At 67.4% G+C, this 55,133-nt stretch carries 55 protein-coding genes (2 of these 55 only partly in view); 23 read left to right on the top strand and 32 right to left on the bottom strand.

Translation table 11 applies throughout. The features are described from left to right. From A4F85_RS29755 to A4F85_RS15555, 5 genes are all read right to left on the bottom strand, one after another. On the bottom strand, window positions 1-82 hold the 5' portion of the coding sequence (locus A4F85_RS29755; protein ID WP_082848219.1) for a DUF3079 domain-containing protein. Its footprint begins 134 nt before the window's first position; the window shows 82 of its 216 coding nt (coding positions 1-82); its start codon is at window positions 80-82; the stop codon falls past the left edge of the window. Window positions 83-127: 45 nt separating this feature from the next. Then, window positions 128-979 (bottom strand): pantoate--beta-alanine ligase, encoded by an 852-nt coding sequence (gene panC / locus A4F85_RS15570; RefSeq protein WP_012203748.1) that lies wholly within the window; start codon window positions 977-979, stop codon window positions 128-130. A gap of 58 nt (window positions 980-1,037) precedes the next feature. Then, window positions 1,038-1,919: a 3-methyl-2-oxobutanoate hydroxymethyltransferase gene (gene panB, locus A4F85_RS15565; protein WP_012203749.1), complete on the bottom strand. Its 882-nt coding sequence runs from the start codon at window positions 1,917-1,919 to the stop codon at window positions 1,038-1,040. A gap of 87 nt (window positions 1,920-2,006) precedes the next feature. After that, window positions 2,007-3,569, bottom strand: a complete 1,563-nt coding sequence (locus A4F85_RS15560) for a hypothetical protein (protein WP_063327099.1) — start codon at window positions 3,567-3,569, stop codon at window positions 2,007-2,009. A gap of 3 nt (window positions 3,570-3,572) precedes the next feature. After that, window positions 3,573-4,793: an ATP-binding cassette domain-containing protein gene (locus A4F85_RS15555; protein ID WP_063327996.1), complete on the bottom strand. Its 1,221-nt coding sequence runs from the start codon at window positions 4,791-4,793 to the stop codon at window positions 3,573-3,575. A 165-nt stretch (window positions 4,794-4,958) separates the two neighbouring features. Between A4F85_RS15555 and A4F85_RS15550 the strand changes: the two genes are divergently transcribed. The 5 genes from A4F85_RS15550 to A4F85_RS15530 all read left to right on the top strand — a co-directional run bounded on the left by A4F85_RS15550 (window position 4,959) and on the right by A4F85_RS15530 (window position 9,337). Further along, window positions 4,959-5,684: a Crp/Fnr family transcriptional regulator gene (locus A4F85_RS15550; RefSeq protein WP_043781030.1), complete on the top strand. Its 726-nt coding sequence runs from the start codon at window positions 4,959-4,961 to the stop codon at window positions 5,682-5,684. Between the two features lie 222 nt (window positions 5,685-5,906). Continuing rightward, window positions 5,907-6,218, top strand: coding sequence for a DUF4148 domain-containing protein (locus tag A4F85_RS15545; RefSeq protein ID WP_063327098.1), 312 nt, complete (start codon window positions 5,907-5,909; stop codon window positions 6,216-6,218). 189 nt (window positions 6,219-6,407) lie between these two features. Continuing rightward, window positions 6,408-7,565 carry an aminodeoxychorismate synthase component I gene (pabB, locus tag A4F85_RS15540; RefSeq protein WP_063327097.1) on the top strand — a complete coding sequence of 386 codons (1,158 nt, stop codon included), beginning with the start codon at window positions 6,408-6,410 and terminating at the stop codon, window positions 7,563-7,565. Window positions 7,566-7,594: 29 nt separating this feature from the next. Next, window positions 7,595-8,215, top strand: a complete 621-nt coding sequence (locus A4F85_RS15535) for an aminotransferase class IV (RefSeq protein WP_231890561.1) — start codon at window positions 7,595-7,597, stop codon at window positions 8,213-8,215. A 138-nt stretch (window positions 8,216-8,353) separates the two neighbouring features. Further along, a complete protein-coding gene (locus tag A4F85_RS15530; RefSeq protein ID WP_063327095.1) occupies window positions 8,354-9,337 on the top strand; it encodes a Bug family tripartite tricarboxylate transporter substrate binding protein in 984 nt (327 codons plus the stop codon). A 48-nt stretch (window positions 9,338-9,385) separates the two neighbouring features. Here the strand turns inward: A4F85_RS15530 and A4F85_RS15525 are convergent, their stop codons facing one another. The 10 genes from A4F85_RS15525 to A4F85_RS15480 form a co-directional block, all read right to left on the bottom strand. Next, the gene (locus tag A4F85_RS15525; protein ID WP_063327094.1) at window positions 9,386-10,024 is read right to left on the bottom strand and encodes a tRNA-uridine aminocarboxypropyltransferase; all 639 of its coding nucleotides are present in this window, start codon (window positions 10,022-10,024) and stop codon (window positions 9,386-9,388) included. A gap of 15 nt (window positions 10,025-10,039) precedes the next feature. Then, on the bottom strand, window positions 10,040-10,399 hold the full coding sequence (locus tag A4F85_RS15520; protein ID WP_012203756.1) for a 5-carboxymethyl-2-hydroxymuconate Delta-isomerase: 360 nt from the start codon (window positions 10,397-10,399) through the stop codon (window positions 10,040-10,042). Between the two features lie 31 nt (window positions 10,400-10,430). Further along, entirely contained in the window at window positions 10,431-11,648 is a 1,218-nt protein-coding gene (gene bioF, locus A4F85_RS15515) for an 8-amino-7-oxononanoate synthase (RefSeq protein ID WP_043824586.1), read from the bottom strand. Continuing rightward, window positions 11,645-12,346, bottom strand: coding sequence for a dethiobiotin synthase (bioD, locus tag A4F85_RS15510; RefSeq protein WP_063327093.1), 702 nt, complete (start codon window positions 12,344-12,346; stop codon window positions 11,645-11,647). Before bioD ends, bioF begins: the two co-directional genes overlap by 4 nt. Then, window positions 12,343-13,665 carry an adenosylmethionine--8-amino-7-oxononanoate transaminase gene (gene bioA, locus A4F85_RS15505; protein ID WP_063327092.1) on the bottom strand — a complete coding sequence of 441 codons (1,323 nt, stop codon included), beginning with the start codon at window positions 13,663-13,665 and terminating at the stop codon, window positions 12,343-12,345. Before bioA ends, bioD begins: the two co-directional genes overlap by 4 nt. 27 nt (window positions 13,666-13,692) lie before the next feature. Then, a complete protein-coding gene (gene panD, locus A4F85_RS15500; protein ID WP_012203760.1) occupies window positions 13,693-14,073 on the bottom strand; it encodes an aspartate 1-decarboxylase in 381 nt (126 codons plus the stop codon). A gap of 142 nt (window positions 14,074-14,215) precedes the next feature. Then, window positions 14,216-14,581 (bottom strand): 6-pyruvoyl trahydropterin synthase family protein, encoded by a 366-nt coding sequence (locus A4F85_RS15495; RefSeq protein WP_012203761.1) that lies wholly within the window; start codon window positions 14,579-14,581, stop codon window positions 14,216-14,218. 8 nt (window positions 14,582-14,589) lie between these two features. Next, window positions 14,590-15,228, bottom strand: coding sequence for a 7-carboxy-7-deazaguanine synthase (gene queE, locus A4F85_RS15490; protein WP_063327091.1), 639 nt, complete (start codon window positions 15,226-15,228; stop codon window positions 14,590-14,592). Window positions 15,229-15,287: 59 nt separating this feature from the next. Beyond that, window positions 15,288-16,154, bottom strand: coding sequence for a segregation and condensation protein A (locus tag A4F85_RS15485; protein ID WP_013803906.1), 867 nt, complete (start codon window positions 16,152-16,154; stop codon window positions 15,288-15,290). Between the two features lie 75 nt (window positions 16,155-16,229). Further along, window positions 16,230-16,433, bottom strand: coding sequence for a DUF3460 family protein (locus A4F85_RS15480; RefSeq protein ID WP_012203764.1), 204 nt, complete (start codon window positions 16,431-16,433; stop codon window positions 16,230-16,232). Between the two features lie 46 nt (window positions 16,434-16,479). Between A4F85_RS15480 and bamE the strand changes: the two genes are divergently transcribed. Both bamE and A4F85_RS15470 read left to right on the top strand, forming a co-directional pair. Further along, entirely contained in the window at window positions 16,480-16,977 is a 498-nt protein-coding gene (gene bamE, locus A4F85_RS15475) for an outer membrane protein assembly factor BamE domain-containing protein (RefSeq protein WP_012203765.1), read from the top strand. 164 nt (window positions 16,978-17,141) lie between these two features. Next, window positions 17,142-17,792, top strand: a complete 651-nt coding sequence (locus A4F85_RS15470; RefSeq protein WP_063327090.1) for a YitT family protein — start codon at window positions 17,142-17,144, stop codon at window positions 17,790-17,792. Window positions 17,793-17,794: 2 nt separating this feature from the next. Here the strand turns inward: A4F85_RS15470 and A4F85_RS15465 are convergent, their stop codons facing one another. From A4F85_RS15465 to A4F85_RS15445, 5 genes are all read right to left on the bottom strand, one after another. Continuing rightward, entirely contained in the window at window positions 17,795-18,091 is a 297-nt protein-coding gene (locus A4F85_RS15465; RefSeq protein ID WP_063327089.1) for a hypothetical protein, read from the bottom strand. A gap of 165 nt (window positions 18,092-18,256) precedes the next feature. After that, the gene (metG, locus tag A4F85_RS15460) at window positions 18,257-20,323 is read right to left on the bottom strand and encodes a methionine--tRNA ligase (RefSeq protein ID WP_063327088.1); all 2,067 of its coding nucleotides are present in this window, start codon (window positions 20,321-20,323) and stop codon (window positions 18,257-18,259) included. A gap of 188 nt (window positions 20,324-20,511) precedes the next feature. Next, window positions 20,512-21,138, bottom strand: coding sequence for a hypothetical protein (locus tag A4F85_RS15455; RefSeq protein ID WP_063327087.1), 627 nt, complete (start codon window positions 21,136-21,138; stop codon window positions 20,512-20,514). Further along, window positions 21,135-22,442 carry a patatin-like phospholipase family protein gene (locus A4F85_RS15450; RefSeq protein WP_231890560.1) on the bottom strand — a complete coding sequence of 436 codons (1,308 nt, stop codon included), beginning with the start codon at window positions 22,440-22,442 and terminating at the stop codon, window positions 21,135-21,137. The genes A4F85_RS15455 and A4F85_RS15450 overlap by 4 nt, the downstream gene beginning before the upstream one ends. A gap of 56 nt (window positions 22,443-22,498) precedes the next feature. Beyond that, entirely contained in the window at window positions 22,499-23,059 is a 561-nt protein-coding gene (locus A4F85_RS15445; protein WP_034398227.1) for a restriction endonuclease, read from the bottom strand. 138 nt (window positions 23,060-23,197) lie between these two features. Here A4F85_RS15445 and apbC point away from each other — a divergent pair, with 138 nt between their 5' ends. The 4 genes from apbC (at window position 23,198) to A4F85_RS15425 (ending at window position 27,250) form a co-directional block, all read left to right on the top strand. Continuing rightward, a complete protein-coding gene (apbC, locus tag A4F85_RS15440; RefSeq protein ID WP_012203771.1) occupies window positions 23,198-24,289 on the top strand; it encodes an iron-sulfur cluster carrier protein ApbC in 1,092 nt (363 codons plus the stop codon). Window positions 24,290-24,308: 19 nt separating this feature from the next. Next, entirely contained in the window at window positions 24,309-25,277 is a 969-nt protein-coding gene (locus A4F85_RS15435) for a LysR family transcriptional regulator (RefSeq protein WP_063327086.1), read from the top strand. 324 nt (window positions 25,278-25,601) lie between these two features. Further along, window positions 25,602-25,928 carry a helix-turn-helix domain-containing protein gene (locus A4F85_RS15430; RefSeq protein ID WP_013803898.1) on the top strand — a complete coding sequence of 109 codons (327 nt, stop codon included), beginning with the start codon at window positions 25,602-25,604 and terminating at the stop codon, window positions 25,926-25,928. A 14-nt stretch (window positions 25,929-25,942) separates the two neighbouring features. After that, complete coding sequence (locus tag A4F85_RS15425) at window positions 25,943-27,250, top strand: type II toxin-antitoxin system HipA family toxin (RefSeq protein ID WP_063327085.1); 1,308 nt, start codon at window positions 25,943-25,945, stop codon at window positions 27,248-27,250. Between the two features lie 13 nt (window positions 27,251-27,263). Here the strand turns inward: A4F85_RS15425 and A4F85_RS15420 are convergent, their stop codons facing one another. The 5 genes from A4F85_RS15420 to A4F85_RS15400 all read right to left on the bottom strand — a co-directional run bounded on the left by A4F85_RS15420 (window position 27,264) and on the right by A4F85_RS15400 (window position 33,187). Beyond that, the gene (locus A4F85_RS15420) at window positions 27,264-29,606 is read right to left on the bottom strand and encodes a xanthine dehydrogenase family protein molybdopterin-binding subunit (RefSeq protein ID WP_063327084.1); all 2,343 of its coding nucleotides are present in this window, start codon (window positions 29,604-29,606) and stop codon (window positions 27,264-27,266) included. A gap of 107 nt (window positions 29,607-29,713) precedes the next feature. Beyond that, window positions 29,714-30,403: an N-carbamoylsarcosine amidohydrolase gene (locus tag A4F85_RS15415; RefSeq protein WP_063327083.1), complete on the bottom strand. Its 690-nt coding sequence runs from the start codon at window positions 30,401-30,403 to the stop codon at window positions 29,714-29,716. Further along, the gene (locus tag A4F85_RS15410) at window positions 30,400-31,485 is read right to left on the bottom strand and encodes a hypothetical protein (protein WP_012203775.1); all 1,086 of its coding nucleotides are present in this window, start codon (window positions 31,483-31,485) and stop codon (window positions 30,400-30,402) included. The genes A4F85_RS15415 and A4F85_RS15410 overlap by 4 nt, the downstream gene beginning before the upstream one ends. Window positions 31,486-31,535: 50 nt before the next feature. Next, the gene (locus A4F85_RS15405; RefSeq protein WP_063327082.1) at window positions 31,536-32,387 is read right to left on the bottom strand and encodes an alpha/beta fold hydrolase; all 852 of its coding nucleotides are present in this window, start codon (window positions 32,385-32,387) and stop codon (window positions 31,536-31,538) included. A gap of 11 nt (window positions 32,388-32,398) precedes the next feature. After that, complete coding sequence (locus A4F85_RS15400; protein WP_043824574.1) at window positions 32,399-33,187, bottom strand: maleate cis-trans isomerase family protein; 789 nt, start codon at window positions 33,185-33,187, stop codon at window positions 32,399-32,401. Window positions 33,188-33,510: 323 nt separating this feature from the next. Here A4F85_RS15400 and A4F85_RS15395 point away from each other — a divergent pair, with 323 nt between their 5' ends. The 6 genes from A4F85_RS15395 (at window position 33,511) to A4F85_RS15370 (ending at window position 41,296) form a co-directional block, all read left to right on the top strand. After that, entirely contained in the window at window positions 33,511-34,668 is a 1,158-nt protein-coding gene (locus A4F85_RS15395) for an FAD-dependent monooxygenase (RefSeq protein ID WP_012203778.1), read from the top strand. Between the two features lie 107 nt (window positions 34,669-34,775). Further along, window positions 34,776-35,333: a (2Fe-2S)-binding protein gene (locus A4F85_RS15390; RefSeq protein ID WP_012203779.1), complete on the top strand. Its 558-nt coding sequence runs from the start codon at window positions 34,776-34,778 to the stop codon at window positions 35,331-35,333. Then, window positions 35,330-38,308, top strand: coding sequence for a cytochrome c (locus tag A4F85_RS15385; protein WP_063327081.1), 2,979 nt, complete (start codon window positions 35,330-35,332; stop codon window positions 38,306-38,308). Before A4F85_RS15390 ends, A4F85_RS15385 begins: the two co-directional genes overlap by 4 nt. 353 nt (window positions 38,309-38,661) lie before the next feature. Then, the gene (locus A4F85_RS15380) at window positions 38,662-39,978 is read left to right on the top strand and encodes an MFS transporter (protein ID WP_063327080.1); all 1,317 of its coding nucleotides are present in this window, start codon (window positions 38,662-38,664) and stop codon (window positions 39,976-39,978) included. A 245-nt stretch (window positions 39,979-40,223) separates the two neighbouring features. Further along, window positions 40,224-40,856, top strand: coding sequence for a peptidoglycan recognition protein family protein (locus A4F85_RS15375; RefSeq protein WP_063327079.1), 633 nt, complete (start codon window positions 40,224-40,226; stop codon window positions 40,854-40,856). A 5-nt stretch (window positions 40,857-40,861) separates the two neighbouring features. Next, a complete protein-coding gene (locus A4F85_RS15370) occupies window positions 40,862-41,296 on the top strand; it encodes a hypothetical protein (RefSeq protein ID WP_082848218.1) in 435 nt (144 codons plus the stop codon). Between the two features lie 61 nt (window positions 41,297-41,357). On the opposite strand, the gene A4F85_RS15365 is transcribed toward A4F85_RS15370, so the two are convergent. After that, window positions 41,358-41,801 carry a MarR family winged helix-turn-helix transcriptional regulator gene (locus A4F85_RS15365; protein ID WP_174549389.1) on the bottom strand — a complete coding sequence of 148 codons (444 nt, stop codon included), beginning with the start codon at window positions 41,799-41,801 and terminating at the stop codon, window positions 41,358-41,360. 299 nt (window positions 41,802-42,100) lie between these two features. Here A4F85_RS15365 and A4F85_RS15360 point away from each other — a divergent pair, with 299 nt between their 5' ends. The 3 genes from A4F85_RS15360 to A4F85_RS15350 are packed head-to-tail and all read left to right on the top strand — an operon-like array spanning window position 42,101 to window position 47,466. Continuing rightward, the gene (locus A4F85_RS15360) at window positions 42,101-44,275 is read left to right on the top strand and encodes a formate dehydrogenase subunit gamma (RefSeq protein ID WP_063327076.1); all 2,175 of its coding nucleotides are present in this window, start codon (window positions 42,101-42,103) and stop codon (window positions 44,273-44,275) included. Between the two features lie 12 nt (window positions 44,276-44,287). Beyond that, a complete protein-coding gene (fdhF, locus tag A4F85_RS15355; RefSeq protein ID WP_063327075.1) occupies window positions 44,288-47,224 on the top strand; it encodes a formate dehydrogenase subunit alpha in 2,937 nt (978 codons plus the stop codon). Then, window positions 47,224-47,466: a formate dehydrogenase subunit delta gene (locus A4F85_RS15350; RefSeq protein WP_063327074.1), complete on the top strand. Its 243-nt coding sequence runs from the start codon at window positions 47,224-47,226 to the stop codon at window positions 47,464-47,466. Before fdhF ends, A4F85_RS15350 begins: the two co-directional genes overlap by 1 nt. Here A4F85_RS15350 and A4F85_RS15345 read toward each other — a convergent pair. Beyond that, a complete protein-coding gene (locus A4F85_RS15345) occupies window positions 47,463-48,347 on the bottom strand; it encodes a LysR family transcriptional regulator (protein WP_063327073.1) in 885 nt (294 codons plus the stop codon). The genes A4F85_RS15350 and A4F85_RS15345 overlap by 4 nt on opposite strands. A gap of 72 nt (window positions 48,348-48,419) precedes the next feature. Here A4F85_RS15345 and A4F85_RS15340 point away from each other — a divergent pair, with 72 nt between their 5' ends. Then, window positions 48,420-49,376, top strand: a complete 957-nt coding sequence (locus tag A4F85_RS15340; protein ID WP_063327072.1) for a DMT family transporter — start codon at window positions 48,420-48,422, stop codon at window positions 49,374-49,376. 13 nt (window positions 49,377-49,389) lie between these two features. Here A4F85_RS15340 and A4F85_RS15335 read toward each other — a convergent pair whose 3' ends face one another. From A4F85_RS15335 to A4F85_RS15315, 5 genes are all read right to left on the bottom strand, one after another. After that, on the bottom strand, window positions 49,390-50,385 hold the full coding sequence (locus A4F85_RS15335; RefSeq protein WP_012203791.1) for a Bug family tripartite tricarboxylate transporter substrate binding protein: 996 nt from the start codon (window positions 50,383-50,385) through the stop codon (window positions 49,390-49,392). A 121-nt stretch (window positions 50,386-50,506) separates the two neighbouring features. Beyond that, window positions 50,507-51,421, bottom strand: coding sequence for a dioxygenase family protein (locus tag A4F85_RS15330; protein ID WP_012203792.1), 915 nt, complete (start codon window positions 51,419-51,421; stop codon window positions 50,507-50,509). A 47-nt stretch (window positions 51,422-51,468) separates the two neighbouring features. Beyond that, window positions 51,469-52,461: a Bug family tripartite tricarboxylate transporter substrate binding protein gene (locus A4F85_RS15325; protein WP_012203793.1), complete on the bottom strand. Its 993-nt coding sequence runs from the start codon at window positions 52,459-52,461 to the stop codon at window positions 51,469-51,471. Between the two features lie 42 nt (window positions 52,462-52,503). Next, window positions 52,504-52,782, bottom strand: a complete 279-nt coding sequence (gene catC, locus A4F85_RS15320) for a muconolactone Delta-isomerase (RefSeq protein WP_034390814.1) — start codon at window positions 52,780-52,782, stop codon at window positions 52,504-52,506. A 28-nt stretch (window positions 52,783-52,810) separates the two neighbouring features. Next, window positions 52,811-53,998: a muconate cycloisomerase family protein gene (locus A4F85_RS15315; protein ID WP_063327071.1), complete on the bottom strand. Its 1,188-nt coding sequence runs from the start codon at window positions 53,996-53,998 to the stop codon at window positions 52,811-52,813. A 282-nt stretch (window positions 53,999-54,280) separates the two neighbouring features. On the opposite strand from A4F85_RS15315, the gene A4F85_RS15310 reads away from it, so the two are divergent. Together A4F85_RS15310 and A4F85_RS15305 are read left to right on the top strand one after the other, a co-directional pair. Beyond that, window positions 54,281-54,541, top strand: a complete 261-nt coding sequence (locus A4F85_RS15310; protein ID WP_049801454.1) for a hypothetical protein — start codon at window positions 54,281-54,283, stop codon at window positions 54,539-54,541. 93 nt (window positions 54,542-54,634) lie between these two features. Beyond that, a protein-coding gene (locus A4F85_RS15305) for a hypothetical protein (protein ID WP_063327070.1) crosses the window boundary here: on the top strand, window positions 54,635-55,133 show its start. The gene runs 644 nt beyond the window's last position; the window shows 499 of its 1,143 coding nt (coding positions 1-499); the start codon lies at window positions 54,635-54,637; its stop codon lies beyond the right edge, outside the window.

The following is a 55,133-nucleotide window of genomic DNA, read 5'->3' as shown; positions in this document are numbered from 1 at the left end:
GCTCGTCGCGGGCGCAGTAGCGGTCACATCCCCAGCAGGTGCGCTCGGGATGGGCGGGGTGGGTGGGGAATTTCTTGGCCATGGCATCCAGCTTGGACCGCCATGGCCGCCAGGGTTTTGCGCTGGATCAGAACTCCAGGTTGTCGATCAGGCGCGTCTTGCCCAGGCGCGCGGCGCCCAGGGCCACCAGTGGTGCACCGGCCAGTTGCGCGCCCTCGGCGGGGGGCTGCAGGTCACGGCGCAGGCGCACGGTCAGGTAGTCGGGCTCCCAGCCCTGGGCGGCCAGGGATTGCATGGCCCAGGCTTCCAGTTCGGCCAGCGGCGCCTGGCCCGCACGCGCGGCATCGGCCAGTTGCTTGAGCGCCAGCGACAGCGCCATGGCCTGCTGCCGCTCGTCGTCGCTCAGGTAGCCGTTGCGCGAACTCAGCGCCAGGCCGTCGTCGGCGCGCGCCGTGTCTCCGGCCACGATGTTCACGGGCAGGGCGAACTGCTCGACCATGCGGCGGATCACCATCAACTGCTGGTAGTCCTTTTTGCCGAACACGGCCGTTCCGCCGCCGCTGGCGAAGAATACGGCTGAGAACAGCTTCATCACCACGGTGCACACGCCCGTGAAGAAGCCGGGGCGGAAATGGCCTTCGAGGATGTCGGCCAACTGCGCGTCGGGCTGGATCTTGAAGGTCTGCGGCTCGGGGTAGAGATCGGCTTCGCGCGGGGCGAACAGCAGGTCGCAGCCTTCGGCCTCCAGCTTGGCGCAGTCGGCCTCCCAGGTGCGCGGATAGCTGTCGAAATCCTCGTGCGGCAGGAACTGCAGGCGGTTCACGAAGATGCTGGCCACGGCAATGTCGCCGTGCTGGCGCGCGGCGCGCACCAGGGACAGGTGGCCGTCGTGCAGATTGCCCATGGTGGGCACGAAGGCGGGGCGGCCCTTGCTCGACAGGATGGCGCGCAGGTCGGCGATGGAGTGGACGATTTGCATGGGAAAACGGGGGAACGGGAAGCGGGAAGCGGAAAAACGGATCGTGCAGCCTGCCGGACTACCAGGCGTGCTTGCTGTCGTCGGGGAAGCTGCCGTTCTTCACGGCATGCACATAGGCCTCGAAGGCGCCCTTGACGCTGCCCGCATCCGCCATGAAGTTGTGCACGAAGCGGGCCATCTTGCCCAGGTTCACGCCCAGCATGTCGTGCAGCACCAGGACCTGTCCGGCCGTGCCGCTGCCTGCGCCGATGCCGATGGTGTGGCAGTGCGGCAGCTCGGCCGTGAGTTCGCGCGACAGCTGTGCCGGCACCATCTCCAGCACCAGCATGGAGGCGCCTGCATCCTGCAGCTCCAGCGCATGGCGGCGCAGCGTGGCCGCGCCCTCGTCGCTCTTGCCCTGGACGCGGTAGCCGCCCAGCGCATGCACGGTCTGCGGCGTCAGGCCCAGGTGGGCGCAGACGGGCACGCCGCGCTCGACCAGGAATTGCACGGTGGGCGCGGTCCAGCCGCCGCCTTCGAGCTTGACCATATGGGCGCCGGCCTGCATCAGCTCGCAGGCGCTGCGCATGGCCTGCTCGCGGCTTTCGGCGTAGCTGCCATAGGGCATGTCGGCGATCAGCCAGGCCGTGCCCTGCACGCGGTGCAGACCGCGCGCCACGCTGGCCGTGTGGTAGCACATGTCCTGCAGCGACACGCCCACGGTGCTGTGCAGGCCCTGGCAGACCATGCCCAGCGAATCGCCCACCAAAATGCACTCCACGCCGGCCGCATCGGCCACGGCCGCGAAGGTGGCGTCATAGGCGGTGACCATGGTGATCTTCTCGCCGGCCTCGCGCATCTGCGCCAGGCGCGGAAGGCTCACGGGGCGGCGCTGGGGCAGCGGCGAGGCGGGAGGGATGGTGCCGTAGGGCGTGCCGGCGGTGACGGGTGCTTGGGTCATGGGGCGCTCGGAGGGGGATGGAATTGCCGCGAGTCTATGCGATGCGCGCGGGGGGCACCTGTCCCTGAGCTGTCCTTTGCTTTTCCGTCACCTTTCGGGCAGGCCACGCCATCGGCGCCACAGCGGAGACAGCAGGGCCACGAGCATGGCCGTGCTGGCTGCCACGGCAGGCGTGCCCATCAGCAGGTCCAGCCAGTGCTGGGTATCCGTCCAGGGGCCTGCGCTGCCGGCGGGTTGGGGCAACAGCAGTGCGGACCACTTGGACCAGGCGGCGGCGAGCCATATCAGGGCCAGCGACATGCCCAGGGCCAGCAGGACCGCGCCGGCCCAGGGGCGCTTGAGCACACGGATGCGCAGCCAGGCGACCGATATCAGCGCGGCTGGAAACAGCCCCAGCACATAGAGGTTGGTGATTCCCAGCATCCCGGCCAGCACGCTGCCAAGCATGGTCAGGACCAGGCATGCGCCCCAGGCCACCAGTTGCATGGCAGGCATCAGGCGCACCAGCACCAGGGCCAAGGCGAGGAAAAAGCCAGCGCTGGCGGCCGCCAGCAACTGGGACATCCTTGGCCATTCGTCGTCGCGGGACCTGTCAGCGCGCCGCAGATGGCTTTCCTGGTAGGCCGGCAGGGCGAGGCCGTAGCGCGCGTGCTTCCATTGCACATGCTGCATCGGGCTCCACCGGCTGCCGAACATCTCCAGCAGCATGAGCCACTCACGGTTGCTCTGGGCCAGATAGGTACCGAAGCATTTGCGCGGATCCGGCTCCAGATCCAAAGGCCTGCTGCGACCCAGGGCTGGTTTGCAGTTGGAGTTCTGCGCTCTGGATACCCTCTCGCCATTCCCTGGTTGCGGGTTCGCGGCCAGGTAGGCGCGCCATTCCTCGGCCAGGGGGGATTGCAGCGCGCTGCGGTAGCTGGCCAGCAGGTGCTCCGCCTCCTCCCGGGCGGAGCTGGCAGACTGGCGCACATAGCCTCTGGCCTGCAATGGCTGGCCGTAGCGCTCCAGCGTCGCGGCAATCGCGGCCTGGTCTCCGCGCATCAACCAGACCAGGGCCTGGATGCTCGGGTACTTCGCCGGATCGACCTCTTCCTCGCGCAGCACACGTATCCATTCCACGAGCATGGCCGCCTGGCGTGGCGCGGCAAGCGCCTCCAGGGCGGCGACTTGCTCGACAGTCTGGATCTGTGCACTGACATCCGTGTCCGACCATTGGCGCTGCATCCGCATTTCATAGATGGGCGAAAAGGCGATCGCAGGCGCGAACAATAGCGATAGGAACAAGGCTCCCCACAGGTACTCCCACCACAGGCCCCAGCGGCCCACGGGGGCGTGTTCGCGCCAGCGGTTGTGGATGCGCACGCGCAGCAACCACCACAGCGCCAGGCCGATCGCCACGATCCAGGCCACGACGAAGCCGATGTCCAGTGCCAATTGCTCGGGCGTTTGCCGGGCCGTGGACGCAACGCCGGGCAGGGAGCCCATCCAGCGCGCGGGTTCGGCCATCCATTGCATCCAGATGCCCAGCACCAGCACGCACCACAGCAGCGCCAGCGGCAGATACCAGTGCAGGCGCAGCTGCCACAGCAGGGGGCAGCGCATCAGCACCCATTGGTCCCAGCGGTTCGTCATATCGGAAAAACGTGGCATGGCTCAGTCCCTCACGAACAGGCGGCGGGTGGATGCGGTGATGTCGCGGAAATAGCGCACGGGCATCTCTGCCTGCACGGCCTGCGCCAGGAACTGCGCTGCCGTGAACGGCACGTGAAAGCTCACGATGTGGGTCTGGCCGCTGAGCTGGTGCGTATGGGATGGCAGCCGGTCCAGCCAGGGCTTCAGTTGCGCCATGGCCCAGCCGGTCTCGAACTCGATGGCGCAGCCTTGCATGGCGGCAAAGCTCTGCTGGACGCTGCGCGGCTGGCCTTGCTCCAGGAACAGCACCTGGTCGGCCACCTTTTCCACCTCGTACAGCTGCTGTGAACTCAGCACCAGGGCCATGGGTTGCCAGGGCGAGCGCGCCAGCGACTGCAGATCGGTCAGCAGGGTCTGCTGGGCGTTGATGTCCAGATTGGCCAGGGGCTCGTCCAGCAGCAGCACGCGCGGCCGGCACAGCAGGGCGCGCGCCAGCTCGAAGCGCATCTTGTAGCCCGAGGACAGCTGTTTCCACTGGTGGCCCCGGAAGGCGCGCAGCCCCAGCTGCGCGATGACCAGCTGTACCAGGCAGATGTTGCGTTGGCCCACGGCGCCATGGCTGCGCGCGGCGAATTGCAGATGGTCCATCAGGCGCCCGCCCCAGACGGCCGGGCGCTGGGGGATATAGGCGAGCTGGACGCGCAGCAGGTAGGCATCGGCGGCGGGAACGCCCCAGTCCAGCTGCCCTGCGTCGGGCGCCAGATCGGCGGCCAGCAGGCGCAGCAAGGTGGTCTTGCCGTTGCCGTTCTCGCCCACCAGTCCCAGGATGGTGCCGGGCTCCACGGCCACATCCACCGGCCCCAGCGCAAAGCCGCCGCGCCGGTAGCGCTTGACCAGTTGCCGACCCTGTACACGGTACGCGCGGTGCGCGCGGGGAGGTGCGGAGTCGGCCTGCAGCGCCTGGCCCGGGGCATGGGCGGCATGCAGGGCATCGAAGGCCTGCTGCACCAGCGCGCGGCGTGGCTCTGCGCCGGAATCGGCCGCGAGGCCATCCCAGGCGTCCAGCGCAGTCAGCAGGCTCTGCTGCACGGCGGTTTCGGCCGGCAGGGCGGCGTCTATGAGTGCACGCCACGCGCCATGCCATTGCTGGCTGGCGATCGCCTGTTCCACGGATTGCGCCCAGGCCGCCACGGTGGCCTGCGGGCGCGCGGGTGGTCGTGCCGATTCGATGCTCGATTCCATGAAGCCCTCCCTTTTTTCTGTGCTGCGCGGTGCGGCCATCCGGGGAGCCGGACAGTGCGATTCCCGGCGCGCGACGAGTCTATGCGATCCCGCTATGCTGTACTTCCCGCGACGGACGACAGGGCCCGCACAGGCCCTGCGGATGCGCTTCAACGGTGTTGCACCATGTCCGGTTCCTTACAGACATCTCCGCTTCTTCCCGCCGTGGCCTGGCAGGGCCTGCGCCAGGTCCATGTGCTGCAAAGCCTGACCGACGAGCGACTGGCCGAACTGGCGGCGCAGTGCCGCTGGCAGCATCTGGCGCTGCACCAGACGCTGGAGGGCGCGTACACCGATCAGCGTCTCTACATGCTCGTGCAGGGCGGCTTGCGCGTCAGCAGCTATGCCCCCAATGGGCGCGGGCTCACGCTGGGCGAGATTGCCCAGGGCGTGTTCTTCGGCGGTCTGCCGCAGCAGCAGGTGGGCTGCACGGCCATGCCCCTGGTGGTCGAGGCAGGCGTGCCCAGCCTGATTGCCTCGCTGGCCCATGAGGATGTGGAAGCCCTGCTCATGAACGAGCCCCAGGTCCTGCGCGCCTTCATCGGCCGGCTCAGCGACCTGGCCGTGGCGCTGGCACGCCGCATGGTGGATCTGGGAACGCTGTCGGTGCGCAGCCGCCTGCATACCCAGTTGCTGGAACGTGCCGAGCGCGCGGGCATCGACCAGGGACAGGCCCTGCTGGCGCCCGCACCCCGGCAGACCGACCTGGCCCTGATGCTGGGCTCCAGCCGCGAGGAAGTGGCGCGCGAGATGTCGCGCCTGGTGCGCCTGGGCCTGCTGCGGCGTGAAGGCCGCAACCTGCGCATCTGCCATGTCGAAGGCCTGCGCGTGCTGCTCGAGGAAGCGCGCTGAGCCTTTGCCTGCCGCGGCTGTTTCAAGCCGCGAAAAACACTGTTTCAGGAACGCGTGAATTCGCCTTCTGTCGAGGGGAGCACGGGTGAAAAGGCAGCGGGCCGCCCGGGCCGGATGCGAAAACACGTGAGAAAACGCACAGACGAAGAATGCTGCAGCGCCGCATAGTACGTCCATGCCGTGAGGAAATGAATGCCGAGCGGCCTTTTGAAAGGATCTGACATGCGTACCCTCTCCGCTTCACTGGCCGCCCTGACCCTGGGCCTCGCCGGCACTGCAATGGCCCAAGAAGCCGTTTCCCCCTCGTCCTCCGCCACCGCAGGCCTGAGCCGCGCCGAAGTGCTGGCCGACCTCGAAATGTGGCACCAGGCGGGCATGACCTACCTGCCCTCGCCTTCGGCAGACCGCGACATCAGCTACAACTCGGCCGAATACCAGCGCGGCCTGGCCCGCTACCAGCAACTGCGCAGCGGCCCCGCCTACCGTGAGGCCGTGGCCCGCCTGGAAGGCCAGCACACCGTCACGCAGAAGTGATGTGAATGGATATGGGTCCGGCATGGTGCCGGGCCTGTTGGTGGAAAGCGTCCTTTCGGGACGCTTGGTTTGGCGCCCTTCGGGGCGCTTTTTTGTTTCCCTCGCTCTACACTGGGCGGCCCCGTGTCAGTGGCTGCTATCGATAGCGAAGCTGCTGATGCAAGTACAGCACGCGTTGACGGCCGTTTTGTGAAGTTTCTGATCGATTTTCCCAATCCCCATGACGGTTCGGCCGCCCGGCTGCGCCATGGCTTCGGGCCGCCGCTGTACAGCCTGGCAGCCCATGCGCCCGAGCAGGTGCGCGGTGTGCTTGACGCCGTGCAGCAGGCCGCCCAGGCCGGCCTGTGGTGCCTGGGCTGGGTGCGCTACGAGGCGGCGGCGGCGTTTGACGCGGCCTACGCGGGCGCCTTGCATGCCACGCTGCCAGGCGAGCCGCTGGCCTGGTTTGCCGTCTTCGACGGCCCCCGGCCCTGGCCTGAAGACGCGGACGCAGTCGATACCGGCCCTCAGGCGCAATCTCAGGTGCAATGGCAGCCCGGCCTGGAACGCGCCGATTTCGATGCCGCCATTGCGCGCATCCACGAGGCGATTGCGGCCGGTGACTGCTATCAGATCAATTACACGGCCCAGTTCATGGGCCGGCTGCTGGGCGACATTCCATCGCTGTTCGCCGCGCTGCGCCGTGCCCAGCCCGGCGGCTACGTGGCCTGCATGGACAGCGGCGACGAGCAGGTGCTGTCCGTCTCGCCCGAGCTGTTCTTCGACTGGGATGGCGAGCGCATCCTCACGCGCCCCATGAAGGGCACGGCGCCCCGTGGCGCCACGCCTGCACAGGACGAGGCGAATGTCCAGGCCATGCGGTCCTCGCCCAAGGAGCGGGCCGAGAACGTGATGATCGTGGACCTGCTGCGCAACGATGTCTCGCGCATTGCCGAGCCTTTCAGCGTCCAGGTGCCGCGCCTGTTCCATGCCGAACCCCTGCCCACCGTGTGGCAGATGACGTCCGACGTGCAGGCGCGCACGCGGCCCGGCATGGGCCTGGCGGACGTGTTTGCGGCACTGTTTCCCTGCGGCTCCATCACGGGCGCGCCCAAGCGCCAGGCCATGCGGCTCATCCACGAACTGGAATCGGGTCCGCGCGGCGTGTACTGCGGCGCCGTGGGCGTGGTGCGGCCCGGCATCGCCGCGGGGCGCGTGCACGCCACCTTCAATGTGCCCATACGCACGGTGGTGGCGCGTGGCACGGAACTGCGCTGCGGCATCGGCAGCGGCATCACGTCGGGCGCCGAGGCGCCTGCCGAATGGCAGGAATGGCGCCACAAGAGGGCTTTTCTGGACAAGGTGTGAAAGGGCGTGCAGCCATGGCGGATACGGACTTGGATTTCGACATTCTGGAAACCCTGGCCCTGCGGGATGGCGGTTTCATCCACCTGCAGCGCCATGTGACGCGCATGCAGGACGCGGCGCGGCATTTCGGCCGGCCCTGCACGGATGCCGTGCTGGAGCAGGCACTGCAGCAACTGCGCCAGGCGCACGCCAGCGGCCACTGGCGCGTGCGCCTGGCGCTGGATGCCACGGGGCGGATACAGACCCAGGCGGCGCCGCTGCCGCCTTCCGCCACGCCTGTTCGGCTGGCGCTGGCCGACCGGCCCATCGCCAATGCGGTGGCGCGTGGCGACTGGGTGCGTTTCAAGACCTCGCGCCGCGCGCACTACGACAGCCTGCAGCCCACCGATGCCTCGGTGTTCGACACCGTGCTCCACAACGAGGACGGCGAGATCACCGAGGGCACGCGCGGCAACATCGCCGTGCTGCTGGCGGGCCGCTGGGTGACCCCGCCGCTGTCCAGCGGCCTGCTGCCCGGCGTGGGCCGCGCGGTGGCGCTGGACGAGGGCCGCGTGGCGGAGCACCCGGTGCGGCTGGACGATCTGCCGCGCGTGCAGGGCTGGGCCTTCGTCAACAGCCTGCGCGGCTGGCTGCCGGCGGTTCTGCGCTGAACTGCAGGCTAGGGCCACGGGCGGAACTCATGGTTTTCAGGGATGGATTCCACAAGGCAATGTCAGACAATCGGTGAATATTGTTGAGCAATATCATTTTGATTGTTGGCTGATACCTGTCTCCCCTGAGATCGATCCATGCATGAATTCCGTATTTCCCGCCGCGCGCTGATCAGCGCCGCGGCTGTCCTGGCGGCGGGCCCGCTGTGCGCCCAGACCACCTATCCCAACAAGCCCATTCGCGTCGTCGTCGGCTACGCGGCAGGCGGCTCGGTCGACCTGGTGGGGCGCGTGGTGGGTGACATCCTGGCCAAGCACCTCAATGCGACCGTCGTGGTCGACAACGTGCCCGGTGCCGCCGGCGTGGTTGCCGCGCAGCGCGTGGTCGGTGCCAAGGCCGACGGCTATACCCTGCTCGCAGGCTCCAGCAACGAATTGGCGGGCACGAAGTTCGTCAACGCCGCGCAGAAGTACGACCCGGCCACGGACCTGACCGGCATCGCGCTGACCGGCGTGCTGCCCAACCTGTGGGTGGCCGGCACCAAGATGCCGGCCAGGACCATCGACGAGTTCATCGCCCTGGCCAAGGCCCATCCCGGCAAGTACAGCTACGGCAGCCCGGGCATCGGGTCCACTCCGCATTTCTCGGGCGAGCTGATCAAGAAGATTGCCGGGGTGGACATCGTCCATGTGCCCTACAAGGGATCGGCCGCGATGACCAGCGACCTGGCCGGCGGCAACCTGGATTTCGCCATCGTCTCTCCCTCGGTGGCGGCTCCGTTCATCCAGAGCGGCAAGATCAAGGCCCTGGGCGTGACCACGGCCCACCGCATCGCCATGATGAAGGACGTGCCCGCGCTGGGCGAGAACGCGGCGCTCAAGGGCTATGCGCTGAGCGGCTGGTTCGGGCTGGCGGGACCCAAGGACCTGCCTGCCGATGTGATGGCCAGCCTGCAGAAGGCCTTGAAGGCGGGCCTGGCCGATCCGGCGATGCGCGCGCGCCTGGAAGGGGCGGGCATCATTGCCCCCACGGGCGACGAAAACCTGGCCCAGATCATCCGTACCGACATGGGCAAGTACGCCGAACTGGTCAAGTTCGCCAAGATCACGCCGGAAAACTGAAGCACGGCCGGCCGCCATGAAAAACGCCTCGTTCCCCGAGGCGTTTTTTCATTCGGGCCTGTGCAGGGCATGCAGGGACAGCAGCCCCTCGAACGCATCGCGCAGCGGCTGCAGCGACGGGCCGGCAGGCGCCAGCCGTTGCAGCGCGCAGGCCGCTGCCTCCAGCGTGGACAGCTGGCCCGGCGCATGGGCCTTGCGCAGGGCGCCGTAGCGCGAGGCGGGCAGGTCGCCCTGCAGTGCCAGGCGCGGCAGGGCCTGCAGGCCGGGGTTGAGGTAGAGCATCTTGCGGCTCTTGCGCCAGGTGGCGTCCAGCACCACCAGGCGCAGGTCCTCGGGGCATGGCGCGGGCTGCGGCCAGGGCGCTTGCCTGGCCAGGCCCAGCTGGTCGCCGTGCGGCGTTTCCGGATAGAGCAGTACGGCCTGCCGCGGGGCGTCGCCCGACTGCCAGGGCGCGTGCAGCAGTGCCTGCAACTGCGCTGGCTCGAAGGCCTCGCCCACCGCCAGGCGGCTGGCGGGCAGGCACAGGTGCAGCAGCCGGCCCGTGCCCTTGGCCTGCAGTTCTTCCTCGGGATGCTGGAGCACCAGCAGCTGCACCGCATGCGGCACCGGCTGCACCAGGGGGCACAGGCAGGTGCGCTCAGGGCGCAGGCATTGCGTGCAGCGTGCGCGGGTGCTCACGGCGGACAAGGCCCGGCGCCTGCCTTACAGGCGACCCTTGTAGTAGCTGGGCTTGTCCATGTCGGCGATTTCCACGCTGAGCTGGACCATCATGCCGGCCGGCTGGGGCGTGAGGCGGCGCAGCACCGCGGCAATGCCTTCGGACAGTTCCTTCTTGGCCGTGTCGGTACGGCCCGCCAGCAGGCGCAGCTGCACGTGGACGAAGCCGCGGTTGGCGGGTGCCGAGCCGATCTCGAACTGGCTGACCGGCAGCAGGCGGGCCTTGACGTCGGCCTCGTCCAGGATGCTGGGGTGGCCGCAGACGAAGGCATTGAGTTCGGTCAGCAGTTGCTGGCCGGGCAGGCCGGCGAGGTTGTCGGTGTATTCGACGTAGAGATGGGGCATGGATGTCTCCGTTCCGGTGGTGAAGAGGGATTCAGGGGAGGGGTGGGGCCAGGCGCGAGACCTCGTCCAGCGCCGTCAGCAGCAGCTGCACGTCGATGCGCGTGTGGGAGGCCGACAGCGCAATGCGCAGCCGCGCCGTGCCTTCGGGCACGGTGGGCGGGCGGATGGCGGGCACCCACAGGCCGCGCTCGCGCAGGCCCTCCATCACGGCCAGGGCCGTGGCGTTGGAGCCTATGACCAGGGCCTGCACGGCGGTGCGCGAAGGCAGCAGCTGCCAGCCCGTGCGCGCCAGCAGCGGCGTGAGGCCGGCGCGCAGCTCGGCAATGCGTTCGGCCAGGGCCTCGCGGCGCTCGTCCTCGGCCTCGATCAGGGCCACGCTGGCCTGCAGCGCGCTGGCCAGCATGGGCGGCGCGGCGGTTGCGAAGATGTAGCTGCGCGTCTTTTGCAGCAGCCATTCGACCAGCATGTCGCTGCCCGCGACAAAGGCACCGGCCACGCCAGCGGCCTTGCCCAGGGTGGCCATGTAGAGCACGCGGGGCGAGGCGTTTGCGCCCGTCAGTCCCGCCTCGGCCAGGCTGCCCCGGCCCTGGGGGCCCAGCACGCCGAAGCCATGCGCGTCGTCGAGCAGCAGCAGCGCGTCGTATTGCTCGCACAGCGCCAGCAGTCCGCGGATGTCGGCCACGTTGCCGTCCATGCTGAACACGGCATCGCTGATGACCAGCTTGCGCCGGGCCGTGCTGGCGGCCAGTTGCGCGGCCAGGTCGCCCAGGTCGGCATGGGCATAGCGGTGGACCTGGGCGCGCGACAGGCGGGCGCCGTCGATCAGGCAGGCGTGGTTGAGCGCATCGGAGAACAGGGCATCGCCCGCGCCCACCAGGGCCGGCACGATGCCGGCATTGGTGGCGTAGCCCGCATAGAAGTAGAGCGCACGCGGCAGTTGCACGAAGTGCGCCAGCTGCTCCTCCAGCGCGGCGTTGGCCGTGCTGTGGCCGCTGACCAGGGGCGAGCCGCCCGAGCCCACGCCAAAGGCCTGGGCGCCCGCGCAGGCGGCGCGCACCAGGGTGGGGTGGCCGGCCAGGCCCAGGTAGTCGTTGCTGCAAAAGGCCAGCATGGGGTGGCCGTCCACCTCCATGTGGGCGCCGCTGGCGGCTCCCTGCAGCGGCGCCGTGGCGCGGCGGCGCCGGCGCAGGTGGGCTGCGTCGAGTTCGGCGATGCGCGCGGGGATGTCGTCCAGCCAGGAGCCGCTCATTTCCATTGCTCCGGCAGGGTGTAGGTGGTGGCGCGCGGGTCGGGGTGCTGCTGGAAGGGGATGTCGGCCAGCAGCGGCGCCTGCAGCTGCCGGTCCAGGTGCTGGCGCAGCCAGGCCATGTTTTCCTCGGGCACCAGCATGGCGGGGTCCACGCGGCTGGCAATCCAGCCGGCCAGGCGCAGTCCGCGCGCGCGGATGGCCTCGGCCGTGAGGGCGGCGTGGTTCAGGCAGCCCAGCCGCAGGCCCACGACCATGACCACGGGCAGGTCCAGCGCGCAGGCCAGGTCGGCGCCCGAGAGCTGGTCGGACAGCGGCACGAGAAAGCCGCCCGCGCCTTCCACCACCACGGCGTCGGCCTGTTCGGCCAGGCGCCGGTAGCTGTCCACGATGTGTGTGATCTCTATGGAGCGGCCCGCGCGCTGCGCGGCGATGTGCGGCGACATGGGATCGGGCAGCAGCACGGGGTTGTCGAGTTCGGGCGGCACGGCCAGGGTGGAGGCGGCGCGCAGCGCCAGCGTGTCCTCGTTGGCCCAGCCGCCCTGGCCGTCGGGCTCGGCGCCTGCGGCCACGGCCTTCATGCCCACCACGCGGGCATGGTGGCGGGCCAGCGCATGCAGCAGCCCGCAGGAGGCCAGGGTCTTGCCCACGCCCGTGTCGGTGCCGGTGACAAAGCAGCCAATGGTGCGGTGGGCGTTCACGAATGGTTCTCCTGGGCCAGGGTGTCTTCAAGGGCGGCCAGCGCGCTGGCGGCCAGGTGCTGCACGGCCTCTTCGTCCAGCAAATAGGGAGGCATGGCGTAGAGGGTGTTGCTGATAGGGCGCAGCAGCAGCCCGCGCTCCAGTGCGGCTGCGCTGTAGCGGCGCGAGAAATCGGGCAGGGAGGTCTGCACATCCCAGGCCCAGATCATTCCCTGGCGCCGTGCGTGGCGCACGCGGGCGTGCTGGTTCAAAGGGGCGAAGGCGCCGTCAAGCCTTTGCGCCAGCGCGAGGTTGGCGTTGATGGCATCGGTCTGCTCGAACAGCTCCAGCGTGGCCAGGGCCGCACGGCAGGCCAGCGGGTTGCCGGTGTACGAGTGCGAGTGCAGGAAACCGCGCGCCACGGAATCGTCGTAGAAGGCGGCGTAGACGGCCTCGGTGGTCAGCACGGCCGACAGGGCCAGCGTGCCGCCCGTCAGGCCCTTGGACAGGCAGATGAAGTCCGGCCGTATGCCGGCCTGCTGGTGGGCGAACATGCTGCCCGTGCGGCCGAAGCCCACGGCGATCTCGTCCACCACCAGGTGCACCTCGTAGCGGTCGCACAGGGCGCGCGCCAGGCGCAGGTATTCGGGGTCGTGCATGGCCATGCCGGCCGCGCACTGCACCAGCGGCTCGACGATGAGGGCGGCCGTGGTCTCGTGGTGCTGCTCCAGCCACTGGCGCAGGCCTTCGGCGGCGCGCCGTGCCACATCGACCGGGCTTTCGCCGCCTTGCGCGCCGCGTGCATCGGGGCTGGGCACGGTGTCGGCCAGGCGCACCAGGGGCGCATAGGCTTCGCGGAAGAGGGGGATGTCAGTCACGGCCAGCGCGCCCACGGTTTCGCCGTGGTAGCCGCCGGCCAGGCCGGCAAAGCGGCTCTTGGCGGGGCGGCCCAGGTTGCGCCAGTAGTGCGCGCTCATCTTGAGGGCGATCTCGGTGGCCGATGCGCCGTCGCTGCCGTAGAAGGCATGGCCCAGGCCGGTGAGCGTGGCCAGCCGTTCGGACAGCTCCACCACGGGTGCGTGCGTGAAGCCGGCCAGCATCACATGGTCCAGCCTGGCGAGCTGGTCGGTGAGCGCGGCCTGGATGTGCGGATGGCTGTGGCCGAAGAGGTTGACCCACCAGGAGCTGACGCCATCCAGGTAGCGGCGCCCTTCGGTGTCGTGGAGCCAGGGCCCCTGTGCGCGCGCGATGGCGATGGGGGGCGCGGCCTCGTGCCGCTTCATCTGGGTGCAGGGGTGCCACACAGCCGCAAGGCTGCGGGCGGCAAGCGATTGAGTCATCGCGCGATTGTCACACCGCAGCGCAGCTCACAGCTGCTGCGTGGGAACGTGGTGGCGCAGTTCGACCTGGCGGTTGGCATCGTCCACGAAGACCAGCTGCGGCTGGTGCGTGGCCACGTCGGTCTCATGCACCTGGGCGAAGGAGGCAATGATCAGCAGGTCGCCCACGGCGGCACGGCGCGCGGCCGAGCCGTTGACCGAGATCATGCCGCTGCCACGCTGGCCCTTGATGGCATAGGTGACGAAGCGCTCGCCGTTGTCGATGTTCCAGATGTGCACCTGCTCGTTCTCGACGATGTTGGCGGCGTCCAGCAGGTCCTCGTCGATGGCGCAGGAGCCTTCATAGTGCAGCTCGCATTGCGTGGTCTTGACGCGGTGGATCTTGGATTTGAGCAGGGTGCGGAACATGTTTGTCTCTCGAGGGGCGCTTTGCGCGGTCTTGATGGGGCCTTGGCTGGCAAAAAAAGCCACCAAGTCTATATGCGAAGGACAAATCCCATGAAGGCCGTGAAGTTGTTCAACGGCAGCGGCGCCGCTGCGGGGCCTGGCTTCAGTTCAGGTCGAGCACGCAGCCATCGCCGATGCTGTCGCGCCATACGCGGATGCGGCTGGGGGCGGGCTGCAGGTCGGCCAGGGAGTCGGCAATGAACAGGCACAGGTTTTCCAGCGTGGGCTTGCCCAGGCCGGGGATTTCGTCGAGAAAGCGGTGGTCCAGCGCGTCGCCCAGGGTCTTCAGGCGCGAGCGCAGGTAGCCCAGGTCGATCACCATGCCGTTGTCCGGATTGCGCGGGCCGGTGACGCTGACCTCGGCATAGTAGGTGTGGCCGTGGATGCGGCGGCTGCTCTCGGTCTCGATGGCGCGCTCCAGCGTGTGGGCGGCATCGAAGAAAAAGCGCTGGTGTACGGTGAACTGCATGGCAAAAATCAGCGGATGCCGGTGAGCTTGTGGGTCTGCAGGCTCAGGCGCCAGGCCGGGCGTTGCAGGCATTGCGCTATGCAGGCGGCCGTGTTGTCGGCCTGCAGGACGTTGTCCATGGGCTGCAGGAAATAGCGGTCGAAACGGGTGCCGGCCTCGATGGCCTGCAGATCGAAGCCGGGCTGCGGCCAGACCAGCTTGAGCTCCTGGCCGCTGCGCTGCACCCATTCGGCGCCGGCCTTGGGGCTGATGCACAGCCAGTCGATGCCCTCGGGCGCGGCCACGGTGCCGTTGCTTTCCACGGAAATGCGAAAGCCGCGCGCATGCAGGGCGGCGATCAGGGGCTCGTCCACCTGCAGCAGGGGCTCTCCCCCGGTCAGCACCACCATGCGGTGCTGGCTGTCGGCGGCCGGCCATTGGGACAGGATGCGTTCGGCCAGGGCGTCGGCCGTGGCGAACTTGCCGCCCAGCGTGCCGTCGGTGCCCACGAAGTCGGTATCGCAGAACTGGCAGATGGCGCTGGCGCGGTCCTGCTCGCGGCCGGTCCAGAGGTTGCAGCCTGCAAAGCGGCAGAAGATGGCCGGCGTGCCGGCCTGGCCGCCCTCGCCCTGCAGGGTGTAGAAGATTTCTTTGACGCTGTAAGTCATGGTGCATGGAGGCCGGTGGAGCCGGCCTGTCGGTGTGCGCGTGCCTGTGTCCGTGCCCGCTAGACGGGCGTATAGGCCAGGCGCACGTAGATGGGCGCAAAGGCTTCGGCCTGGGTGATCTCGATCAGCGTTTCCTTGGCCAGCTCCAGCAGGGCGATGAAGGTCACGACCAGCACGGTCGAGCCTTTCTCGGGCTGGAACAGGGTCTCGAACTCGACGAAGCGCCGGCCCTGCAGGGCCTTGAGCACCTGGCTCATGTACTCGCGCACCGAGAGTTCCTCGCGCGTGATCTTGTGGCTTTGCACGAGCTTGGCGCGCTTGAGAATGTCGCGCCAGGCCGATTGCAGCTCGGCCACATCCACATCGGGAAAGCGCGGCTGCAGGTTCTGCTCGATGTGGATCTGGGCCCGGAGGAAGTCGCGTCCGTAGTGCGGCACCTGGCCGAGCTGGTGGGCAGCGAGCTTGATCTGCTCGTACTCGAGCAGCCGGCGCACCAGCTCGGCGCGCGGGTCCTCGGCCTCTTCGCCGCCTTCCTGCTTCTTGGGCGGCAGCAGCATGCGCGACTTGATCTCGATGAGCATGGCCGCCATCAGCAGGTACTCGGCCGCCAGCTCGAGGTTGCGGCTGCGGATCTCGTCGACATAGCGCATGTACTGGCGCGTCACGTCCAGCATGGGAATGTCGAGGATGTTGAAGTTCTGCTTGCGGATCAGGTACAGCAACAGGTCCAGCGGCCCTTCGAAGGCTTCGAGGAAGACCTCCAGCGCATCGGGCGGGATGTACAGGTCCTGCGGCAGGGCGAACAGCGGCTCGCCGTACAGGCGCGCCAAAGCCACCTGGTCGATCACGACCGGGGTGCCGTCGCCAGGAGGGGGGGATGTGGCGGAGGCGCCCGCAGGCGCCAGCGCGGATTCAGCCTCGGCCATGCCTTGCTGCCTGGGCGAATGCCGCATGCGCAGGGTGCACGGTGGGAACAGGCTGATTTTTCATCGCATGGGCAATCAGGAGTTCGTCTGGTAGACGTAGGGCTTCTGGTCCACGCGGCCGGCGCGCAGGTCTTCCCAGACTTCGTGGTTCACGTCCTTGTCCCACAGCAGCGAGCGGCCGGCCAGTTGCTGGCTGGGCAGCTCGGGCTTTTGCTTCTTCAGATCGTTGATGAAGTTGGTGGCGTCGGAGCGATAGTCGGGGCGGCGAAAGAATGACATAGTCTGATAACCTCTTGAATCGCGTGATTTTACCGGGACACCGCCGATGAACCTAGTCTCCCGTCTTCTGGGGGTTGCCGTGGCCGTGATGGGCATGCTCTCGCTGCCCGGCTGCGATCCCCAAAACATCAAGGAACTCGAAGAAGGGCTGTCCACCGAGGCCGACGTCCGCGCCCGCTTTGGCGAGCCCGAACGCATCTGGACCGAGCCCGACGGCTCGCGCACCTTCGAGTACAACCGCCAGCCCGCCGGCAGCCGCAACTACATGATCACCATCGGCACCGATGGCCGCATGAGCGCGCTGCGCCAGGTGCTGGCGCCGCACAACTTCGAGAAAATCCGCCCCGGCATGGACGAGGAGCAGGTGCGCCGCATGCTGGGCAAGCCCGCCAAGATCACGCCCTACCAGCTCAAGCAGGAAACCGACTGGGACTGGAACTACATCGATCCCCCCACGCGCGACATGGAGTTCACCGTGACCTTCGGGCCCGACGGCCGCGTGCTGCGCAGCGCCGGCCGCGAGAAACTGCACGGCGGCGCCTGACAGCAGGCCCCGGCAAGCATCCTGCGATGCGCTGTACCCTGCACGCCACAGCGCGCCGGGGCAACAATCTCTAGAATCCGGGTTTGTACCTATGACACCCCATGGGTACGGTGAAGGCCCCGAACCGGGGTCTTTGCGACGATAGATCTGTCATCACCCCGACAATGTCCACGCCTTCCCTACCCGCTGCCGCGCCTGCTGCGCCTGTCCCGGCCACCGCTTCGCTGCGCCATGGCCTCTTCGAGGATGTCCAGGCCCTCTTCACCGGAACCTTGTTCGTGGGCATCGCCATGATGATGTTCGCCCAGGCGGGGCTTTTGACGGGAAGCACGGCGGGCCTGGCCTTCGTGCTGCACTACGCCACGGGCTGGCCGTTCGGCCTGGTCTTCTTCGCGATCAACATTCCGTTCTACTGGTTTGCCTGGACGCGCGTGGGCCGCACCTTCACGGTCAAGACCTTCATCTGCGTGGGCGCGCTGTCGCTGATCACCGAAATGGGGCCGCGCCTCATCCACATCGACTACCTGCACCCGGCCTTTGCCGCCATCGCGGGCGGCCTGCTCATGGGCTCGGGCCTGCTGTTCCTGGCGCGCCACCGTTCCAGCCTGGGCGGCGCCACCATTGCCTCGCTCTATCTGCAGGACCGCTACGGTATCCGCGCCGGCAAGGTGCAGATGGCCATCGACTGCTGCGTGGTGCTGCTGGCGCTGTGGGTCGTGCCCTTCGAGCGCGTGGCCTGGTCGGTGCTGGCGGCCGTGATCATGGGCGTGTTCCTGGCCGTGAGCCACCGGCCCGGGCGCTACGCCGGGCAGTAGCCTCAGGGCGTCAAAGGCTGCCCATCGGGCGTGCGGTAGCGGACGGTGATGCCGCTGTTGTCTGCGGCTGCCCCGTCATCGCTCATCGCATCAACGGCCTTGCCCACTCCCTTGCCGACGATTTTTACCGTGCCCACGGCCGCATCCGCGGCCAGCCCCACGGCAGAGGCCGTGACGCTGACCGCCGTGGCGGTCACGGCCACCACGGTGCAGCCGGGCAGCAGGGCCGCGGCGCACAGGCAAAGAAAAGCCCCCAGGGCCGGGGACCGTGAGGGCTTGCGGGACTTTGCAGACTTCATGATTGTCGTCCAACACACTGTGCGCAATCTTTGAAACCGGCAGAGCCTAAGTCAGGGACGCCGAGGAAGGGCCTACGCCGGCCGCGCCGCCCCGCACCGAGGGTGTCGCCGGGTGCCCGTATGCCCCCCTTCAGGGGGAAGGCGCGAAGCGACTCAGGGGGCATTTCAATGTATACGCATGCCGGGTGTGGCGCCTGGGAAAGGCTCCAGCACGTAGATGCCGGGATTGCTTTTCTCATCGGCGTGGCTGGCTGCCAGCACCATGCCTTCGGAGATGCCGAACTTCATCTTGCGCGGCGCCAGGTTGGCCACCATCACGGTGAGCTTGCCCTGCAGCTGCTCGGGCTGGTACATGCTGGAGATGCCGGAGAACACGTTGCGTGTCTTGCCTTCGCCCACGTCCAGCGTGAGCTGCAGCAGCTTGGTCGAGCCTTCCACGGGCTTGCATTCCACGATCTTGGCAATGCGCAGGTCCACCTTGGCGAAGTCGTCGATGCCGATGGTTTCGGCAATCTCCTCGCCGCCGGGCAGGACCTTCTCGACCACGGGCTCGGGGGCCTCGAACAGGGCTTCCAGCTGCTTGACGTCCACGCGCTGCATCAGGTGCTTGTACAGGCCGATGGCATGGCCGGCGCCCAGCAGGTTCTGTGCGTCGGCGAACTGCAGCGGCGCCACGTTGAGGAAGCCTTCCACCTGTTCGGCCACGGCCGGCAGGATGGGCTTCAGGTAGATGGTCAGCAGGCGGAAGGCCTCGATGCAGGTGGTGCACACGTCCTGCAGGCGGGCGTCCATGCCTTCCTGCTTGGCCAGCTCCCAGGGCTTGTTGGCATCCACGTATTCGTTGACGCGGTCGCACAGCTGCATGATCTCGCGCACGGCGCGGGCCGTGTCGCGGTTCTCGAAGGCCTGGACAACGGCCTCGCTCTGGCCGCGCAGCTGGGCCAGCAGGGCCTGGCCGTCTTCGCTGACCGTGCCCAGCTTGCCGTCGAAGCGCTTGGCGATGAAGCCGGCAGCGCGCGAGGCGATGTTCACGTACTTGCCGATCAGGTCGGAGTTGACGCGGGCCATGAAGTCATCGGGGTTGAAGTCGATGTCTTCATTCTTGCCGTTGAGCTTGGCGCCCAGGTAGTAGCGCAGCCACTCGGGGTTCATCTGCAGGCCCAGGTACTTGAGCGGGTCCAGGCCGGTGCCGCGGCTCTTGCTCATCTTCTCGCCGTTGTTCACGGTCATGAAGCCGTGCACGCAGATCTTGGTGGGCGTCTTGCGGCCGCTGAACTTCAGCATGGCGGGCCAGAACAGCGTGTGGAAGGTGATGATGTCCTTGCCGATGAAGTGGTACTGCTCCAGCGTGGGGTCGGCCATGTAGGCCTCGTAGTCCTCGCCACGGCGGTCCAGCAGGTTCTTGAGCGAGGCCAGGTAGCCCACGGGCGCGTCCAGCCAGACGTAGAAGTACTTGCCCGGCGCATCGGGGATCTCGATGCCGAAGTAGGGCGCGTCGCGCGAGATGTCCCAGTCGCCCAGGCCCTCGCTGGTCGTGCCGTCCGGGTTGGTGCGCACGCCGAACCATTCCTTGATCTTGTTGGCCACCTCGGGCTGCACATGCTGGCCGTCCTGGGTCCACTCGGTCAGGAACTCCACACAGCGCGGGTCCGACAGCTTGAAGAAGAAATGCTCCGAGCTCTTGAGCACGGGCTTGGCGCCGGACAGCGCCGAGTAGGGATTGATCAGGTCGGTGGGCGCGTAGACGGCGCTGCAGACCTCGCAGTTGTCGCCGTACTGGTCCTTGGCGTGGCAGCGCGGGCATTCGCCCTTGATGAAGCGATCGGGCAGGAACATGTTCTTCTCGGTGTCGAAGAACTGCTCGATGGTGCGCGTCTCGATGAAGCCGGCAGCCTTCAGGTCCCTGTAGATCTGCTGGGCCAGCACATGGTTCTCGGGCGCGTCGGTGTTGTGCCAGTTGTCGAAGGCGATGTGGAAGCCGTCCAGGTACTGCTTGCGGCCTGCGGCGATGTCGGCCACGAACTGCTGGGGCGTCTTGCCGGCCTTCTCGGCCGCAATCATGATGGGCGCGCCGTGGGCGTCATCGGCACCCACGAAGTTGACCGCGTTGCCCTGCATTCGCTGCGCACGCACCCAGGTGTCGGCCTGGATGTATTCCATGATGTGGCCGATGTGGAAGTTGCCGTTGGCGTACGGCAGGGCGGTGGTGACGAAGAGTTTGCGTGCGGTCATGGATGGCGGCTTTCTCGGGGGAACCTGACATTCTAGAAGGGCTGGGCGGTTGTGGGGCGGCGATGGCTTTTTGGCGCGCCTGCCGCGGTCCTTCGTCAAGGTGCGGCCGGAGCTTTTGCGTGACGGGAACGAAAACCATCCATGTTCTTCTTGGACGGTGAGACGGGTTCTTCTACTTGGGAGAAACGTCAGCCCGATGTGCTCGCCAGGTGCTGGTGGAATGCATTCTTCAATTCGTGATGATTGGTGTAGCCAAGGGTCTGCTCGCTCAGGATCCTGGCCAGGGACTCTTCGCTGGCCTGTATTCCATTGATTTTCAAGACCGTGAAAATCAATGGAACGGGATGGGAGTAGTACTTGGGTCTTGCCAGGATGTCGTCCACCATGGCCGGGCCTGCTTCGAGTGCATTGAGAACGATGGGAAGGTAAGTGCCGTTGAGCAGAGCAAGCATTCGCTCGCATGCATTTTCAATGCCCTGTTCGGTCGTTGGCAGGTCAATGCAGCCGGCTTTTTCGCTGGTGGTCGACATGCTGTATACGAGACTCGCGTTTGCCAGGTTCGACGGGTAAGGAGGGGCTATTTGCGCGATTGCTGCCTGCAGTACGGGCTGCTCCACGAGGATGATGGCCTCATACGACCGGGTGTTGGTCAGATATTCAAAGTGAATGTTGGCAACGGCACCGGATTCTTTCCTGGTGATGTTGATTCTGTTTCTTGTGAACTTCGTGCCTGAAAGATGGGAAAGCTCTTTCTTCAGGAATTCAATCAGCCTTTTTTCGAAGTTCTTGCGCAACTCGGCGGTGTTTTGCTTCATTTTTCCGATTGTTCAGATATTGAGAGGCCTGAAATCGCGGCGTCCTGTGCGCTTGGGAAGGAGGGCGCGCTTGCGGCCGGCACGCGCTGCCAGCCCAGGAACTGCTCTATGTCGCTGCGCCGCGCCAGCGCGTCGCGCCGGCCCAGGGCCATGAGTTCGCGGGTGAAGCTGCGCTCGAACAGCAGGTAGCTGGCCAGGGCGGCGCCGCGCGGGTCGCTGGCGTCCTGGCGCACGCCCAGGGCGCCCAGCAGGGTGCGCATGGGCAGGGGCAACTGGCCCACATGGCGCGCGGCGATGGCGTCTATGCGTTCGGACGGCGAGATGACCAGCAACTGCAGCCGGCGCAGCCGGCTGCGTTCGCGGTCGGCGGGGGGGATCAGGGCCAGCGTCTGGTTGATGCGCTCGGCGCGCTCCACGTCCAGGGACAGGGCGTCCAGGAAGATGCTCGACAGCGTGTGGCCCGCAATGTGGGCCAGCGACGGGTAGCTTGCGCCTTCTGGCGGCGGCCTGGCCGGCGGCTCGGTGCGCCGGCCCGCGCCCACGACGAGGATGCGCTCGGCGCCCAGGTGGATGGCGGGCGCCAGCGGCGCGGTCTGGCGCATGGAGCCGTCGCCGAAGTATTCGGTGGCGCCGTCCAGCGGCAGCGGCGTGGCCGGAAAGATGAAAGGAATGGCCGAGGAGGCCAGCAGGTGCGCGTGCGTGATCTGGGCGGCGGCGGCCTTGCGCTGGTTGCGCACCCAGGGCTGGAGCTGGTCCTGCGCCTGGCAGAAGGTCACGTGCTCGCTGGTGGTGTAGCTGGAGGCGGACACCGCCAGCGCGCGCAGGTGGCCGTCCGCGATCAATTGCGGCAGGCGTTCCAGCGGAACCAGGCCGCGCGACAGCAGCCGGCCCAGCGGCTGGTTGTCCAGCAGCGAACGCGGACGCATGCGGCCCCAGCGCGCCAGGGCCCAGCCCAGGGACAGCAGGGTCAGCCAGCGTGCGCCGCTGCGCAGCACGCTCAGCGAGTCGGACAGGTAGATGTCCTCGGGCCGCAGGTTGCGCCAGATGCGCGACATGCGGCGCACGGCCCGGTCGAAATGGTCGCTGCCGCAGGCCAGGGCCGCCGCGTTGATGGCGCCGGCCGAGGTGCCGACCAGGATGGGGAAGGGATTGGGGCCATGCTGCTGGCCGCAGGCGCGGCGTATCTCGGCAATGGCCTCCAGCACGCCGGCCTGGTAGGCGGCGCGGGCGCCGCCGCCGCTGAGCAGCAGTCCGGTGCTGGGGGGAGGGAGGCTGGAGTCGGGTGAGGGCGCGGCATCGGGCATGCCTGGAGTGTGCCGCGCGCCGGCCGTCATCAGATCAGGGGATGACCCCGAAGGGATCAGGCCTTGGCCAGCAGGGAGCCCAGGTCCTTGCCGGAGATCAGGGCGATGCCCTGCTGCTTGGCCCAGGCGGCCGCATTCTCGGCCGGCGGCTGCAGCGACAGGTAGCAGACCGTGGCCGCATCGCGCGCCTGGCCTGCGGCCAGCAGGGCGCGCAGCGGCTCCATGCCGTGCACGCCGGCCTTCCAGCGCTTGGCGCTGGCCACGGTGGTGCGGCCTTCGCGTTCCAGCACGAAGTCGGCGCCGTCCTTGTCGGACAGGCGGGTCACGGTGTAGCCCTCGGCCTGCCAGGCGCGATCGAGCCGATCGGCGAACTCGCGCCAGCTTTGCTGGGCGGCGATCTCCAGGGCCTGCTCCACCTTGGCGGGGCTGGGCGCGCGCAGCTGGCGCCAGGCGGCAACGCAGCCTATGCCGAAGAAGGGCAGGGCGGTGATGGCGGCGAACGGCGCGATGTCCTTGGGCAGCAGCGCCGTGGACACCAGGGTCACCAGCGCGGCCAGCGCGATGCTGATCCACCAGCGCGAGCGCAGCAGGATCGCGAACAGGGAGTTGTGGGCCATCTTGAATTTCACGGGGCGGATCTTTCGCGGAAAAAGGCGGGAACAGGGGCCGCAAAGGCAGCAAGGCCCGCATTGTCTCGCGTGAGCGAGGGGATGGTGCCTTGGATAGACTATCCGGCTCTAGGAGTAATCAAAGCAATGGCAGTCACAGAACAAGCGCTCTTGGCCGCGCTCTCCAGCGTGCTCGACCCCCACACCGGCAAGGACTATGTGAGCACCCGCGCCCTGCGCAACCTGCAGGTCACGGGGGCCGACGTGGCCTTCGACGTGGAGATGGGCTATCCGGCGCAAAGCCTGGTGCCGGCGCTGCGCGGCCAGTTCGTCGCGGCGGCCAAGACCGTCGAGGGCGTGGGCAATGTCTCGGTCAACATCACCTCCAAGGTCGCCGCGCATGCGGTGCAGCGCGGCGTGCAGCTGCTGCCGGGCGTCAAGAACATCATCGCCATCTCGTCCGGCAAGGGCGGCGTGGGCAAGAGCACGACCACGGCCAACCTGGCGCTGGCGCTGGCCGCCGAGGGCGCGCGCGTGGGCATCCTGGACGCCGACATCTACGGCCCCAGCCAGCCCATGATGATGGGCATCTCGGGCCGCCCCGAAAGCCCCGACGGCAAGACCATGGAGCCCATGGAAAGCCATGGCGTGCAGGTCATGTCCATCGGCTTCCTGGTCAACAACGACCAGGCCATGATCTGGCGCGGCCCCATGGCCACGCAGGCGCTGGAGCAGATGCTGCGCCAGACCAACTGGAAGGATCTGGACTACCTGCTGGTGGACATGCCGCCCGGCACCGGCGACATCCAGCTGACGCTGGCCCAGCGCGTGCCCATGACGGGCGCCGTGGTCGTCACCACGCCGCAGGACATCGCGCTGATCGACGCCAAGAAGGGCGTGAAGATGTTCGAGAAGGTGGGCGTGCCCATCCTGGGCCTGGTGGAGAACATGGCGGCCCACGTCTGCACCAACTGCGGCCATGTGGAGCACATCTTCGGCGCCGAGGGCGGCAAGCAGATGGCGGCCGAGTACGGCATCGACTACCTGGGCGCCCTGCCCCTGTCGCTGCAGATCCGCCTGCAGGCCGACAGCGGCAAGCCCACCGTGGTGGCCGAGCCCGACAGCGAGGCCGCGCAGATCTACAAGAAGGTGGCGCGCGACCTGGCCGTGAAGGTGGCGCTCAAGGCACGCGATTTCACGAGCAAGTTCCCCACCATCACGGTGAGCCAGGGAACCTGACCCTTCTGGCGCTGCCGGCATGAACCTGCTGACCTCGATGCGGTATCTGGCGGCGCTCAACGAGCACCGCCATTTCGGCCGCGCGGCGCTGGCATGCCACATCACCCAGCCGGCGCTGTCCAATGCGCTGCGCGCGCTGGAGGAGGAGTTCGGCACGGTCATCGTGCGCCGGGGCCGCTCGTTCGCGGGCTTCACGCCCGAGGGCGATCAGGTGCTGGCCACGGCCCTGGCCATGCTGCGGGCCGAGGAAGGCCTGCGCCAGGAACTGAGCGCCGCCGCCGGCGCGCTGCGCGGGCAACTGCGCATGGCGGCCGTGCCCACGGCCATGCCCATGCTCACGCGCTTTGCGGCCCTGCTGCGCGAGCACCATCCGGGCATCACGCCCGTGGTGCTGTCCATGAGCTCGGCCGAGATCGAGAGCGGGCTCGAAGACCTGTCGCTGGACCTGGCCCTGGGCTACAGCGCGCGCATGCCGCCGCGCGGACCGCGCCTGCAGTCCTGGCCGCAGTACGAGGAGCACTACTACCTGCTGTGCCGCGAGTGCCCCGAGTGCCGCGATGGGCAGGGCGAGGGCCGGCCCTTTGCCTTTGGCGCCGACATCGCTTGGCGCGAAGTGGCCGGCATGCCGCTGTGCCTGCTCACGCCCGACATGCACAACCGCACGGTGATCGACGAGGCCTTCGCCGCCGTGGACATGGCCGTGCAGCCCGCCATGGAAACCAACTCCGTGCTGACCCTGGTGATGGCCGTGGCGCAAGGAACGGATGGCATGACCACCGTGCTGCCGGGCGCCATGGTGGCCACGGTGCGCCACATGCCGGGCCTGGTGGCCCGGCCACTGCGCTCGCCCGAATTGGTCACCCCCATAGGCTTCATGGCCCAGCAGGGCGTGGCGCCCACGCGCGCGCTGCAGGCGGCGCTGCAACTGCAGGACGACGCCGGTTGGCGTGCGCAGTGCCTGCGGCATGCGGGGGCGCTGGCGGGTTAGGGCCTGTTCACACTAATGCGAGGATCGCGTTGCCCCGCAGCCGGGCAACCCGAAGGGAAGCTGCCTGCCAGCCCGCCACTCAGCGTTGCGCTCCTTGTGCGTGTGAGCACACGCACGGCGTCGCGCGCCTTGATTGGCGGGCTGGCAGGCAGCTTCGCGACCCCGCATTAGTGTGAACAGGCCCTAGCGCCCTTCGCTGGAAGCAGCGACCGGGAGTGCTGTCGGTTGGGTTTCTTCCGGCACAGGCGGGCATCGTTCAAAGGCCGTAATATCATTCATATCAGAGCGCTTGCATGCTGCAAGCACTCGTATGAGAATATTTTGATGGCAACTGCAACCAATCTTCCCGTTGATCGGGCCATCAAGGCACTGGGCCAGAGCATTGAACTGGCGCGGCGGCGGCGGGGGCTGTCGCAGGCCGATCTGGCATCCCGCATGGGCGTTTCGGTCAGCACCGTGCGCCGCCTGGAAGATGGCCACCCCGGAATTGCGCTTTCCTATCTGGCAAGTGCCCTGCAGGTCTTCGGTGAGTTGGAGAAATTGCGCCTGCTCCTGGACACCCCGACCGACTCCGTCGGACTGGCACTGATGGATGCGCAACTGCCTGCGCGCATCTACAGCAAACGCCGCAAGGCACCCAAGGCGTTCTGAAGGGCGAATGCGACATGGTGACGCGCTCCGCTGCAATGGTCCACAACATGAAGTCGGAACTGGACGTGTGCCTGGGCAAGGCGGGCACGGCCGTGGGCAGGCTGGTATTCGTGCGCAACGGCATGCGCATGTTCACCCAGTTCGCCTACTTCCAGGATTGGCTGGGTCACAAGGATGCGTTCAACGTCTCCCCCGATCTCGCGCTCACGCCGATCTACCAGACGCGCAAACCAGAGACCCGGGAGGACTCCTTGTTCTTCCTTGCGCTGGGAGACACGGAGCCGGATGCCTGGGGGCGGCGTGTCATTGCCCGTGCGCATGCCAAGCGGCGCGAGAAGGACCCGGCTCTTGGGGCACTGACCGAACTCGACTACCTTTGCGCCGTCGATGACTTCAGCCGGATGGGCGCCCTGAGGTTGCGCAGTGCGCAAGGCGTCTATCTGGAGTCCGTCCGCGCAGGGCAGACTGCGACGCCTCCGATGCTGGAACTGGAGAAAATGCTCGCCTCCTCGAGGGCCGTGGAGCTCGGCAGGGAGTCGGCCCAGGATCTGGCCTACCTGCGGGGCAAGGCGACCTCGCTGGGAGGCATGCGCCCGAAGTGCAGCATCCTTGATGAAGAGGGGCATTTGGCGTTGGGGAAATTCCCCAGCGTTCAGGACGATCGCAATGTGACGCGTGCCGAAGTCCTGGCGTTGAAACTGGCACGCCTGGCCGGCATTGATGCTGCACAAGCCCATGTGGTTGCCGTGCATGGCACACCTGTGGCAGTCATCCGCCGTTTCGACCGTGGGCCCGGGGATACGCGCATTCCCTACATATCCGGCGCCACACTGCTGCAGGCGAGTCGGCAGCATGAACACGCGTACACCGAGGTGCTCGCGCAGATGAAAGGTCTGAGCGCGAACTACGTGGATGACGCGCGGCAACTATGGCGGCGCCTGGTGTTCCATCACCTCATCACCAATGTCGATGACCATCTGCAAAACCTGGGGTTCCTCTATGTAGGGGACAACCAATGGCAGCTTTCCCCGGCATTCGACATCAATCCCATGCCGGAAAAGAACCGTGAGTCCAAGACATGGTTGAGCGAAGACACAGGCCCTATCACCAGCATGGCGCAGTTGATGGGCCAAGCCTCGCAATTTTCACTGAGCCGCGACCAGTCGCTGGCGATCGTGCGCCAGGTTGTCGAGGCCGTGTTGCAGTGGCGCGTGCTGGGCCTGTCTGCGGAGGTTGGAATGACCGCGCAGGAACTCGATGAGTTTGCCCTGGCGTTCGACCACCCGGACCTGGATGACGCCAGGAAACTGGCGGGCCTGTGAAGGCCTGGACGGTTTAGGCCGGCTGTGCCCGCTGCCCTGCCAGCGCAGTCTCTGGCGTGGCGTTCGGCACGGCATTCAGTGCGGCGCGCACCACGTCGGGCGTGAAGGGCGCGGCGTAGAAGCGCCGGCCGGTGGCGTCGAACAGCGCATTGGCCAGCGCGGCCGGGCCGGGGACCGAGGCCGATTCGCCTGCGCCCATGGGGGGCTCGTCCTGGCGCGGCATCAGCACCACTTCGATGGGGGGCAGGTCGCGGAAGCCGATGATGGGGTAGCTGCCCCACTCGCGGCTGGCCACGCCTTGCGCATTGAAGGCGACCTTCTCCATCAGGCTGCGGCTCAGGGTCTGGATGACATTGCCGTGGATCTGGTGGCGCACGCCGTCGGGGTTGACCATCATTCCCGTGTCCTGGCCCACGACCAGTCGCCGCACGGTGATGCGGCCGCTGGCGGGGTCCACGTCGATGTCGATGACCCAGGCGGCCCAGGCCGCGCCAAAGCCGGGAAAGCGGCTGTGGATGTAGCGCGCATAGGCCACGCCGCGCCCGTGCAGCAGACCGTCGGCGCCGGGGCGGCCACGGCTTCCCGGCTGGTTTTGCTGCCAGTCCGCGTGGCGTGCCGTGGCCTCGATCAGCTCGACGGCGCGCGGGTCATCGAGGTGGCGAACACGGTAGTCCACTGGGTCGGCGCCGGCCGAATGGGCCAGCTCGTCGATCATGCAATCGTGGGCAAAGGAATTGGGCAGGGCCGAGACGCCGCGCAGCCAGGACGAGCGCACGATGGGCGCCATGTCATGGCAGGTGATGCGCTGGCTGGCGTAGCGGTAGGGCGGCACGGCGGTGCGGTCGCCCATCTCCAGCGTGCGCGGCTCGCCCGGGATGCGGCCCGTGAGCAGCAGGGCCAGCAGCGGCGCGTCGTTGGAGGGGTAGCGCACGGCAAAGTCGTAGGCCAGCAGTTCTCCCCGGGCATCGATGGCCGCGCTCACGTCCATGAGCTGGGCCGTGCCCTTGGGCTCCCACTGGTGTTCCTGCTCGCGCGTGAGCTGCACGCGCACGGGCGCGCCCACGGCCATGGACAGCAGTGCGGCGTCGGCGCAGACATCGTCGGCGCAGTTGCGGCCGTAGCAGCCGGCCGCCTCCAGGCGCACGATCTCGATGCGGTCCTCGCCCAGTTGCAGCAGGCGGTCCAGGTCGGTGCGCAGCATGTGGGGGTTCTGCGTGCCGGCCCAGAGCTTGAGACGGCCCCCGCTGAAATCGGCCACGGCGCAGGACGGGCCGATGGAGGCATGCATCTGGTAGGGCCAGACGTAGCTGCGGCGCAGTTCGGTGGCCGCACCCGTGCCGACGCCCGCGAAGGCATCGTCCACAGTGCCCTGGTCCACCAGCGCACGGTGTTGGGCAGGATTGGCGCGGATGGCTGCGGCCAAGTCAGACAGATCGGGCGCCGGCGGCACGGCCTGCCATTGCACGCGCAGCGCGCGCATGGCGGCAATGGCCTGTTCCTCGCGGTCGGCGACCACGCCGACGAAGTCGCCTTCGGTGACCACCTGCACGTTGCCGGGCAGGTGGGCCACGGAGTCGCGCTCCACGGCCACCAGGCAGTGGCCGATGAAATCGCCGCCGTCGCGGCCCGGGTGTGGAGGGCGGATGACGCGGCCATGGCGCATGCCGGGCACGCGCACATCGTGCACAAAGCTCAGCTCGCCCGTGGCCTTGGCAGGGATGTCCACGCGCGCAGCGCCGTGGCCGACGAGCCGGTATTCGCTGGCGGGCTTGAGCTTCACTTCCTGATCCGGCGGGGCCAGCGTCAGCTGCAGTTGCTGGCCGCGCAGCAGATCGCCATAGCCGAGTTCACGGGCATCGCGGCCATCGGCAAAGCGCACCACGCCTTCCCGTGCCTGGAGCCGGTCCGCCGCCACATTCCATTGCTGCGCGGCCAGCGCCAGCAACTGCTCGCGCGCCTGGGCGGCGGCGCGGCGCAGCGGCACGGCCGAGATCTGGATGCTGGCGCTGGCAATGGTCGGGCCCTGGTTGGGCGCGGCGGCCGTGTGGCCCAGCACCATGTCCAGGCGCGCCAAAGGCACTTCGAGTTCTTCCGCCACGATCTGCGCCAGGGCCGTGCGTATGCCCGTGCCCAGGTCCACATGGCCGTTGAAGGCCAGGGCGCGCCAGCCCTGGGGCGCGGCTTCGTCGGCCAGCACGGCCACGAAGACCTCGGGCGTGGATTGCACATAGTCGGTGGCCGTGCCGGGCTGGCCGGGCGCAGGGCGCGGCGGCGCCACGGGCTGGCGCACCACGAGCAGGGTGTCGGCGCGCGCGAGCAGCTGTGCGTGCAGGGCTTGGGGCTGGGGCAGGTTCATGGGGCGGTGTTCTTCGCGGGCACGCTTTCAGGCGTGCCCTGTGCATGTTATGCACTCCGGGGCCGGCTGCGCAGGGCCGGCCCCATAGGCGCGTTGGCGCGGTGGGATCAACCTGCGGCGAGGGCGTCGGTGTCGGCGATGGCCTGGCTCAGCGGCATCACGGCCGCGTACTTCTGGGCCATGTCGAACAGGTTGGCCTCGTGCGGGCCCAGGGCGCGGTCGCCGCAGCAGTCGGCCACGACCAGCGGGCGAAAGCCCGACTGCATGGCATCGACCACGCTGGCGCGCACGCAGCCGCTGGTCACGCAGCCGGCCACCAGCAGGGTCTGCACGCCGCGCTGGGCCAGCCAGGGCGCGAGCATGGTGCCGAAGAAGGCCGAGGGCGTGCTCTTGCGCACCACGTATTCGCCAGCGGCCGGGGCCAGCTGGGGCACGATGGCGCTGTTGGGGCTGTCTTCCTTCAGGGTCAGCATGCCGGGCACCTTCAGGCAGAAGATGTTGTGGTCGGCATCGTCGTCCGAGAACACGATGCGGCTGTGCGCCACGGGCCAGCCACGCTCGCGCGCATGGGCCAGCAGGTGCTGCGTCTGCGCGATGGCTTCGGGGATGTTGCCGCCGCCGAAGACGGCCGGGTCGGCAAAGCCGTTGACGAAGTCGATGATGAGCAGGCCGAACGGGGCCTTGAGCGGCAGCGGCGTGCCGAAGCCCTGGCGTGCGTAGGCGGAGATGTCGCCCTGCACGCCCTCGGTGGGAACGCTCTGCGCGCCGGTGGCCTGGCCGGTAGTTGTCGTGGTCATGCGATGTCCTTTCCTTGCTTGGACCTTTTGGCGGCGCGCGCCAGTCCTTCCTCGTCCTGCACCACGCCGTCGATGACCGTGGGCTTGCCGTCCAGCGCCACCGAGCAGTGGCGCATGGGGATGTCGATGTGGCAGGCCGTGGTGCGGCTGCCCCCGGCCTCGTTGTTGGGGCCCATGGACCACAGGAAGTTGCCCTCGAAGGCGCGGGCGTCCATGCCGATGTGGGTTTCCTTGTTGTAGTGGGCCAGCATGGACCAGTGGGCGCGCGGCTGCAGCCCCCAGCCGATGTGGGAGACGGCGTAGGCCTCGGGGTCCTCGTAGGAGGCCATGTACTCCTTGAGGATGTCGGCCTGCAGGCCGCCGCTGATGCGCGTGACGTAGCCCTTTTCGATGACGAGTTCGATGGGCTCGGTCACGTAGTCCTTCATGGGCAGCAGGATGTCGCCCCGGTCCAGGACCACGCGGCCGTTGCTCTCGCCCTCGTCGGGCCAGGTCAGCACGAAGCCGCTGGGCCAGTGGTCCCAGCGGCCGGGCTGGTCCACGAAGCCGTATTCGCAGATGGCCGGGAAGCTGCCCAGGCGGCAGCGCAGGTCGGTGCCTGCGGCCGAGGTGATGTGCATCTGCCCGGCCGCCTCGATCAGCTTGGATGCGGCCTGCACGCGCGCGCGGTCGCCCTCGGTGGGCACCAGGCGGCACAGCACCTCGGGCGGCTCCACGGCCAGCAGGATCTTGGTGCCGGTCTGCAGGATCTCGTGCTGCTCGGGCGAGAACAGCAGCGTCATCAGGTCCAGCACCAGGTCGCTGGCCTTGAGCGCGGCGATGGCGGCGGGGTTGCCGGTCAGCGGCGTCGTGCCCAGGTAGGCCAGCGAGTCGCGGCTCAGTGATTTTTCGGCGTTGACGGGCGGCAGGTCCAGGCGGTTGACGCGCGCACCCATTTCGCTGGAGGCGGCGATGGCGCAGCGCAGCGTCTGCGGGTGCGTGTCGGCGCCCGTGAGCACGGTGACGGTCTGGCCGGCTTCGAGCCGGGACAGCGTGAGCACCTGCTTCCAGGCGTGGATCAGATCGATATCGCTGACGGACATGGTCGGCTCCTTGGTGTCGCGATGGATGGGAGTGGGCTGCGGTTGGACATTCAGTCCACCCGCGCGCCGAGGAAATCGCCCAGGGCCGAATAGAAGCCGGCCTCGTTGTCCCAGGGAATCATGTGGCCGGCATTGGGCACGCGCACATGCTCGGTCTGGGGTGCCAGGCCTTGCCACTCGGCCACGTCCTCGCTGCGCACCACGTCGCCGCGCTCGGCCGTGACCAGCAGCAGCGGGTGCTGGATGCGGGGCAGGTCGGCATGGATGTCGTCACGGCCGAAGTCCTCGAAGCTCTGCACGATGGCCGGCTCGTGGCAGGTGTGCAGCCACTGGGCGCGCAGCTGGCGCTGCTCTTCGGTCCAGGTGGGGCAGAAGGCGCGCATGGCCTCGGCATCCATGCCCAGCGTGGCCTGGCGGATGGAGTCCACATACCAGGGCAGGGCGGCCGGGTAGGCGCGGCGGCCGGGGCCGGAGACCGGCGGATCGACGATGACCAGGCGCGTGAGCCCGGCCGGCTGGCTGCGCGCGGCGCGCACGGCGATGCGCCCGCCCATGGAGTGGCCGACCAGCGCCCAGCGCTGCAGGCCCAGGGCCTGGGCGAAGGCGGCCACGTCGGCGGCCTGTGCATCGAGGCTGTAGTCCAGGCCCGGGCCGGAGGACGACAGGCCGCGCCCGCGCACGTCCAGCACATAGGTGTCGAACTGGCGGCCCAGGTGCTCGGCCACGAAGCCCCAGGTCACGGCCGGGCTGGTGATGCCGGGGATCAGGATGACGGCGTCGCGCTGCGCGCGTTCGCCCTCGGCGCCGCCGTAGCGCAGGTAGTGCTGGCGGATGCCGTTGGCGTGGACGTTGCCGCCGTAGCGGAATGTGCTGGGGGTGGGGGAGCTGGAGTGGCTGGTCATGCGTGTGTTCCTCAGGCCTTGGCTGCGCTGTTGCCGGTGTCGTAGGGATAGGCGCCCGACAGCAGCGCGCCCGCGCCCGGCACCACGGGGTCCAGCCCCAGTTCCTTGAGGATGGCATAGGTGGTGGCGATGGAGGCGGTCAGCACGGGCTTGCCGGTCTGGGCCTCGACCTGGGCCACGGCCGGCAGCGAGGGCATCTGCACGCAGGCCGACAGCACGATCACGTCGGCGTCGGCGTAGTTCATGCCGGCCACGATGCCGGGCAGCTTGGCGGGGTCGTGGCGGCCCACGTCCAGGTTGTCGGGGATCTCCAGCGCGCGCCAGTCCACGATCTCGAAGCCTTCGGCGGCCACGTAGTCCATGACCAGCTGGGTCAGCGGAATCATGTAGGGCGCCACCAGGGCGATCTTCTTCGCACCCATGACCTTGAGCGCTTCCACCAGCGCGCCGGCGCTGGTGATCACCGGGGCGGTGGCGCCATTGCTGGCCGTGCGCTCGGTCAGGCGCTGCTGCGAGACGCGGTGGTAGCCCTTGCCCATGGCCATGATGGCCACCAGGCAGGCATAGCCCAGCACGTCCACGCGCGCGTCGCTCAGCTCCAGCGCGCAGCGGTCGCTTTCGGCGTCCATGGCGGCCAGCTCCTCCTTCTGGACCTTCTTCATGCGCATGCGGCTGGAGTGGAAGGTGAAGCGGTCCTGCGGGCGCAGCGTGGAGTGGGCCTGCAGCATGGCCGGCACTTCGGTCTCCATAGTGGTGTTGGAGCTGGGGACGATCTGGCCGATGCGGAACGTTTTGGTCATGGACTTGCCTTTGCGAAGTTTCGAGGGTTTCTGATCAGAATCAACTGAGTGTGTACGCTTTATTCTTGCAAAAGACGTGCCTCCTTGCAAATGAGAATTTTCTCGGGGTTTGTACTGATTTGGTGCAGAAATTGCACCAAAAATGGCGAACTTCAATTTATTCTGCCGCCCTATGGTGCATGCGTCGATTTGAAAAATTCAAGCGCATACACCTGAATTAAGCGTTTTGTTGCCTGGCACGCTTCCTGCTCTACACCCTGCAAGGACGCGCCGAAGCAACGGTTGCCCCGTCTGGCTTTCAACATTCCTGCAAGGAGAAAACTGTGTCTCAATCCCCTCGAATCGCCGTTGTCGGCGCCGGTCTCGGCGGGGCTGCAGCTGCCAAGCTGCTGCTCCAGGAAGGCTTCAATGTCCGCGTCTATGAGCAGGCGCCCAGCTTCTCGCGCCTGGGAGCCGGCATCCACGTCGGGCCCAATGTGATGAAGATCCTGCGCCGCATCGGCATCGAGGACGCGCTCAACGAGCAGGGCTCGCATCCCGACTACTGGTACAGCCGCCACTGGCAGACGGGCGACGTGCTGGCCCAGATCCCGCTGGGCGACTACGCCGTCAAGGAATACGGCGCCAGCTACCTGACCGTGCACCGTGGCGACTTCCATGCGCTGCTGGTCGAGGCCCTGCCCGACAGCGTGATGGCCTACGGCAAGTTCCTGACCAAGGTGGAGGACCGCGGCAACGTGGTGGTCATGCACTTTGCGGACGGCACGACCGAGGAGGCGGACATCGTCATCGGCGCCGATGGCGTGAACTCCCGCATCCGCGAGGAACTGCTGGGCCCCGAGCTGCCCAAGTACGCGGGCTACCTGGCCCACCGCGCCGTGTTCCCCACGCCCGAAGTCAAGGCCGGCATGCTGCCCTTCGATGCCTGCGTGAAATGGTGGAGCGATGACCGCCACATGATGACCTACTTCGTCACCGGCAAGGCCGACGAGCTGTACTACGTGACCGGCGTGCCCGTCGAGAAGTGGGACCTCAACGACCGCTGGCTGGAAAGCAGCAAGGAAGAGATGCGCGAGGCCTTCTCGGGCTGGCATCCCACCGTGCAGGCACTGATCGACGCCACCGTGGAAGTGACCAAGTGGTCGCTGCTCGAGCGCGATCCGCTGCCGCTGTGGAGCCGTGGCCGCCTGGTGCTCCTGGGCGATGCCTGCCATCCCATGAAGCCCCACATGGCCCAGGGTGCGGCCATGGCCATCGAGGACGGCGCCATGCTGGCGCGCTGCCTCAAGGAAGTCGGCGCGCACAACCATGAGCTGGCCTTCGCCCTGTACGAAGCCAACCGTGCCGAGCGCGCCAGCAAGGTGCAGCGCATCTCGCACGACAACACCTGGCTGCGCACCAACGAAGATCCGTCCTGGTGCTTCGGCTACGACGTGTTCAACGTGCCCCTGGTCGAGCCCAAGGTCAAGGCAGCGGCCTGATACTCGCTGCCTTGCCGGACGAGGGGAGGGGAGGGAATCCCCCCCTCCTGTCCGGCCGCAGAACGCCGACATCCTGAACCGCAGCCAAGTTGCAAGAGCCTCGTCCCATGGGAACCCCAGTCCATCCAAGCAGTACACCCAGCCCCATCCGCCTGCAGGTCAATGCACGCGCATGCGAGGTGCCGGCAGCGCCCGGGACGGCGCTGCTGCATGTGCTGCGCAATGACCTGGAGCTGAACGGGCCCAAGTACGGCTGCGGCCTGGGCGAATGCGGCGCCTGCACGGTGCTGATCGATGGCGTGGCCGCGCGTTCCTGCGTGATCCCCGTGCGGGCGGCCGTGGGCCGCGAGGTCACCACGCTGGAAGGCCTGGGCTCGCGCCAGTGCCCCGGCCCCACGCAGCAGGCCTTCATCGACTGCCAGGCGGCCCAGTGCGGCTACTGCCTCAACGGCATGATCATGACCGTGGAGGCCCTGCTGCGCCGCAACCCCAATCCCACCGAGCAGGAGCTGCGCAACGAGCTGCACCACAACCTGTGCCGCTGCGGCACGCATGTGGAAATCATGCAGGCCGCCCTGCGCGCCGTGCAGCTGCGTGCGCAACGCGCCGCGCTGCAGGCACCCTCCGGTTTTCCATCTTCCAGCGCGGGCGAGGTCCAGCCATGAGCCCGGCCGGCCACACTCCCGCCCTGCCTTCCGACCTGCTGCACGGCCTGGCGCTGCGCCCGCCCGTCGCGGCCTGGGACGGTCTGCGCTACCGGGGCAGCGTGCCCCTGCATGCACGGCTGCAGGACGCCCAGGCCATGGCCGGCGTGGTGGCTGCGGTGCAGCGCGGGCATTTTCTGGGCGTGGTGGCCGTGGCGCCTGTCCATGCCCGGCAGGCCGCTGCCAGCCTGGCCCCTGCCTGGGATGACCGGCAGGAAGCCAGGGCCGCCAGCGCGCCCCGTGCTGCCGACAGAGCCGACAAGGCTGACAAGGCCGACCTGCCCGATGCCGGCCGCTATGTCTGGCGCATGGCGGCGCCCGTGTCTTGCGAGGGTGCCGCACGCGCAGCCGTGTGGTGCCTGGACGGCCATGCCAGCGTCTGGCTGCCGCCCTGCGACGCCGATGTGCGGCAGATGATCGGCCGTGAACTGGCCGCATTGCTGCAATGCCCCGAGTCCGCGCTGCGGCTGTTCAGCCTGCCGGCCACGGCGGCCGGCACCCCGCATGTGCTGGATCTCATGGACGCTGCGGCCGATGCGGCCCTGCTGTCCCAGGCCGTGGGCCGGCCTGTCAGCGTGGCCTGCGAGGCCTGGACTGCTGCGGGCAGCGCAGACAGCCGGGAGCTGGTGCTGAGCGTGCATGCGCGGCCTTCGCAAGGGCTTGAAGCCGACACGGTGGTGCAGCCTCAGCCGGGCAATGCATCGCCGCAGCCAGACCTGCTGCTGTCCGACACGCCCTGGGCCGTGCGCCCCAGCATGGCGCGCCTGTTGAGCCAGCCCGAGCTGGCGCGCGCCGCGGCCCTGGCCACCGTGCTCGATGCCGGCGAAGTGCATGAACGCAGGCTGGCCGCCAGCCTGCGGCATGCCGGCGTCGATGATCTGAATGCCGCCCAGGTCTTTGCCCGCGAAAGCCACTGGCATGAGCAGGCGCTGGACCAGGGCCGTGATCCGCTGCAATGGCGGCTGCAGCACCTGCCCGAAGGCCCGGTGCGCGATCTGGCCCGGCAGGTGGCCGAGCGTGCGCAGGCATCGCAGCAGGCACAGTCGCACGAGGGCGCCGATGGCCGCCTGCTGGGCCGGGGCTTTGCCACCGCCCAGCTGCAGACCCTGGATGCGCAGGGCGCCGATCTCCATGCCTGGAGCGCCTGGGTGGCCGAGGTGGCCGTGCATCCGCAAACGGGCGAGATCGAAGTGACCCGCGTCGTGGCCGGCCATGACAGCCGCAGCCTGCAAGCGGCGCAGGCCGCCAGCACGCGGCCCGAGATCGTCCAGCAGGACCCGCAATTGCTGGCCGACGCGCGCCGGCTGCTGGGCACGGCGCCCGCTTTTGACGACTGGGCAGGGGCCACAGCTTCCGCTGCTTCTTTCGACGTGATCGCCAAGCCCGGCTCCGACCTGGCGCAGCATGCGCCCGGCGATGTCGCGGTCATCCGCCAGGGCGATCTGGCGCTGGACGGCGTGGCCACGCTGCCCGCCGCCGCCGCCATTGCCAACGCCATTCACCATGCGACAGGCGTGCGCCTGCGCGAAGTGCCCTTCCAGCCCGAGCAACTGCGCCTGGCCTTGGCGGGCGAGGGCGCCGGCAAGCCCGGTGCGGCGCGGCCCGGCCGTGGCTGGGGCTGGCTGGCCGCAGGCGCCGCAGGCCTTGCCGGCATGGCGGCCATGGCCTGGCCGCTGAAGCCGGCCCTGCCGCTGACCGACGGGCCCGACGTTTCCCTGTACTCGCCGCAGGCCCTGGAGCGCGGCCGCCTGGTGGCGGCTGCGGGCGACTGCGTGGTCTGCCACACCGCCCCGGGCGGCGCGGCCAATGCCGGCGGCTTCGGGCTGGAGACGCCGTTCGGCACCATCTACTCCACCAACATCACGCCCGACAACGAAACCGGCATCGGCCGCTGGTCCTACGCGGCCTTCGAGCGCGCCATGCGCCACGGCATCCACCAGGATGGGCGCCAGCTGTATCCGGCCTTCCCGTACACGGCCTTCGCCAAGCTCAGCGATGGCGATCTGCAGGCCCTCTACGGCTACCTGATGTCCCAGCCCGCCGTGAAGGCCAAGGCGCCCGAGACGCAGCTGGCCTTTCCCTACAACCTGCGCCCGGCCATGGCGGGCTGGAACCTGCTGTTCCACGACGCCACGCCGTTCAAGGTCGACCCCGCGCGCAGCGCCGAATGGAACCGGGGCGCCTACCTGGTCGAAGGCGCGGGCCACTGCGCGGCCTGCCACTCGCCGCGCAATGCGCTGGGTGCCGAAAAGACCGGCATCCACTACCTGGGCGGCGGCGAGGCCGAAGGCTGGACGGCGCCCGCGCTCAATCAACTGGCCGGCGGCAAGCTGCCCTGGAGCCGCGAAGAGCTGTACCAGTACCTGCGCACCGGCTTCTCGGCCCGCCATGGCGTGGCGGCAGGCCCCATGGCGCCCGTCATCCACGGCCTGGCCCAGTTGCCCGAAGCCGATGTGCGCGCCATGGCCACCTATCTGATGGAACTGCCGGGCCAGGCCGCCCAGGCCGCCCAGGCCGCCGCCCCGGCCATGCCGGCGCCGGCCGCCGTGCAGGCGGCAGCGCCTGCGGTCGCACCTGCCAGGGCGCTGGACCGCCACGCCAATGGCGAGCGCATCTACCAGAACGCCTGCGCGGTCTGCCATGAGGCGGGCAGCGGTCCCACATTGTTCGGCGTCAAGCCGCAGCTGGCCCTGAACACCAACCTGCACGCGGCCAGCCCCGACAACCTGGTCCAGGTGATCCTGAACGGCATACAGGCGCCGGCCGACGATGCGCTGGGCTACATGCCCGGCTTCGGGGACAGCCTGGATGACAGGCAGATCGCGGACCTGCTCGGATATTTGCGCGAACGATTTGCACCGGAGGAAAAAGCTTGGCCAGACGACACGAAGACGATTAAGCGGCTGCGCATGCAGGCACAGGCGCATGCGCACTGAGGGCGGCAATGGGCAGCAATGGGCGGCGGCAGGGGCGATGCCGCGGATATGGACACCTTGCCCTGGAATCTCTCCAGGGCCTGGGTCCTGACATCTGATGCTGGGGACGGGTGATGGGCAACAACGGACGGCGCTGTCGATGTGCAGCCTGTCCGCAATGCGCCCATCGCCCGGATGCAGAGACCGACATCCGGAAATTTTCCATCGGGCCATGGAGATGGCGCCGAGGGAGCGGTTCGCTCCGGATGTGTGAAGGGTGGAAGGCACGGCAGGAGACGGCAACACAAGCTGAACGGCCTTGCCTGGGAAAAGACAGATTCAACAATTGCGATGGCTAGAAAAGGAGTCCCTGCATGTCATCTACATACATTTCGGTGGAAAAAGGCATCCAGACAGCGGGTGTCGGCAAGTTCCAATATCGGCTGTTCGTCATCTTCGGGCTGGTCTGGCTGGCCGATGCCATGCAGGTGCTGTCCATCGGCTTCAGCGCGCCGTCCATTGCCAAGACCTTCGGCAAGACCGTGCCCGAGGCGCTGCAGACCGGCACCTTCTTCTTCATCGGCATGCTGATCGGCGCCTTCGTCTTCGGCCGCCTGGCCGACCGCATCGGGCGCCGCCCGGTGCTGATGATGGCCGTGGTGATCGATGCCTTTGCGGGCGTGGCCTCGGCCTTTGCGCCCGAGTTCGCCTGGCTGCTGGTGCTGCGCTTCATCACCGGCATCGGCGTGGGCGGCACGCTGCCCGTGGACTACACCATGATGGCCGAGTTCCTGCCCAGCGACCGCCGCGGCCGCTGGCTGGTGCTGCTGGAATCGTTCTGGGCCGTGGGCACCATCTTCCTGGCCATCCTGGCGCTGGTGGCCGTGTCCTGGGGTGACGATGCCTGGCGCGTGATCTTCTTCGTGACCGGACTGCCGGCGCTGATCGGCGTGGTGCTGCGCTTCTACATCCCCGAGTCGCCCATGTTCCTCAACCGCAACGGCAAGTCCGAAGAGGCGCGCAAGGTGCTGCAGCGGGTGGCCAAGGTCAACGGCACCACCGCGGAAATCCCCGCCCTGCAGCCTGAAAAGCAGGAGCGCAAATCCATCCTCGCGCTGTTCAACGGCGACCTGCGCCGCCGCAGCTTCTCGCTGTTCCTGGCCTGGGCGCTGATCTCCATCGCCTACTACGGTGTCTTCGTCTACCTGCCCGTCAAGCTCAGCAGCGAGGGCTTCGCCTTCATGCGCGGCCAGGTCTTCCTGGTGGTGCTGGCCCTGGTGCAACTGCCCGGCTTTGCGCTGTCGGCCTATGGCGTGGAACGCTGGGGCCGCAAGCCCACGCTGATCGGCTTTTTGCTGCTCAGCGCCGTCGGCTGCATGTTCTACAGCCTGGGCTCGTCGCCCTTCGTGGTCATCGGCTCCACCCTGCTGATGAGCTTCTCGCTGCTGGGCACCTGGGGCGCGCTGTATGCGTTCACCCCCGAGGTCTACCCCACCGATCTGCGTGCCAGCGGCATGGGCATGGCCGGCGCCGTGGCGCGCTTCGGCGGCCTGTTCGCCCCGGCCATCATTGCGCCCATCATGGCCACCCACTTCACCCTGGCGCTGGCCGTGCTGTCCGCCATGCTGGTGGGCGGTGCCCTGTCGATCTGGGCCGTGGATGTGGAATCGCGCAACCGGGCGCTGGATTGACGCCGAGAAAGAACTTCGAATGGAAAAGGCCTGCGCAAGCAGGCCTTTTTTTATGGCAAATATTCCAATCCAGATTCAGATCATTCCTAGAGACGCGGCTGTTTCTATCCTCTATGGTATGAGCCGGATCGAGGCTGGCAATCACGTCAAAATCGCCAAGCCCGCTCTGTAAATCCCATGCTTGTCTGTCATTCGGCTTGAATTGCTGGAGACCTTGCTATGGGCCAGAAAACTCGGAGGGATGCATGACAGTTATTGAGAACGGACTTCTTGTTGATAGAAATGTCGAGGTGAAAATATTTCCTTCCATACAGCATGGCGATTTGCTGAAGGTGAATTCCATTGTGCTTCACAGGACGAATTCACCAACGGCAGCCAGTGTGTTGAACAGCTACAAGGCCGGCCAGAAGACGGGATCCCATTTTCTGGTGGGGAAAGATGGAAAAATCCATCAGACAGCCAATCTGAAGAGAGTTTGCTGGCATGTGGGAATACTGCAGGTTCGTTGTCTCAACGAGAGCAACTGCGAAACTGCCGATTTTGAGAATATCAATGCCCTGCTGCATAAAAAGGGGATGGGATTCGGGCAAAGAGTGAGGAAGGTCTCGGAGCATGAAAAGCAAAAGCCCTACCCTTTGAGGTATCCTGTCAATGCAGAGTCGCTTGGGATTGAGGTGGTAGGCATGTTTCAGCGCCATACCCAGGACTACGAAGTGCCGACACAGGCGCAGTTGTACCAGACGCAATGGCTGGTACGCCTGCTGGTGGGTATCTATGGGTTGCGAATTCTGAGCGATGTCTACGCCCACGGAGCCATTGCAAGAAAGCAGCCCGCGGAAGGAAGCCAGTTGCTGCGCTATATATTCAGTGGAGCCTGATTCATATGTTCTTGAAAAATAGCCGACCGATGCAAATGAAATCAATCAGAGCGTTCATTCTTGCTCTGGGGTTTCTCATGCTGATCGTCTCTTTCGGTGCTGCATCAAGGCAGAAGAATTCTGTGACGCTGATCGGGGGAATTCAGCGATCCATTGGAGAAGGGCAAACAATGGGCTGCGAGAAAATTGCGCTGCGGCCCAAGGATGTCATCCGTTATTTCTCCACGGCAACCGAGGTTTCCTTCTCCACCTTCCACTATGAATCGATCATTCTGCCTTGCGCCTTCAGTGGGAAGCTGCGGCGCAATGGCGTGGTCTATGGGTGGAGCATCAATGCAGCAGGCGCCGGGTATCTCTATCCGGAAGATGGGCGTGAGAATCTGTTTTTTCTTTGCTACAGGTCGTGCGCAAAGGCACTGCCTGGGTTGATGGGGCTTTGACGGCGAGGGCCCAAGCCCTTTGAAATCGCCTGGCAGCCATCCTCATGAAAACAGGGGCTCTTCAATCCGCCTCGCCACCTTCCAGCATCTTCTTGAGCAAAAAATCCAGCGCCAGGCGCTCGGCCGGATTGAGCCTGCCGTAGGTGCTTTCGGTGATCTGCTTGGCGAAGGGCTCCATGTCGCGCACCAGGTCCTGGCCGGCCTCGGTGAGGTTGATGACGACCTTGCGGCGGTCGATGCGGTCATGGTCCACCTGCACCAGTTCGCGCTGCTTGAGCCGGTCCACCACGCCGCGGATGGTGGCCTGGTCGATCACGGTGGCCTTGACGATGTCGGCCAGCGAGCTGCCGCTGTTGTCGCGCACGGAGCACAGCACCACGAATTGCGCGGCCGTGAGCTGCGAGTCGGGAATGTATTGCTGGAAGAGTGCAGTGTGGCGCTGATAGACACGCCGCAGCAGGTGGCCGATCTGGTCTGAAAAATGATAGCCATCCTGTGGCGTCATGGCTGATGGCGGGTGGTTCATAGTGCGCGTGAGCTTATCAAAATTCACACCAAATACCGTGTGATTTGCGACAAGCCGGGCGCATTTGCCAAGTGCTGCAAACCCGCGCTGGCTGCGGCATCCGCAAGACCTGTGGCAGCAGGAGCAGCACTGCCCGGCGGCTCATTTGCCGATTGAATGGCGCAATCATCCGTTTGAATTTGACGGCTTGCCCGGCAGGCCTTGAAATGGCATGAGAGACAAAGCGCCAGCGGACCGGACCGCGCCGCTCCCCACAACGAAAGCCAGCAGGGACACCCATGCCAGCCACACAAGGGAAGATCATTCCCATCGCCGTCCTCAATGCCGCTGTTGCCGGCAGCGCACTCGGCGGCCATGAGCGCGAGGCCGTCGAGCACGCCATTGCCGTCCACGCCCTGCGCCCCGGCCCCCTGATCGAGTTGCTGCACGCCGTGCAGGACATGCTGGGCCATATCCCCGAAGCCGCCGTGCCGCGCATCGCCGATGCGCTGAACCTCTCGCGTGCCGAGGTGCATGGCGTCATCTCCTACTACCCCCATTTCCGCAGCACGCCAGCGGGCCGCCATGTGCTGCAGGTCTGCCGCGCCGAGGCCTGCCAGTCGCGCGGTGCGGACGCGCTGCTGGCCCACGCAGGCCAGGCGCTGGGCTGCGGATCGAGTGGGCACGGGCATGGGCATGCAACCAGTGCAGATGGCGCCGTCACGCTGGAGCCGGTCTACTGCCTGGGCCTGTGCGCGTCATCGCCTGCCGTGATGCTCGATAGCCAGCCCCATGCGCATGTCTCGGCCAACGGACTGGATGCACTCATCGCGCAATGCCGCCAGCCGGAGCAGGCCGGTGAGCCGGTGGCCCAGCCTGCGCATGCAGGGGCAGGGGCAGGCCCCGGCGTGCGCGTCTATGTGCCCCGCGATGCCGCCGCGCTGGCCGTGGGCGCTGACGCCGTGGCCGGCGCCCTGCAGCGCGAGTGCGCGGCGCGCGGCCTTCAGGTGCAGATCGTGCGCAACGGCTCGCGCGGCCTGCTGTGGCTGGAGACACTGGTGGAAGTCGAGACGCCCGAAGGCCGCGTGGCCTACGGCCCGGTCACGGCCGATGCGGTGCCGGGCCTGATCGATGCCGGAATGCTGCAGGGCGGCAGCCATGCGCTGTGCCATGGACTGACCGAGGCCATTGCCTACCTGGCGCGCCAGGAGCGCCTGACCTTTGCGCGCGTGGGCGTCATCGATCCGCTGAACCTGTCCGACTACGCAGCCCATGGCGGCTGGCAGGGGCTGGAGCGCGCGGCGCGCATGGAGCCCGCGGCCATCGTGCAGGAGGTGCTGGATTCGGGCCTGCGCGGCCGTGGCGGTGCGGCGTTTCCGGCCGGCATCAAATGGAAGACTGTGGCCGCCGCAGCGGGGCCGCAAAAGTACATTGCCTGCAACGCCGACGAGGGCGACTCGGGCACCTTCGCCGACCGGCTGTTGATGGAAGGCGATCCCTACACGCTGATCGAAGGCATGGCCATCGCGGGCCTGGCCGTGGGCGCCACGCAGGGCCTGGTCTATGTGCGCAGCGAGTATCCGCATGCCATCGCCACCCTGCGCGAAGCCATTGCGCGTGCCGAGGCCGCAGGCTGGCTGGGCCGCGACGTGGCCGGCAGCGGGCGGGCCTTCCACATGGAGGTGCGCAAGGGCGCGGGCAGCTATGTCTGCGGCGAGGAAACGGCCATGCTGGAGAGCATCGAGGGCCGGCGCGGCATTGTGCGCGCCAAGCCGCCGCTGCCGGCCATCGAGGGGCTGTGGAGCCGGCCCACGGTGATCAACAACGTGATCACGCTGGCCACGGTGCCGCTGATCCTGGCGCGCGGCGCGGCCTTCTACCAGGGCTTCGGCATGGGCCGCTCGCGCGGCACGCTGCCGTTCCAGCTGGCCGGCAACATCGCGCGCGGCGGCCTGGTGGAAAAGGCCTTCGGCCTGAGCCTGCGCGAACTGGTGGAAGACTTCGGCGGCGGCACGGCCACCGGCCGCACCGTCAAGGCCGTGCAGGTGGGCGGCCCGCTGGGCAGCTATGTGGCGCCGGCCGACTGGGATGCGCCGCTGGACTACGAGGCCTATGCCGCCAAGGGCAACGTGGTGGGACACGGCGGCATCGTCGTGCATGACGACACGGCCGACATGGCGCAGCTGGCGCGCTATGCCATGGAGTTCTGCGCCATCGAGTCCTGCGGCAAGTGCACGCCCTGCCGCATCGGCTCCACCCGCGGCGTGGAGGTCATCGACCGCATCGTGCGCGCCGGCACCGACCCTGCCGCCCACGCCGGCCAGGTGGCCTTGCTGGAAAGCCTGTGCGACACCATGCAGCATGGCTCCATGTGCGCCATGGGCGGGATGACGCCGTATCCCGTGCGCTCGGCGCTGAACCACTACCCCCAGGACTTCGGCATCGAGTCCACCACGGCCGCAGCGGCTGCCTGAACGGAGAACACCATGCTCGACCATTTGAAGCAAGCCGACTGGGGCACGCCCGCCAGCCCGTCCGAACGCCTGATCACACTGGAGATCGACGGACGCGAGGTCTGCGTTCCCGAGGGCACCTCGCTGATGCGCGCTGCCATGGAGGGCGGCGTCAGCGTGCCCAAGCTGTGCGCCACCGACAGCCTGGAGCCCTTCGGCTCCTGCCGCCTGTGCCTGGTGCAGATTGAAGGGCGCAAGGGCTTTCCGGCCTCGTGCACCACGCCCGCCGAGCCGGGCATGAAGGTGCGCACGCAAAGCCCGCAACTGCAGGAGCTGCGCCGCGGCGTGATGGAGCTGTACATCTCCGACCATCCGCTGGACTGCCTGACCTGCAGCGCCAACGGCGACTGCGAACTGCAGGACATGGCCGGCACGGTGGGCCTGCGCGAGGTGCGCTACGGCTTCGACGGCGCCAACCATTTCAAGGGCCAGGCGCGCGCCGAGGTCGATGTCTCCAACCCGTACTTCAGCTACGACCCCAGCAAGTGCATCGTCTGCAACCGCTGCGTGCGCGCCTGCGAGGAGACGCAGGGCACCTTTGCGCTGACCATCTCGGGCCGGGGGTTCGAATCGCGCGTCACGGCGGGGCAGGGCGGCAGCTTCATGGACAGCGACTGCGTCAGCTGCGGCGCCTGCGTGCAGGCCTGCCCCACGGCCGCGCTGCAGGAAAAGACCGTGACCGAGCTGGGCCAGGCCGGGCACAGCGCCATCACCACCTGCGCCTACTGCGGCGTGGGCTGCGGCTTCAAGGCCGAGATGAAGGGCGAGCAGGTCGTGCGCATGGTGCCCTGGAAGGACGGCCAGGCCAACGAGGGCCATGCCTGCGTCAAGGGCCGCTTTGCCTGGGGCTATGCCACGCACAAGGACCGCATCACCCGGCCCATGGTCCGCGCGAAGATCACCGACCCCTGGCGCGAAGTGAGCTGGGAAGAGGCCATTGCCCACACGGCCAGCGAGTTCCGCCGCATCCAGGCGAAGCACGGCAAGGATTCCATTGGCGGCATCACCTCCTCGCGCTGCACCAACGAAGAGGCCTACCTGGTGCAAAAGCTGGTGCGCACGGCCTTCGGCAACAACAACGTCGATACCTGCGCGCGCGTGTGCCATTCGCCCACGGGCTATGGCCTGGGCCAGACCTATGGCACCTCGGCCGGCACGCAGACCTTCAAGTCCATCGAGCACACGGACGTGGTCATGGTCATCGGCGCCAATCCCACGGCCGCGCACCCGGTGTTCGGCTCGCGCATGAAAAAGCGCCTGCGCGGCGACGGCCGGCGTGCGGGCGCCAAGCTCATCGTCATCGACCCGCGCGAGATCGAGCTCGTCAAGTCGCCCCACATCCGCGCCGACTACCACCTGCAACTGCGGCCCGGCACCAACGTGGCCATGATCACCTCGCTGGCCCATGTCATCGTCACCGAAGGCTGGCTGGCCGAGGACTACATCGCCGAGCGCTGCGATGCCAAGTCCTTCGCGCAGTGGAAGGAATTCGTGGCCCGGCCCGAGAACTCGCCCGAGGCCATGGCCGAGGTCACCGGGGTCGCTCCCGAACTCGTGCGCGGCGCCGCGCGCCTGTATGCGCTGGGTGCCGAGGACCACGCGGCGGGCACTCCCGTCAACGCGGCCATCTACTACGGCCTGGGCGTGACCGAGCATGCGCAGGGCTCGACCATGGTCATGGGCATTGCCAACCTGGCCATGGCCACGGGCAACGTGGGCCGCGAAGGCGTGGGCGTGAACCCGCTGCGTGGCCAGAACAATGTGCAGGGCTCCTGCGACATGGGTTCCTTCCCGCATGAGCTGCCCGGCTATCGCCACATCTCGGACAGCACGGTGCGCGCCGAGTTCGAGGGGGCCTGGGGCGTGGCGCTCAGCCCCGAGCCCGGCCTGCGCATTCCCAACATGTTCGAGGCGGCCCTGGCCGGCAGCTTCATGGGCCTGTACTGCGAGGGCGAGGACATCGTGCAGTCCGACCCCAACACCCAGCATGTGACGGCCGCGCTCACGGCCATGGAATGCGTGGTGGTGCAGGACATCTTCCTCAACGAAACCGCCAAGTACGCCCATGTCTTCCTGCCGGGCGCTTCCTTCCTCGAAAAGGACGGCACCTTCACCAATGCCGAGCGCCGCATCTCGCGCGTGCGCAAGGTCATGGCGCCGCTGGCCGGCTATGCCGATTGGGAGGTCACCCAGCTGCTGGCCAATGCGCTGGGCTACACCATGAACTACACGCACCCGAGCGAAATCATGGCCGAGATCGCCGCGCTCACGCCCAGCTTCGCGGGCGTGAACTACGACAAGATCGACCGGCTGGGCAGCGTGCAATGGCCCTGCAATGACAGCACCGAAGAGGCCGGCACTTCCATCATGCACAGGGACCGCTTCGTGCGCGGCAAGGGCCGCTTCATCATCACCCAGTACGTGGCCACCGACGAGAAGGTCACCCAGCGCTTTCCGCTGCTGCTGACCACGGGCCGCATTCTGTCGCAGTACAACGTGGGCGCCCAGACCCGGCGCACGCACAACAGCCACTGGCACAGCGAGGACCGGCTGGAAATCCATCCGCATGACGCCGAGGACCGCGGCATACGCGACGGAGACTGGGTCGGCATCGCCAGCCGCGCGGGCGAGACCGTGCTGCGCGCCACCGTCACCGAGCGCATACAGCCCGGCGTGGTCTACACCACCTTCCACTTTCCCGAATCCGGCGCCAACGTCATCACCACCGACAGCTCGGACTGGGCCACCAACTGTCCCGAATACAAGGTCACGGCCGTGCAGGTGCTGCCCGTCCCCCAGCACGCCCAGCCGTCCGACTGGCAGCGCGGCTTTGCGCGCATGCACGAAGAGCAGATCGGCCTGTTGCAAGCCGCGCAGGCAGGCAGCATGGCCGTGGCGGGAGGCAAGTGATGGACAGCGCGAACCTGGTCCGCATGGCCAACCGCATCGGAGAGTTCTTCGAGGCCATGCCCGAGCGTGACGAGGCCCTGCAGGGCATCGCCGAACACATCCGCAAATTCTGGGAGCCCCGCATGCGCGCCGAACTGGCCCGCGTGCTGGCCAGCCCCGACGAGGCCCAGGCGCTCAAGCCCATCGTGCGCGAGGCGCTGGTGCTGCATCCGCTGCGCCTGGCATCCTCGCCGCAGACTTAGCCAAAGCACTTCTTCTTCGCCATCTCCCGCGCCAGCTCCACAAAGCCGGCAGCCGCTGGCGACAGCCGTTCCATGCTGCGTACGGCCAGGCCGGTGACGCGGCGCTGGCGGGGCGCGAGGCTGCGGTAGACCATGCCTTCGGGCGCCTGCTCGGGCACGGCCAGGCGTGCGGCAATCGCAATGGCGTGGCCCTGGGCCACGAAGCCCTGCATGGAGGACATCTGCTCGAAGTGGTAGATGGCCGCAGGCTGGGCGCCGGCCTCGGCCAGGAAGCGGTCGATGTGCGCGCCCGACCCGGCCGAGGTGCGCACAAAGGCCTCGCCCTGCAGGTCGGCTGCGCGGATGCTGCGCTGGGCCGCCAGCCGGTGCGATGCGGGCAGCAGCGCCACCAGTTCGTCTTCCACCAGGGGCACGGTCTCGAAGCGCTCGTCGGGCAGCACGACGAAGCCGATCTCCACGCGCCGCTCCAGCAGCCACTTGACCACGGTGTCGTCGTTTTGCTCGTCGATCTGCACCAGCACGGCGGGCTGGCGGCGCCGGTACTCGGTGATCAGCGGGGGCAGCAGCCGCAGCGAAGAGGTGGCGCCGAACGAGGCCACGCGCAGCGTGCCGCGCGCCATGCCGCGCTCGGCATCGGCCTCCTGCCGCAAGGCCTCCTTTTGCTGGAGGATGTCGTTGGCGCGCTGCAGCAGCCGCGTGCCTGCGTCGGTCAGCGGGGAGTGAGGTCCTTCGCGCCGCACCAACTGCACCTGCAGCTCGCCTTCCAGCGCGCGCAGGGCATGGCTGACGGCGCTCTGGGTAATGCCCAGCAGCGCGGCTGCGCGCGAGAAACTGCCGGCGCGGGCCAGCGCCGCGAACACTTCGAGCTGGGTGAAGGTCATGGGATCACGGTGTCCAGGTCATGAGCATTCGCTCATTTGTCTATGAATCGATATGAGCACATAGTACGCGCCATGAATTTTCAACGCTTCTTCGGTCCCCACCTGCGGCTTGTCGGCATGGCCCTGCTGTGGGGCGCTTCCTGGCCTGCGGGCCGCGTGGTGGCACAGAACATGCCGCCGCTGGCAGCCGCCAGCCTGCGCTTTCTGCTGGCCGCCGCCGTGCTGCTGCCCTGGCTGTACTGGGCCGGTGGCATGGCGGGCCTGCGGCAATGGAGTGCCAAACGCTGGCTGGGCATGGCGGCCGCTGGTGCCACGGGCGTGTTCGGCTATGCGGCCTTCTTCCTCATGGGGCTGCAGCATGTGCCGGCCGGCAAGGCAGCCCTGGTGATCACGCTCAACCCGGTGCTCACGCTGGCGCTGGCGGTCTGGCTGTTCGGCGAGCGGCTCAACCGCACCATTGCCCTGGGCATGGCCCTGGCGGCCTGTGGCGCCGTGGTGGTGATCTCGCATGGCCAGCCGCTGGCGCTGCTGCAGGGATCGGTGGGCGCCGGCGAGCTGCTGATCCTGGGCTGCGTGGTCTGCTGGGTGAGCTACACCCTGATCGGCCGCTGGCTGCTCACAGGTGTCGATGCGCTGTCGGCCACGGCCGTGACCTCGACCATGGGCGCGGCCATGCTGCTGGTGGCCAGTCTGGTGGTGGAAGGGCCGGCCGGCCTGCAGGCTGCCGTGCTTGGCAACGCAACCGCCTGGGGTGCGCTGGCCTTCCTTGCCTTCGGCGCCACGGCGCTTGCCTATGCCTGGTACTTCGATGGCGTCAAGGCGCTGGGCGCGGGTGCGGCCTCTGGCTACATCACCCTGGTGCCCGTGATCGGCGTGGCGCTGTCGGCGCTGTGGTTGGGCGAGAGCATCGATGCCAGCATCGTGCTGGGCGGCGGCATGGCCGTGGCCGGCACGGCGCTGATGAACTGGGGGCGCAGGCCTGCGGCTGCGGTGCAGGTGGTTGCCAAGCGCACCGCAGTCCAGAGCTGAACGGACGTCCGGTTCAATCCAGCGAGGCGCCCGAGGTGCGCACGCGCTCGCCCTGCACCTGGTAGTCGCGCGCCAGGAAGTCGCGGTATTCGGCGGGGCTGGAGGCCACGGCCACGTAAGAGAACGCGTCCACCTGGGTCTTGCGGAATTCGGGCTCCAGCAGCACGCGGCGCACATCGGCGGCGATCTTCTCCACCAGGGGCGCCGGCGTTCCAGCCGGTGCCAGCAGGCCGATGTTGAAGACAGCCTGGATGTCGCGCACGCCGGCTTCCTTGAAGGTGGGCACATCCGGCAGGGCGATGCTGCGTGTCTCCGAGGAAACGGCCAGGGCCTTGAGCTTGCCCGACTTGATGTGCTGCTCGATCACCGACACGCCCAGCACCGCTGCGTCGATCTGGCCGGCGATGACTTCAGGGATCAGCGGTGCGGCGCCCTTGTAGGGCACGTGCACCATCTCCAGCCCTTCCTGCTTGGCGAACATGGCCAGCGGCAGGTGCACGATGCCGCCCGCGCCCGATGAGCCATAGGTCAGCGGTTTGGTCTTGCCTGCCTGGCGTGCCTGAGCGATGAACTCCTGCAGCGTGCCGGCCTTGGAGCTCTGGGGCACGAAGAAGACCATGGGCACACTGATCAGGCGGGAGATGGGGGCGAAGTCCTTTTGCGGGTTGTAGGGCAGCTTCCTGTACAGGTGCGGGTTCATGGTCAGCGACGCTTCGGTCGCGGCGAACAGCGTATAGCCGTCGGGTGCGCTCTTGGCCACGTACTCGGCCCCGATGATCTCGTTGGCGCCTGTGCGGTTGAGGATGACCACGGGTTGCGACCAGACCTTGTTCAGGCGCGTGGCCAGCGCGCGTGCCAGGTTGTCCACGGGGCCGCCGGCCGCGTAGGGCACGACGATGTTCACCGGCTTGGAAGGAAAGGCTGCCGGAGCCTGGGCGTGGCCCAGGGCGGGTACGAGGGCCACGGTGGCGGTCAGCAGGGTTGCGGCGATGCGATGCAGGCTGGACATGGTGTGGGAAGCGGATACGGTGAAGCAGGCCGCACTTCAAGGGGCGGCCTGCTGTGGAACGGACGAATCGAAAAAATGGCAGGCCGGAAGGCCCCGGAAGGCCCCGGAAGGTGGCGGAGCCTCAGGCGCGCACACGCTCCATGCGTGTCAGCGGCAAGGACTCGCCTTCGCTGACTGCGGGCTGCAGCACGAAGTCGAAGCGCGTGCGGACGAAAGGCGCGTTCACGCCCAGCGACTCATAGCCGGCCGGCGCCACGCCGCGCTCCAGCTCGACGATCAGGCCGTCGCGCGTGGCGAAGGCGAAGTCGTCGTCCAGGTAGGTATCGCCGGGCAGGTTGACCTGGGTGGTCAGCGTGCGCATGCCGGGTGCAACCACGAGAAAGTGGATGTGGGCGGGACGATGGCCGTGGCGTCCCAGCGCGTCGAACAGTTCCGAGGTGGGGCTGTTCGGCGGTATGGAGTAGCCGGGCGGCACATAGCTGCGAAAGCGGTAGCGGCCCTGGTCGTCGGCTTCTATGCGGCGGCGCAGCTCGTAGGGCTTCATGCCCGGGAAGAAGTGCGAGTAGCCGCCCTGGACATTGGCATGCCAGACATCGATGAGCGCATGCGGCAAAGGCCGGCCGTCAAGATCCAGCACCCGTCCTTCCATCACGAAGACCTCGCCCTGGGGCTCGCCTTCGTCCAGGCGCACTTCGGCTTGCGACAGCGGTGCACCGGCCACGAACAGCGGGCCTTCGATGGCGCGCGGCGTGCCGCCCGCACGGCCGGCACGCGCATCGGCCTCGTCGCTGCGGATGTCCAGCAGCCGGTCGAAGCCCAGGCCTGCCGTGATCAGGCCCAGCTGGCCGCTGCTCCCAAGGCGGCCCAGCCAGTCCACGGCGGCCCAGAATTCGTCGGGCGTGACATCCATCTCGTCGATGGTGTGGAACAGATCGCTGACGATGCGCTGGGTCAGCGCCCGCACGCGGTCGCTGCCAGGGGCGATCTGCTTGCTGTTGACCAGATTCAGCAGCTGGTCCTGGGACAGTTCGGACATGTTTGTCTCCTCGTGGTTTTATGGGATGTCCTGGAAAAGAGAAGCGCTCAGTCCATGCTGATGTTGCGCTCCGTGATCACCTTGGTCCAGCGCACGGACTCGGCCTGCAGGTGCTTGGCCGCTTCCTCGGGGGTGGAGCCCACGACTTCGGCGCCGATGGCCTTGAAGCGTTCGAGCACGTCGGGCTGCTTCATCTCTGCCACGAAGACCTGGTTGAGCTTCTTGACGATGGCCGGCGGCGTGCTGGCGGGCATGAAGACGGCGAACCAGGGCGAGACCTCGTAGCCCTTGATGCCGGCCTCTTCCATGGTGGGCACGTCGGGCATGCTGGACGAGCGCTTGGCCGTGGTCACGGCCAGGGCGCGCAGCTTGCCCGACTGGATGTGCGGGCGCGCCGAGGTGATGGAGTCGAACATGTAGTTGACCTGTCCGCCCAGCAGGTCGGAGACGGCCGGGCCCGATCCCTTGTAGGGGATGTGCAGGATGTCCACGCCGGCCAGCGAGTTGAACACTTCGCCCGCCAGGTGGATGGAGGTGCCGTTGCCGGCCGAGGCATAGGTCAGCTTGCCGGGCGAGGCCTTGGCGGCGGCCACCACGTCGGCCACGCTCTTGACGTTGGGCTGGGTGGAGTTGGTGACCAGGATGTTGGGCACCACGGCCAGCACGCCCACGGGGGCGAAGTCCTTGATCGGGTCGTAGCTGAGCTTGCGGTACAGCGGCTTGTTGGTGGCCATGCCGATGGAGGTGATCATCAGCGTGTAGCCGTCGCCGGGCTGCTTGGCCACGAAGTCGGCGCCGATGTTGCCGCCGGCGCCGGGACGGTTCTCGATCACGAAGGGCTGGCCCAGCGTGCGGCCGGCCTTCTCGCCCAGGGTGCGCGCAATGGCGTCCATGGCGCCGCCCGGCGGGAAGGGCACGATCCAGCGGATGGGCTTGCTGGGCCAGTTGGCCTCGGGTGCCTGCGCATGGGCGGCGGGCATCACGGCGGACAGGCACAGGCCTGCGGCTGCGGCGGTCAGAAAACGGCGTTTCACATTCACTTCAGTTGTCTCCGAAAAATTTGGTCTTGGTTTGGGCTGTGCTCAGGCGATGGCCGAGGGGTGCCGGGCCAGCGGCGTGACCTGGATGTCCATGTAGGGGAACAGCGGCAGGCCCTGCAGCAGCTCGTGCAGCTCGTCGTTGGAGGCCACGTCGAACACGCTGTAGTTGGCGTACTCGCCCACCACGCGCCAGATGTGGGGCCAGCGGCCTTCGTGCTGCAGTTGCTGGGAGTAGGCCTTCTCGCGGGCCTTGATCTCGGCTGCCACGTCGGCGGGCAGGTCGTGGGGGATCTTCACGTCCATGCGGACCAGATAAAGCATGTTTGTCTCCAGGAGGAATGAAAGGAATTCAGGTCGCAGCCCCGGTCCGGGCCTGCCCCATGTCGAAGTGCTGCGGCTGGCTGCCGGCCAGCGCGCGGTCGAAGCGGTCCAGCTGCTGCAGGTCGATCTCCAAGCCCAGGCCGGGCCCGTCGGGCAGTTGCAGCTCGAAGTCGCTGATGGCCATGCGCTCGGTGACGATGTCGTCCACCAGCAGCTGGGGGCCGAACAGCTCGCAGTTGTAGTGCTGCCCGCCCAGCGTGGCAAAGACATGGGCCGAGGCGGCCGAGCCGATCGAGGTCTCCAGCATGGTGCCGCCGTACCAGCCGATGTCGGCCGCCTGGGCAATGGCCGCCACCTTGCGCGTGCGCAGCAGGCCGCCGTGCTTGGCCACCTTGAGCGAAAACACATGGCTGGCCTGCTCGCGCGCCAGGCGCATGGCGTCGTAGGGCGTGCACACGCTCTCGTCGGCCATGACCAGGGCGCCCTGCAGCGTGGCGGTCAGCTCGCGCAGCGCGGGCACGTTCCAGCCGGCCACGGGCTGCTCGATCAGGGTCACGCCGGCATCGATCAGCTGCGGCAGAAAGCGCCGCGCCGTGGCGCCGTCCCAGGCCTGGTTGACGTCCACGGTCAGCGTGGCGCGGCCCTGCAGGCCGCGCGCGATCTCGCTCACATGGGCCACGTCGGCCTCGGGCGTGCGCGCGCCGATCTTCATCTTGAAGATGCGGTGGCGCTTTTGTTCCAGGCGCAGATGGGCCTCGGCCAGGTCGCGCTCGATATCGCCGCTGGCCAGCGTCCAGGCCAGGGGCAGGCTGTCGCGCTGCTTGCCGCCCAGCAACTGCCACACGGGCAACTGCAGGCTGCGCGCCACGGCGTCCATCAGCGCGATCTCCACGGCGCTCTTGGCAAAGGCATTGCCCTTGCAGGCCAGGTCCATGCGCGAGAGGCAGGCCTCGAAGCGCGCGCCGTCCTGGCCGATCAGGCTGGGCGCCAGGTGGTTGGTGATGGCATGGTGGATGCTCTCGGGCGATTCCTCGTTCCACGACGGGCCGCCGATGGTGGCGGCCTCGCCAAAGCCCGTGGCGCCATTGCGCAGCCACAGCTGCACGATCACCGGGCTTTGCCGGCTGATGGAGCCGAACGACAGCTTATGCGGACGGATGGTGGGAATGTCGAGGATCCGCGCCTCGATGCGCTCGATCAGGAAACGGTCTTGCATGCCACAAGCGTAGTGGCATGTATTGCACTGTTCCAGTGAATTATTTTCCAGGAATTGTTCGATGAAATCGATGAATTGAGTGCGTGTGGCAATCCGTCGTGCCGACGGTGTGCCGTCACTCTAGATGCTGCCGGGCCGGTGGGATGTTGCAGGCTGCACTGGAGCGCTTGCGCCAGGGGAGGCAGCAGACAGCGGCAAACCCGCCTGACCCTGCAGCCAATGCAGGAGCGGATGAATTGCGGTGATGCAGTGCGCAGTCTGGCGCGATGATTCGGCGATGAAGTGCTGGCGGCCGATGTGACGGATTCCGATGGCGAGAAAAAGATCTCGGTCTATCTGAAAAGGCAATCCGGCAAGCAGATGGCCAAAAAACTGGGCGTGAGCAAGATCAATGAATTCGCGAGCACGGAAGAGGCTTCCTATTTCAAGGAGACCAGCAAGAAGACCACCTTGATGGTGGGCTCGGCCGATGAATTGCACATCGGCAATTCAGGAAAGAGCATCCGCTTCAATTCGGCAGTGGCTTGCCAGATGATCAAGTGAAGCGGCATCCTGATCGTGAAGAAGAGGCCGCAACGCAGGAAACCAAGCGATGATGTGGACGGAGGGCACGTGCAATTGGCCGAGAATGCAGGAATGCAAAATACAAAGCGCTTCACATTCGGCATGCGCAGCTTGCACACCGCGTGTGCATCCCTGTATGCAGCGGCCATTGTGCCGCTGCTTTCTTGCCTGGTGGCAGCGAGTCCAGCGCAGGCCCAGGCACTGTCCGTTCAGGTTCCCCATGGCCTGGATGGCTCGGCTGCCATGCGGGAAAACATGGCGTACGGTGTAGATCTCTGGTTGATGGCTCACGACAATGCGCGCCGTGTACTGCTGCTGGATCGCTGCACTGCACTGGATCGGAAGTTTCCCCAGCAAGCTGCGCCAGCAATGGTTGCGGCAAGCACGGAAGTCCTGCGCTGGATGACAGGCGAAGCATATTCCGATCTGCCGCCGGAGCCCTATTCGGTAGCCGTGCGCGAAATGCTCCCGGTTCTGGCAAAGCACGCGTTCAGCGAAAAGGAGCTTGCATCGTGGGATACCTTGCGCAATTCACCGCAGGGCCGTAGAGGGCGGGCCATACGAGAGGTCC

Origin of the sequence: Delftia sp. GW456-R20 (genome assembly GCF_001622915.1) — a bacterium.
Taxonomy (GTDB): domain Bacteria; phylum Pseudomonadota; class Gammaproteobacteria; order Burkholderiales; family Burkholderiaceae_C; genus Comamonas; species Comamonas acidovorans.
The sequence above is the reverse complement of the archived record's forward strand: the minus strand, read 5'-3'. Positions and strand labels throughout refer to the sequence as shown.

Excerpts from the sequence above, each read along its gene's own strand:
- panC (WP_012203748.1), bottom strand. The coding sequence starts at position 979 with ATGCAAATCGTCCACTCCATCGCCGACCTGCGCGCCATCCTGTCGAGC.
- panB (WP_012203749.1), bottom strand. The coding sequence starts at position 1,919 with ATGACCCAAGCACCCGTCACCGCCGGCACGCCCTACGGCACCATCCCT.
- A4F85_RS15560 (WP_063327099.1), bottom strand. The coding sequence starts at position 3,569 with ATGCCACGTTTTTCCGATATGACGAACCGCTGGGACCAATGGGTGCTG.
- A4F85_RS15555 (WP_063327996.1), bottom strand. The coding sequence starts at position 4,793 with ATGGAATCGAGCATCGAATCGGCACGACCACCCGCGCGCCCGCAGGCC.
- A4F85_RS15550 (WP_043781030.1), top strand. The coding sequence starts at position 4,959 with ATGTCCGGTTCCTTACAGACATCTCCGCTTCTTCCCGCCGTGGCCTGG.
- A4F85_RS15545 (WP_063327098.1), top strand. The coding sequence starts at position 5,907 with ATGCGTACCCTCTCCGCTTCACTGGCCGCCCTGACCCTGGGCCTCGCC.
- A4F85_RS15530 (WP_063327095.1), top strand. The coding sequence starts at position 8,354 with ATGCATGAATTCCGTATTTCCCGCCGCGCGCTGATCAGCGCCGCGGCT.
- A4F85_RS15520 (WP_012203756.1), bottom strand. The coding sequence starts at position 10,399 with ATGCCCCATCTCTACGTCGAATACACCGACAACCTCGCCGGCCTGCCC.
- bioF (WP_043824586.1), bottom strand. The coding sequence starts at position 11,648 with ATGAGCGGCTCCTGGCTGGACGACATCCCCGCGCGCATCGCCGAACTC.
- bioA (WP_063327092.1), bottom strand. The coding sequence starts at position 13,665 with ATGACTCAATCGCTTGCCGCCCGCAGCCTTGCGGCTGTGTGGCACCCC.
- panD (WP_012203760.1), bottom strand. The coding sequence starts at position 14,073 with ATGTTCCGCACCCTGCTCAAATCCAAGATCCACCGCGTCAAGACCACG.
- A4F85_RS15495 (WP_012203761.1), bottom strand. The coding sequence starts at position 14,581 with ATGCAGTTCACCGTACACCAGCGCTTTTTCTTCGATGCCGCCCACACG.
- queE (WP_063327091.1), bottom strand. The coding sequence starts at position 15,228 with ATGACTTACAGCGTCAAAGAAATCTTCTACACCCTGCAGGGCGAGGGC.
- A4F85_RS15485 (WP_013803906.1), bottom strand. The coding sequence starts at position 16,154 with ATGGCCGAGGCTGAATCCGCGCTGGCGCCTGCGGGCGCCTCCGCCACA.
- A4F85_RS15480 (WP_012203764.1), bottom strand. The coding sequence starts at position 16,433 with ATGTCATTCTTTCGCCGCCCCGACTATCGCTCCGACGCCACCAACTTC.
- bamE (WP_012203765.1), top strand. The coding sequence starts at position 16,480 with ATGAACCTAGTCTCCCGTCTTCTGGGGGTTGCCGTGGCCGTGATGGGC.
- A4F85_RS15470 (WP_063327090.1), top strand. The coding sequence starts at position 17,142 with ATGTCCACGCCTTCCCTACCCGCTGCCGCGCCTGCTGCGCCTGTCCCG.
- A4F85_RS15465 (WP_063327089.1), bottom strand. The coding sequence starts at position 18,091 with ATGAAGTCTGCAAAGTCCCGCAAGCCCTCACGGTCCCCGGCCCTGGGG.
- metG (WP_063327088.1), bottom strand. The coding sequence starts at position 20,323 with ATGACCGCACGCAAACTCTTCGTCACCACCGCCCTGCCGTACGCCAAC.
- A4F85_RS15455 (WP_063327087.1), bottom strand. The coding sequence starts at position 21,138 with ATGAAGCAAAACACCGCCGAGTTGCGCAAGAACTTCGAAAAAAGGCTG.
- A4F85_RS15450 (WP_231890560.1), bottom strand. The coding sequence starts at position 22,442 with ATGCCCGATGCCGCGCCCTCACCCGACTCCAGCCTCCCTCCCCCCAGC.
- A4F85_RS15445 (WP_034398227.1), bottom strand. The coding sequence starts at position 23,059 with ATGGCCCACAACTCCCTGTTCGCGATCCTGCTGCGCTCGCGCTGGTGG.
- apbC (WP_012203771.1), top strand. The coding sequence starts at position 23,198 with ATGGCAGTCACAGAACAAGCGCTCTTGGCCGCGCTCTCCAGCGTGCTC.
- A4F85_RS15435 (WP_063327086.1), top strand. The coding sequence starts at position 24,309 with ATGAACCTGCTGACCTCGATGCGGTATCTGGCGGCGCTCAACGAGCAC.
- A4F85_RS15430 (WP_013803898.1), top strand. The coding sequence starts at position 25,602 with ATGGCAACTGCAACCAATCTTCCCGTTGATCGGGCCATCAAGGCACTG.
- A4F85_RS15425 (WP_063327085.1), top strand. The coding sequence starts at position 25,943 with ATGGTGACGCGCTCCGCTGCAATGGTCCACAACATGAAGTCGGAACTG.
- A4F85_RS15420 (WP_063327084.1), bottom strand. The coding sequence starts at position 29,606 with ATGAACCTGCCCCAGCCCCAAGCCCTGCACGCACAGCTGCTCGCGCGC.
- A4F85_RS15415 (WP_063327083.1), bottom strand. The coding sequence starts at position 30,403 with ATGACCACGACAACTACCGGCCAGGCCACCGGCGCGCAGAGCGTTCCC.
- A4F85_RS15410 (WP_012203775.1), bottom strand. The coding sequence starts at position 31,485 with ATGTCCGTCAGCGATATCGATCTGATCCACGCCTGGAAGCAGGTGCTC.
- A4F85_RS15405 (WP_063327082.1), bottom strand. The coding sequence starts at position 32,387 with ATGACCAGCCACTCCAGCTCCCCCACCCCCAGCACATTCCGCTACGGC.
- A4F85_RS15400 (WP_043824574.1), bottom strand. The coding sequence starts at position 33,187 with ATGACCAAAACGTTCCGCATCGGCCAGATCGTCCCCAGCTCCAACACC.
- A4F85_RS15390 (WP_012203779.1), top strand. The coding sequence starts at position 34,776 with ATGGGAACCCCAGTCCATCCAAGCAGTACACCCAGCCCCATCCGCCTG.
- A4F85_RS15385 (WP_063327081.1), top strand. The coding sequence starts at position 35,330 with ATGAGCCCGGCCGGCCACACTCCCGCCCTGCCTTCCGACCTGCTGCAC.
- A4F85_RS15380 (WP_063327080.1), top strand. The coding sequence starts at position 38,662 with ATGTCATCTACATACATTTCGGTGGAAAAAGGCATCCAGACAGCGGGT.
- A4F85_RS15375 (WP_063327079.1), top strand. The coding sequence starts at position 40,224 with ATGACAGTTATTGAGAACGGACTTCTTGTTGATAGAAATGTCGAGGTG.
- A4F85_RS15370 (WP_082848218.1), top strand. The coding sequence starts at position 40,862 with ATGTTCTTGAAAAATAGCCGACCGATGCAAATGAAATCAATCAGAGCG.
- A4F85_RS15365 (WP_174549389.1), bottom strand. The coding sequence starts at position 41,801 with ATGACGCCACAGGATGGCTATCATTTTTCAGACCAGATCGGCCACCTG.
- A4F85_RS15360 (WP_063327076.1), top strand. The coding sequence starts at position 42,101 with ATGCCAGCCACACAAGGGAAGATCATTCCCATCGCCGTCCTCAATGCC.
- fdhF (WP_063327075.1), top strand. The coding sequence starts at position 44,288 with ATGCTCGACCATTTGAAGCAAGCCGACTGGGGCACGCCCGCCAGCCCG.
- A4F85_RS15350 (WP_063327074.1), top strand. The coding sequence starts at position 47,224 with ATGGACAGCGCGAACCTGGTCCGCATGGCCAACCGCATCGGAGAGTTC.
- A4F85_RS15345 (WP_063327073.1), bottom strand. The coding sequence starts at position 48,347 with ATGACCTTCACCCAGCTCGAAGTGTTCGCGGCGCTGGCCCGCGCCGGC.
- A4F85_RS15340 (WP_063327072.1), top strand. The coding sequence starts at position 48,420 with ATGAATTTTCAACGCTTCTTCGGTCCCCACCTGCGGCTTGTCGGCATG.
- A4F85_RS15335 (WP_012203791.1), bottom strand. The coding sequence starts at position 50,385 with ATGTCCAGCCTGCATCGCATCGCCGCAACCCTGCTGACCGCCACCGTG.
- A4F85_RS15330 (WP_012203792.1), bottom strand. The coding sequence starts at position 51,421 with ATGTCCGAACTGTCCCAGGACCAGCTGCTGAATCTGGTCAACAGCAAG.
- catC (WP_034390814.1), bottom strand. The coding sequence starts at position 52,782 with ATGCTTTATCTGGTCCGCATGGACGTGAAGATCCCCCACGACCTGCCC.
- A4F85_RS15315 (WP_063327071.1), bottom strand. The coding sequence starts at position 53,998 with ATGCAAGACCGTTTCCTGATCGAGCGCATCGAGGCGCGGATCCTCGAC.